Genomic DNA, 57,671 nt, shown 5'->3' with positions numbered 1-57,671 from the left:
GTTAGGTAGTACTTGTCAAGATAGTCAAGCTGAACCCTCGCAAAATATGAGAAAATCGCCCATTCAGATCCGCTTCCGTTGATGGTTGGTAGTTCAATTCCGTTATTGATCTGTTGGGTGGATTCGCTTGGAAAATTTTGAACAGACCCACTGAGAAATTTAAATTCATTTTCCTGGGCACTTGTTCCAACTACAGCTGTTACAGAAGAACCGTTGTCGAATTCCTTGTTATATGTTAGCGTGTTGTCCCAAAGAAGGGTTACACTTCGATTTGAAGATTCAAAAAGATAAGCATTTGGTGCAATATCCGTATCCCAACTGTAGGCAGGGCTCCAGGTTCTACCAAACCAGAAGTTTGCTTCGGCCCCAAAAAGGGATTTATAAGTGAAATTTTTGAATATATCCAGCTCTCCAAACACATTCCCCTGGAGATTATAACCCTTCGTGGTATTATCTACAATGTTTGCTTTACCAATAGGATTCTCAACATCTCCTGAATAGATAGGTTGACCAATTGGTCCGGAAAAATCTCCGTCTTCCCTGTAGATCGGTTGCGTTGGAAGCGAAAGTATGGCTCCGGTAATGTTCATTTCTCCCTGCTCCTTAATATCGTGGTTCACCTTAAGTGAATTTCCGAAGCGTAGACGCTCGTTTACATCGGTATCACTGTTTAGCTGGAAAATATACCTTCTGTAGTTATTATTAATGATGATCCCGGACTGATCAAAAACGTTGAGCGAGGTATAGACATTTGAAGCTTCGTTCCTGTTGCTGTAAGCAAGAGTCACATTGTTTTGATGACCTGTGGTAAATAGCGCATCCAGCCAGTCTGTACCTGCCCCCAGAGCAATAGGATCTGCAAAATCGGGATTTGTTGGAAATCCACCTGCTGCCAGCATCTCGTTGCTAAGTTGCCCGAATTGTTGTGCATTCAATACATCTATCATATTGGTAGGTTCCTGAATTCCTGAGAAAATATCCAGGGTCAATTGTCCTACACCGTCTTTTCCTCTTTTGGTAGTAATAATGACAACTCCATTCGCACCGCGTGATCCATAGATAGCTGTAGCCGAAGCATCCTTAAGGATCTGCATGGAGGCAACATCCTGCATGTTCACCTGGTTGAGACCTCCGTTCAACGGTACCCCGTCTACAACAATTAAAGGGTCATTGTTTCCAATGGTCCCGATACCCCTGATCCTTATGGTAGGGTTATTTCCTGGTTGTCCCGAAGTGATCACCTGCACCCCTGCGGCTCGTCCCTGCAAGGCATCACCAATGTTGGAAGCCGGCTGGGATTCAATGTCGTCTAAATCGATTGCGGAAACAGACCCGGTAAGATCTCTCTGGCGGGATTGCCCATACCCAATGACCACCACTTCGTCAAGGGCTGCAGTATCCAGATTAAGTGTTATGGTATTGATATTTGCCGATGCTTCAATCGTTTTCGTCTCATAACCAATATAACTGATGGTTAACGTAGAAGAAAGAGAAGAAATTTCAATATTGAAATTTCCGTCAAAATCAGTTACCACCCCGTTGGTGGTCCCTGTTTCCAGGATAGTTGCACCCGGTAATGGAATTCCGGTATCATCCACCACAGTTCCCCGGACTGTTACCTTATCCTGGGCAACTGCAATGGAGCTGAAGCTGAAAAAAATGAGTAAAAGAAAAATTCCCTTGAAACCGGGGAAAATCTTTCCTTGAGTTTGATTCTGCATTTATTAAGTATTTAATTGAAAATGAAATAAAGAGCTCATAAAGTTTTGTCCGCAAAAAATTAGGACACTTCAAACTTCGAAAATTATAAGCCTCATATTACACCTGAAAATTTTTGTATAGAAAAAAAGAGCCCTGAATTATGATTAAAATATTGATAATTAATTACTTATCATGTTTGCACAAGGTGAAATAGTATAGAAAAAATGTGGTAAAATTCGACTTCTAAAACCTTAAAGTGGTGTTTTCGATCAATTTTTGGTCGAATTCCTTTTTGTGAAGTATAGACCTTTTTCTGATCTTGGTTTTATAGGCATAAATTGAGTTGACAGAATATCCCAGGATCTGTGCGATGATCTCATTATGGGAAATTCCAAGGCGAATAAGTGCAAAAATTCGAAGTTCCTTGTTTAAAATCTGTCCTTTTTTCAGCTTGATTTGTTCTTCTTCTTTTAACAGAGAATTAAATTCTTCGATAAATTTTGGAAACAATCTAATAAAGGCTTCATCAAAATTCTGCAGTAGTTTTTCTTTTTCTTTTTTAAGATCATAATGTTTTACCCTGAATTTCACCTTTTCCAGATCTTCAGATTTAAGATCCTTTTCGATACGGGACTTAAACTCCCTGAATTTTTCAAAAAGATCGGCATCCCGACTAAAGAAGAAACCAATATACTCCTCCTTGATCTTATTAGCTTCAAGGAGCTGGTCGTTAACTTTCTTAAGCTGTTGGTTTTTACTTTGGATCTCTTTGTTAACGAGTTGCATTTGTTGGTTAACTGTCTGGAGATCATGGTGGGCGGTCATTAAACTCCTTCTGGCCGATTTTAAACGTCTTACCTGCAAATAGATAACGACAGCCAGAACTGTAGCCAGTAAAAGGAGAAAGGATACAATGATGTTTTGTATGTAAAGTCTACGCCTTTGCTGCTCTACACGGCTAATCACTTTTTCTTCTATTAAAGGAAGGATGGCGCCCACCTGGATTTTTCGGTGTTGGGCTCCGTAAAAGCTGGCATCCTCGTTGGCTTTCTGGATAAAAAAAGAGGCCTCTTTTAATCTGTCGGTTTCAAAAAGCAACTCTGATAATCTTATGATCGCGAGAGTTTCCTTCGTGGAGGTTTTGACGTCTAATAAAGATGCCATGGTAAAATGAACAATAGCTTCTTCTTTCTCTCCTCTTTTATCGTAAATATCGCCAAGCATGTAATGTACAAGAGCCTTCTCCCGCGGTAAAAGGGGGGCATCCAGTAATGATTTGAAATCAATCAAGGCTTGCGGGGTATCCCCCCGATTGTATTTTATGAATGCCCTGAGAAAGGAGTGAAAAAAAGTGCCTTCTTCAGTAAGTTCCAGCGCCTTTTGCCTGAATTGAGAAGCGAGTTCATTGTACTGGGAAGAATAGTAATTCAGATTACTGTATTCTGCCATTTCACTATAAACCCTGCCTCTTAAACCGTAATAAAGAGATCTTTGGTTTGCAGGAATCTTATCAGGATCTACGGTTTCGAGGAGGTCAAGCGTTTCCTTATACATTCCTGCAGAAACACTTACATCAGCAAGGTTTATTACCGCGGCGGTAATAAGAGGTAAACTATCCAGTTGAGTAGCAAGATCACGGGTGTTAAGACCATAGGAATAGGCCGAGTCCTGATTAAATACCTTGTATTCCTGAAATAATTCAAAATTTAACCGGTATCGGTCAACCAAGTTGCTTTTGTTCGTTCTTTGCAGCTCTTTTCGCAGATCTTCGATCTTTCTGATCTTGACCTGATCATATTCAGAAGATTTCTCAACAGTTGTTCTGAGCTCTTCAAGTAAGACTTCCTGTCCCGATAAGTGTAAGTTTGACCCCAATAAGATCAGTAAATAAATGGCTGTTATTCTATAATAGAAAGGAAAAACAAAGATTGTAAACCGCATAAATAGGAAACCTGATGAATGAAGGTCATTTGGATTGCACGAAAATACTATTTTCTAATGAACTGGTGTTAAGTAAATTTGGGAATAAAATCAGAAGATAGTCGGTATATCCAGGAAATAGCTGATTCAGTTGTACCTTAATATTTCTGCCTGGTGGTTCTCAAGCATTTTTCAATGGGAGAAAAAAATAAATGAGAGAACTAAATTTCAAAAAAGCACAGAAATTGCTTTAGTACGACCCAAAAATGATCTTCGTTTGAGCCATCTCTGAATAGAACCTGAGATCAGGTTTTGTTTTTTCTGAAAATTCAAGCAAAAGGTCCAGTCCGCTCCAGAAGAGAAACCATCCTGCGGGTTCAAAAACAATAAGTAACAGGTGTATATGGAATCCTTCGGGATTACTGAAGGAGATATAACCTCCCAACACCATAAAAACGATTCCGGCTGCTACCAGTTTAAAACCTTTTTTTTTGGTACGCCTTCGCTCATCTTTTAATTGGGAATATATTCGTTTAAAGAATAACGGAAGTCGTTGTGCGATGATTTCCTCCTGTTTTCTTTCCCTTAATGAAGCAGGTAAAAGCAACTGCAGGATAAAATGTTGCCCGGATTGCTCTCTGGTCACCTTTTTGGCCTGGGAGATAAAATCATCAGAAAGGGTCCTTTTGGAATAAGGCCGGGGATCAAAATCTGAAAAAAGATCATCGTAGGAATCAAGCCATAACTTTACCTCCGGCTGTTCCAACCGGTTCCCTGTGTAGATCACATTATCTTTAGTGACTCCGGTTTTCAACTTTAAGGAATTATTGTTTCGATCCTGAAATTTAATGGGTGAAGCAATTCATTTCCTATAGGGGAATACCTGTATTTTTATCTTCTCACACGGGGTATCCGGGACCAAATTGTTGAGGTCTCACATTAAAAAAGGATATAGCACAATTTGCTTAAGAAAAAACATGATTTCCGGGTACCTGTAATTTAAAATGTCATTATTTTTATTCCTTAAAAATTCTGGAATGGAAAGAGAGGGACCTGCCAAATTTTATCCTCCCAAAGAGGAACGTTGGAATATATTAACACATGCTGCAGGCCTGGCCCTGAGTATTGCAGGTCTTATCCTTTTACTCCTCAAGGCTTATGAATATGACAGTTTAAGGCTTACGTTGAGCTTCCTTGCTTTTGCCCTTGGACTTATTCTCCTTTATGCCGCTTCGACTTTCTATCACAGTGCAAAAGATCCTGTCCTAAGATACAGGCTCAAGATCCTGGATCATATTGCTATTTTTATACTCATAGCCGGCAGTTACACTCCTTTTGCCCTTATCACCCTTGGCGGCACCACCGGCTGGATCATCTTTGGGGTCACCTGGGGCATAGCTTTGACCGGTACCATTCTAAAGATCTTTTTTACAGGGAAGTATAAGATCCTTTCTACCATAATGTATGTTGTCATGGGGTGGATCATAATCTTTGCCATTAAGCCGCTGGTGGAAAATCTTTCTGAAGCCGGGCTGTGGTGGCTTTTCAGTGGGGGGGTCTCCTATACTGTGGGAGCTGTGTTTTACAGTATCAACAGGATCGACTATAATCATGCGCTTTTTCATCTCTTTGTGCTTGGGGGGAGTCTTTGTCATTACATGGCCATTTATCAGCACGTCGTTCCCTAGATCTGGGACATATTCTTTTTACTTTCGTTGAAAAAAGATTTTATTGTAACTTTTACATTCCATATTCCGGGAAAAGTATTAATGATTTTAAGTTTGGGATTCGAAACCATAATTGCCTTGAAGGAAGTTTTAAAGCCCCGAAAAAATTGATAAAGAGTAAGAAAGTTAGAAAAAAAAAGGAAGGTCTCATCACCCGGGACTGGCTGGCCATTGACCGTACCCGAATGGCCAATGAACGAACGTTCCTGGCTTACCTCAGAACTTTTATTGTGATACTGAGTTCGGGGGTGGCAATTCTTCGGGTGGAAGTTTTGCAGGAAATGTATGATCTGGGTATTTTTCTTCTCATAATAGCCCCGTTTATTTTTATAATAGGTTTATCCCGCTTTCTTTATGTGCGAAGACATATCAGGAAATACCATACAATCAAAGTGAAGGAGGAGGACCTTTAGCCTCAGTTCTTCTTCTTCTTCTTCGTAGTTCCGATCAATTTCAGGACGGTAGGTGAGGAGATGAACCACAGGAGGAATCCACTCATTACGGTAATAAGACCCAGTAGTGAAAATGCTCTTAAAACAAAGGTATTGAAATCATCCCTGCCCTCGTAATCCATGGTGTGTGTCATCCATAAGAAGTCAAACCAGCGCCAGTCCCTGTGCCTCAGGGTTCTGAAAGTCCCGTCTGCGATAGAGACATAAGCCCTTATATCATTTGGAGTGGCATATGAAATAACATATGCCGGAAGCGGGCTGCCCCTATATTCATGATGCTTACCTGTGGAAGTGATCTTTTCGATCCCTGAGACTTCCAAACCCGGGATCATATTCTTTTCGGCAATGGCAAGTGCCTCGGCTTCGGTGAGCTCATTTTTCATTTCCCCGGTACGGGCGTCATGTAGCATGGAGTGATTGATCCAATAGTAAGGTTTTCCGGCAATCTCCTTCAGTTCTACAGCATGAATATCCATTTCGGTTGCTTCCGAGGGACTTAACAGCTCATCGAAATTGGTTTGCACCATTTCAGGATTCCTGTACTGGTCTCCATGTATTTCGTCAATGTCTGTCCAGCTGAAGTACATCCCGCTAATGGTCCACAGGAGAAACTGGATGCCTATAAAAATTCCCAGATAGCGGTGGGTTTTCCTTATTTTGGAAGCGGTTTTTCTTTTTACGACAGGCATGAGGGTTGAGGAGCTTAAATATTAAAAGCACAAGTATAATACTTTTCCGAAGAACACAAGATAAGGATGGTTTTCAGGAATAATGTACCCCGGGCAGGTTCTTCTTTGTCATTTCAGAAAATTCGTGAGCATGTTCAAGTACGGCCAGTGCTGTCTCTACCATATTCCTGAGCTCATAGAAAGCAACAGTACCGGTGTTGAATGGAGGATAATGGTCAAGAATATCTTTAAGTTCGTGCAACATTTCAAGCCCTTCTCTCATTTCCCTTTTTCCGGAGGCATGGATAAGATCATAGGTCATGATCTCGTTAAGTCGTTTTCTCAGGCTTGCAATAATTTCATCATCTGCTTCCTGATCATGATGCAAAATTTCAGGTTGGGGTTCAATTTCAGGAACGGGGACCTTATCAAGTTCCAGGAGTACAGCCCCAGATGCCTCATGGGAATACACCAGGGCTTCAAGCAGGGAGTTTGATGCCAGCCTGTTTGCACCATGCAAACCGGTATGGGCACATTCTCCCGAAGCATATAAATTCTTAAGGGACGTTTTGGCTTCAGGATCGACATCTATGCCACCACATTGGTAGTGAGAAGCTGGAACTACGGGGATAAGATCTGTTTTGAGGTCGATACCTATGGACAGACAATATGCAACGATAGTAGGAAACTCGTTTTGAAAATATTCAAAATTCAAATGCCGGCAATCCAAATATACCGCAGGTTCCCCGGATTTCTTCAACTCTTTAACGATAGCCTCAGAAACAATATCACGGGTTGCCAGTTCCCCGCGGGTATCAGATTTGAAAAGGAAACGGTTCCCGTTGTGGTTCACTATATAAGCTCCAAATCCTCTTACTGCTTCGGAAATGAGAAATAAAGGATGCTTATTCTCCTCATATAAAGCAGTGGGGTGGAATTGGATGAAATTCATATTGCTCACTTGTACTCCAGCGCGTAAAGCCATGGCAACTCCGTCACCTGTAGCTACAGAAGGATTAGTGGTGTTCTGAAAGACCATACCGCTTCCTCCCGATGCTAAAAATGTGATCCTGGAAGAGATATTAATAAGTTGCCGGGTTTCTTTATCCAGAACTTTTATTCCGGTGCAGGCTGCGGGTTCACCTTCTGCAATGAGAAGATCTGTCACGAAGAAGTGATCGTAAAACCGGATATTTGGAAAGGAAAAAGCCTTTTTGAGAAGTTTACGGGCGAGTTCCAAACCGGTAAGGTCCCGGTGGTGGACTATCCTGCGCTGGGAATGCCCGCCCTCCAGGCCAAGCTCAAATTCTCCTTCGTCGTTGGCGTCAAATGAAGTGCCCCATTCAATAAGTTCAGACAATCTTTCAGGAGCCTGGGAAATGACCATTTCCACCACTTTTTTATCATTAAGGCCTTTACCTGCCTTGATCGTATCTTCAATGTGCTGCTCAAAACTGTCTCTCACCCTGTCAAGCACCACGGCAATACCGCCCTGTGCATGGGCAGTGTTACAAACATCATTGCTGCTTTTGGTAAGGACCATCACCTCCACATCTGGCCTGGCCTTTGCTACTTTTATAGCAAAAGACAAACCTGCAATTCCTGCCCCTATTACCAGTACATCTGTGTTCATAACTATGATAGTTCCATCATTTTTTTGATTGGTTTATGGGCTTTTTCCATCAGCTCTTTTTCGAGAATGATCTCGGGATCTTCATTCTTAAGACAGTTATACAACTTTTGTAAAGTGTTCATTTTCATGAAAGCGCATTCGCTGCAGGCACAGGTGTTATCTTCTTTGGCAGGAGCAGGAATTAAGGTTTTATGCGGAACATCTTTTTGCATCTGGTAGAGGATCCCGGCTTCTGTGGCCACTATAAAAGTATCATGTTCACTGGATTTGACATAATGGAGCATGCCCGAAGTGGAACCTACGTAATTAGCGACCTTGAGGATATGATCTTCAGACTCAGGGTGTGCTATGATCATTGCTGAGGGGTGCTGCTTATATACTTCCAGAAGTTTGTCCAGTGAAAAGGCCTCATGTACAATACATGCCCCATCCCAAAGAAGCATTTTCCTTCCCGTTTTTTCCATGAGATATCTTCCCAGGTTTTTGTCGGGAGCAAAGATTATTGGCTTTTCTTTGGGGATCGAGTTTATGATCCTTTCAGCATTGGATGAGGTACAGACAATGTCGCTCAGGGTTTTGATCTCAGCCGAACAATTGATGTAGGTAACCACGGCGTGATCAGGGTATTTTTCTTTCAGTTTTCGGAAGGCATCCGGCGGACAACTGTCAGCCAGAGAACAACCTGCTTTGAGGTCAGGCAAAAGTACCTTTTTGGAAGGGTTCAGGATCTTAGCTGTTTCTGCCATAAAATGGACCCCCGCAAAAACAATGATATCTGCAGTGGTCTGAGCTGCCTTTTTAGCCAGTTCCAGGCTGTCGCCAATAAAATCGGCTACCTCCTGAATTTCGGGTTCCTGATAGTAATGCGCCAGGATTACCGCATTTTTTTGTTCTTTTAATTTTCTCACCTGCTCCTGCAGGTTGACTTTATTGTTTACCGTTTTCTCCATCGATTTTGGAAAACTGTTTTTAAATTTTTAAAAATGTATCCCCTGATATTAATCCCGATGTGAGATCCTTTAGACTGGTGTTCTCAACTATGAACTGCAGTTCCTGTCTTACCGGTTTAAAACGGGAATGGAAGGGGCAGGGGTGTTCCTCATTGCAATCATGAAGACCAAGGCTGCATCGCTTGTATACGGTATCCCCGTCAATGGCAAGGACGATCTCGGCAACTTTTATCAGGGCCATTTTTTCAGCAGGGATCTGGAAACCTCCATGGGCGCCTTTAGTGGACGTGATGATCCCGCTACGGGATAATTTTTGAAGGGTCTTTGCAGTAAAGGCTTCAGGGGATCCAATCTCTCTTGAAATGTCCTTAAGGCTGGACCTATTTCCTTTTTCTGATTCTGAGGCAATAAAAATCGTTGCCCTGATCGCGTATTCACAAGCTTTTGAAAACATCTTTGAATTCTACAGGTTCAAAGCAAAATTAAAGACTCTTTTGTCCTTAATTTATGACCAGGATCAGTAACTTAGATAAAATAACTGTGATATGCCTGTAAATGCTCCCTGATCTCATCTAGTAATTCCTCTCCTTCATCTGCGGAATCAACTTGCTGTAATTCCCCAATTTGCCCAATTAAGGGCTGCAGGTAAATATGAAGATTGTCATGGGACGGCCCTTTCATGGTGCATCGTTTTATCACCAGGTTCTTTTCTTTGTTGAGTTCCTCTCCCAATCGGCGATAATCTTCTACGGTTGCAGCAGAGGAATTCTCTATCATTCGGGACATTTTTAAGATCCCTTCTGTTGTTTCCCGGTTGGCATGCCATTGTGTACCGTTGTCAAGCTGAATGTCCTTTTTCCAGATGGCCATATCCGGGGCTTCTGATGTTACTTCTGATGTTTCAATAGTGGTCTCAGCCTGAGGAGTGGTTTCCGGTTCCTGCTTTTCTTTACACCCGGTTATGAAGAAAGCCAGGAACAGAATATAAATTGAAATACGCATGATCTTCATAGTTTAATTAATGTAAATACAAAGTTACACTTCCCCAGCCCGGTGGTTTATGATTATGGTCATGTTAAAACGGACCGGAATATAAACACTTCTTAATAATAAACTGAGCTTTATAAAAAGGTTAAATACTTATACAATATGGAAAGATACTATTTTTTGAACCCGATCTTCCAGATTCCCCGCACCTCATTTTCTGAATATCCTATAGCTTTATCCTGAGGGTACAATTTCATGATCCTTTCATGCACAGCAGGTTCAATATCTTCTTTTTTCCCATGGCACTCCAGGCACAGGGAATTAGTCATAAGCGGATAATAGAACCTAACGCTGTCAGCCTTTGGATGCACAATTGGTCGGGGATCCTTACCTGCTGCCATTTCTCTTTGAAATACCTCGATCAAAGCTTTTTCTTCTGAATTGGCTTCATTTTCCGGATTCCTGTTCCTGTCAGTAACCCTCTGTACGGTAGCATTATATTTTTTGGCAACACTGTCTGTCAACGGGATTGCCTGTACATTACAGAATTCCAGTGCCTCCAGCGTTCCATTATCCTGGACCTCCCTCATCAGGTTCTGTCCAAGAAGTTTCTGCGCCGCCATGGCGATCTCAATGCCTTTTTTCTCATATTGTTCACGTTGGCCTTGCCTGTGTTGTGTGCCCATGCCCGGTCCCATACGTCGTCCCTGTTGCCGGTACATTCCGCTTCCCATGCCGGCCTTCCAGTGTTCGGCGAACCATTCGGGTTCCTCGATCTGGTATTCAAACATATATTCAGCGATCTTTTCTACCGCTCCATCAGGAAATTTCTGCTTAGGCATTAATCCAAACTTTCCAATCGCCCCGGGCATTTGTGATTTTTGTTCCGAAGGATCCTTTACAAAGGAAACTATAGAATTCACAAATTCATCCTTTGAGGGGTCATTCATCAGGTAGTGGGCCTTGACGGCAGCCATGGGGGGTGCTATGAGATCTGCCATTCCTGCGGTTGGACTGTGACAAACGTAACAATTGTTCTCAAGTAGTTTTTTGCCTGGATGCTGCAGGGTTGTGATTTCTCCTGATTGAGCTACGGGGGTGGCCTCATATTCAGAATTGGCGTCTTTGCAGCCGCTTAGAAGGAGCAGGACTGAGGTGAGTAAAATATAATTTTTCATAAGATGGGAAATTTGAATAAATCTAATGAATTCTCCACCCGGTAAAAATGCGATTTGTCATCCTACTTTCGATTTTTTTAATTCCTGGAATTCTTTCCTCTTACCGGTTGTTTATTTAACAGTCTCAACTATAGTATTTTGGCATAATTGATGAACTAAAAGAAATAGGGCAACGTTAAATCCTTGTCTGCCGGAACCTTTAGGTTTCGAGGAACAACTAATTAAAAACCCAACTACATGAATATAAAAAGAATAATGATGCTGATGCTGGTCTTTGGTCTGGTTCTTACCTCCTGTGAGAAAGATGATGAGGCGCTCAACAGCAACCTCACCACAAGTGAGGAGAAAGATAAGACTACCACAGAGATAGGTGATATTGAAGTTGAAAAATTCGTTTACAGGGGAATGAACGATATTTATCTCTATAAATCTGATGTTCCCGAACTGGAGGATAATTATTTTTCTTCAGAAATCCAGAAGGATGAATTTTTAGCCGATTTTGGTTCGCCAGAGGATCTTTTTGATGCACTATTATCTTCTCAGGACCGCTTCAGTTTTATTACAGACGACTATATTGCCCTTGAAGAAAGTTTTAAGGGAATAAGCAGTAGCACCGCCGGTATGGAGTTTGGGCTTGGAAGAATAAGTAATACCAATAACCTTTTTGGATATCTTCAATATATCATTCCAGGAACTTCAGCTGCTGAGGCCGGACTGGAAAGAGGAACCGTTTTCACGGAAGTGAACGGGCAAAAACTTACGATGAATAATTACGCAGACCTTCTTGGTTCAGGTTCTTTTACCATCAATATAGGTAAAGTAGAGAATGGGACTCTGGTCATGACAGATGAAACTGTAACCCTGAGCCATACCTCTTACACAGAAAATCCTGTGCTTATTTCAAAGGTCTTAAATGTTGACGGAATTAATGTTGGATACCTGATGTACAACAGTTTCATTGCTGATTTTGATGATGAACTCAACGCTGCATTTGGGGAGTTAAAAGCCGGTGGTGTACAGGAACTTATCCTTGACCTTCGATATAACGGAGGGGGATCTGTCGAATCTGCAGTAGACCTTGCCAGTATGATCACCGGTCAATTTGAAGGACAGGTGTTCATGAAGGAATTGTGGAACCAGAAATACCAGGAATATTTTGAATCTAATGATCCTGAAAGGTTGCTTAACAGGTTCAATCCAAAGATCAGGACCAATGAAATGATCAATAGTCTGAATCTCTCAAGAGTTTATATTCTTACTACCTCAGCTACCGCATCTGCGAGTGAGCTGGTGATCAATGGTCTTGATCCATATATTGATGTAGTACAGATAGGGGAGGCTACCACAGGGAAATTCCAGGCTTCTGTCACACTTTATGACAGTCCCGATTTTCAGCGTGAGGGGGTTAATGAGAACCATACTTATGCAATTCAGCCTCTTATCTTTAAATCGGCTAATTCTGCTGGAAGATCTGATTATGTGAATGGTCTGGCTCCAGATGTGAGCTATAACGAAGACCTCAACAATTTGGGGATCCTGGGAGAAACATCAGAACCATTGTTGCAGGCTGCTTTAAATCACCTTCAGGGAAAACCTCAGGAAACTAAAAGCAAGGCCGCAAAGAAAGCAGAAGAAAAATTCGAAAAGATAGGACAGGGGGATATGTATAAGCCTACCTATCAAAAAATGTATATTGACGAATTGCCTCCTAAATTATAGGGAGAGCAGATCTTATTAAAAAATATCCCGCAATTGCGGGATATTTTTTTGTTCCAAACTGAACTAAGCCAAAGGATTTGCTGTCAACTATTTGATTTGACACCTTTAACGTTTGGTGATTTTGTTTAAGAGTTAATTAACGACAATTTCACATCCTTTTTTGAAATGTGTATAGTTCAGTCGGGTATATTGGTGATTATTTTATGAATTCAGCATCATTTCACTTCAAAAAGTAAGAATAATGTTGATTTCTGCTGGTTTTATTGAGTTCAATAAAACCTTTTTTCGTTTAACCTTAACCCCTATTAACTCAGTAAAAACTATGAAAAAATTACTACTCCTGAGTCTCGCATTGTTGCATTTCAGTGCGATCTCTTACTCCCAGACCTCCCCCGGAACCATATCAGAAAATTTAGATAATGATCCGCGGGTTTCAGAATATACAATGGACTCCCTTAGGGGCACACCTTCATTAATTAAACTGAACCCTAAAGAGCCCCTTTCGGTGAACGAGATCCCAACTTTTCTAGCGGAAGTATTAGGGGCAGGGCAGGAAACTTCTTTTAATAATGAAAGCTCCCTTTCCAATAACGGACTACAAGTATATAAATTCCAGCAGTATGTGAACGGTATTAAAGTAGAACATGGTGTCTTTAAAGTGATTGCCAAAAATGATGTTGTACAGGCTATTACGGCAGAGTACTATGCCCTTCCTGCTTCCATAACATTTTCGGCCGGACTGAGTGAAACTGCTGCCCTTCAGAAAGCCATGGATTTTATAGGAGCAACTACCTATGCCTGGGAGCTGGTAGAAACTCTTGCGGAATCTCCGGAAAAGACGGCCGCCCTTGAAGAAGTTTATCCTAAAGGGGAGTTGGTCTTTGTTGACAATTATTCCACCCGCGAAATCGACTTAAGGCTGGCCTACAAATTTAATATTTATGCGGCAGAACCTCTCTCGCGGGATGATGTTTATGTTGATGCAAATTCCGGAGAGATCCTTTTGAAAGATGCTATTATAAAGCATGCTAATGGAAATCATTCTGCCAGAGAAGTGATTTCCACTGCAAAAGAAAACAGAAAGGCGTTATCAAAAAAAACAAATTCCCCTCCTGCTATTTTAGGAGGTAATGGAGATACCAGATATGCCGGCACCCGTAGTTTCGATACTTCCCGGGATGCAGATGGTAATTATTTACTTAAAGGAGTGACCCCCAGCGGGGTTGAAAATGAAACTCTGTCTTATGACGGAGTGGGCGGGCTTCCCCTTAGTATTCCCGCTTTAGCCTCACTTGCTACCCCAATAAAAGATGGTGATGGGGACCTGCTAAATCCCGAAACGGCAGATAATGTTTGGAATGCCGGGGAGCACAGAAGAGATGAATTCTCTACTCTTAGTATCTATCCCGTGGCCAACGAAAGAAATAACGACGATATAGCCCTTGATGCTCATTGGGGTGCAGAAGTGGTCCTGGATTACTGGAAGCAAAAGCACAACCGCTTAAGCTATGACAATAAGGGAACAAAGATCTTTAACTATGTACACTATGGTGATGCCTACGATAATGCTTTCTGGAATGGAACTGCGATGACCTATGGTGACGGAAGCTACCAGGGTGGAACCAACCCCAACGGATCTTTCGCTCCGCTCACTTCGATGGATGTGTGTGCGCATGAAATTGGTCACGGGGTATGTGAATTTACCGCAGACCTTGTGTATGCAAGAGAGTCCGGTGCGATGAACGAAGGTTTTTCAGACATTTGGGCAGCTGCAGCAGAATACTATGTACTTACCGAAATCGACGGTTCTTTGGAATATGATCCCTGGGGTATTGGAGAACAAATAGACGAGAGGGATGGCGGTCTGCCTGCCGGAAGTTCAGATTCCCGGGCGCTGCGTTGGATGGATGATCCTAAAGCTGAAGGTGCTCCCGATTCTTACGGAGGGGAAAACTGGAAAGATCCCGAGTGTGATACCCCTTCTCTTGCAAACGATCAGTGTGGTGTTCATACCAATAGCGGAGTACTTAATAAATGGTATTACTTCCTGGTAACCGGAAGTGGACAGGCTTTTTCTCCGGGATATCAAAAACAATCGGCAGATGACAAGGTTACCGATGCCGGAAATACTTATTCCGTAGAAGGAATTGGTTTCGAAAAAGCTTCTCAGATCGCATATCTTGCGGAAACCATGCTTTCTCCAAACGCTAAGTTTGCAGAAATGAGGGCGACTTCTATTCTGGTTGCTCAAACCCTTTATGGAATCTCATCTCCCGAGGAGCAGTCCACTACTAATGCCTGGCACGCAGTTGATGTAGGTGAAGCTTACAAAACAGGAGACCCTAATACCATTAGCTTCAGCACCAAAAATGTACAATTGTTTGAAGAAAACAATGAGCTTACCGGTTGCGAAGATCTAAATACCTATACACTTCTCATTGAGGGTGTGGAGATAGATCCTGCAGCAAATATTTCCATCAGCACCGCGGGCAGTACAGCGACCTATGGGGAGGATTTTGATCTTTCTGCAACCGAGCTGACTTTCACAGGTACCGAATCCAAAACCATTACCGTAAATGTTTATGATGATGCGGTGATTGAGGGTAGTGAAACCATCGTGCTGTCTTTTGTATATAATGGCGAACTTATGAAACAGGAATATGCCATTTCTGATGATGATTTCGTGCCACGTACCGGTACAGAACCTTTTGAACTTCTTGCTGAAGACTTTTCGGGAGCCGGATTTGCACCGGGATGGACCACCGTTTCACTGGCAGACGGGGTGAACGTTTGGCGTGCAAACGGGAACCTTTCTGCTGCCGGTAGGGCTTACATCACAGATGGGATTTTAGAGACTCCTTTCTATGACCAGAATTCTCCTTCTCATACCATCCTTAGATCTCCGCTGCTTAATGCCGCAGGTGCGACGCAGGTAACGGTAAGCTTTGAATGGGAAGCCGGGGGAGAAACAGATGCTGTTGATCCTTCGGTGATCTTTGACCATGGGGAATTCATTTATTCCTTAGATGGTACGAATTACACTCCTGTACAAAAATTTGTAGGAGGAGGTGTTGTTGGAACAGAGACAGCAAGTGGCAGCTTTAATGCTATTTTTGAAGAGTTAGACGGTAAGTCCTTTTACCTGGGCTGGAGATGGTTCAACGATACAAATGCCGGGAGCCAGTTCAGTTTTGCCATAGATAACGTGAAGGTAACTGCCTTACCTGCCGGAATTGAAACACAGGCTAATGAGCAGGCAACAGCTGCAGTAAATGTTGGCAATACGGTTTACTTCCTCAGCAATACAGATAAAGCTCTCATAGGTAAGATCGAAAATGCTTCAGCCGATCTTGGTTGCGTGACGCTTTCGGTTACTGAAGCCGGAACAGGTTCTGTGAATTTCACAGGAATTGCTTCCCAAAGACCTTCAAAGTCTTTCAACATCACGACTTCCAATGCAGATGCGACTTACGATCTTACCTTATATTTTACAGATGAGGAACTCTCTGCCTTCGCTGTTCCTGCGGATTTGATCCCGCTGAAGGTGAATAGCAGTAATATCGATGATGCCGATGAGAAGCAGGGGAATTTCCAGCTTAACGGAGTGCTTACCGATGTAAATGCAGAAGATAAATATCATGCCTATACCGGTACCTTCAGCGGCTCCGGAAGTTTAAGTGTTGCGACCGACTTTGAATATTGCGAAGCCATTCCCGAACCATGGAAGACTGTAGATGTTGGAACCGTGAACATTCCGGGAGAGCTGTGCTATTCCGAAGGCGCTTTTGAACTTACCGCCCAGGGGAATGACCTTTCCGGAAGAAGCGATAATTTTTATTTCACCTACCAGGAAATTTCCGGAGATACAGAAGTTATTGCACGTATTACCGGCCTGGAGAACACCAATGTTAATGCACAGGCGGCTGTTGTGCTAAGGGAAAGCCTTAATCCTGATGCTAAATTCGCGCTAACAAGTATTAATGCAGGAAGTCTGCTTTCCGGATATAACGCAGCTTTCAGGTACAGAAAAACTGTTGGCGCCAAAGCTTCCGTGGCCAACGGAAACTCAGCTGCCATTCCTGAATACATCAGGATCGTGAGAAACGGCAAGGATGTTTCTTCTTATGTGTCTGATGTGAACGGAAACTGGAATCTAATAGGTAGTTTGAAAATGAACCTTTCCGATACTCTGTATGTGGGAATTGCATCAACCTCTGCAACTACCGGTTCTTCTACGGTAGCGAAATTTGAAGAGGTTAGTGTAAGTGGTACTGTGCAAACGGCGGAACAGCAGTTAACGCTTGAACAGGAAACTACCACCACCGAGCAGGATACTGCTTCAGAGTTCGAAATGTATCCAAACCCTGCGGTAAGTGTGCTTAACGTACGTATAGACGATAAGCTTATAAGGAAACTTGCAATCTATAATTACAACGGAAAGCTGTTAAGGATGAGTACCTATCCTACAGGCGGAAGTGAAGAACAGATCTCTGTGGAAGGATTGATCAACGGAGTATATGTTCTGAAACTTCATACTGCAGATGGTACTGTTTATGACGGCCGGTTCGTGAAAGAATAATCAGGGAGAATTAATTTCTGGACTGGTGCTGCCATGTCTCCTTAATGTTAAAACCCGCTCGTTATTGAGCGGGTTTTTTTATTTATCTAAAGACGGTTTTCATTTTAATTCAAATAAATATCTCCTGTTACTGTAGATAAGGTAAGTTTACTTTTGGAGTTATGTAGCTCTTTGATCATTTCCTGTCCAACAAAGCCTTTCTTTTTTTCGGCTTCAGGATCATTTCCGTGGATATCACCCATGACCGTCTTTGCGGAGTAGGAGCTGTTTTTTACCGGCAGTTTTAATTTTCCGGTGACAGAATTCAGTTCGAGGTAACCTTCGAATTTTTTTATATCAATATTCCCCACTACCAGGTCGATTTTAAAATCCCCCTTGAGAAATTCTGAAGCCACACTTCCGGTGACACTGGACAATTCAAGGTCCACACCTTCGGGTACAAAAAGGGTATAATTGATCGTCTGCTTTATATCATTTCGCTGTCCAAATTCGTCATGATAAGCCTTTATGAGCTTCTTCATATTTGAACTGATCTCAATTTTTGAGTCGCTGCTGTTAACTTCCAGCTCGTATTGATCAGTGTATTTTTGGTCTTCTGTATCTACTGAAGCTTCGATCCTTATGGAAGATTTGTTCCAGGTCTTCATTTCAATATCTGAAGCAAAAGCCAATTCCACAGTTACAGGCTGACCCTTATAAGGGACTTCTTTTTCAATATTTCTTTGTGCCTGTGCGGTGAAACCGATGAATACCAATAAAATAAATGCAAGTTTTCTCATTGTTCTGTTTTTTGATTGATTGATGATTTCTTAACTTAAAGACGAGAGAGAAATTGAAGCGTTGCAAAATAGATCGTTTCCTGGTTCCTGTTGACGGTTTCTGCTTGGGAAGAATTATTTTAATGGACCCTACAGGAAGTACTGGATTGCCGACTTTCAGAAATTCGCGGACTGTGCTGTCCCGGTGAAAACGGGATTAAGAGGCTGCCGCGAGACCATTTTCAGAAATGTTCAAAAATCCGGAAATGGCAGTGAAGCCGGTTAAATTAAGGTAATGAGAAATTTTTATACCTTGATCATATCCTTACCGGGATGATCGAGGAGCGATGAGGGGATAACTCCCTTTTCATAGTCAAAATATACGAATGAAATATTCCTTAAACCTCCATGGATCTTGCAGTTCTTACTACCTCGCTCAAAACCCGGATGGTTTTGAAGGAACAATTCGGGATCCTCAAGTAATTCGTCAGTGATTAAAACGTAGACATTGCTTTTAATTGAATTTTTCAGTAATCTGTGGGCGGCGATCACAGTTTTTCCGTAAAGCTTATGGAATCCTGACAATTTATAATCAGCTGTAGGACCGTAATGGGCTATAAGCTTCAGGGAGAGGTCAATTTTTTCTCCAATCTCCTCACTTAACCGGCTTACTTCCCAATTAAAGTTCTTTTGCATAAGATCGTACTGTTTAAGAATTTCTTCAGGAGTAAATTTTTTTCCTTTTTTAAAGAACAAAATAGCATCTCCTTCGATCTCGGCCACTTTTAAATTCAGAATATTACTTTTCATGATTGCTGAGAGCAGCCTGTAAATGATCATATTGCCGGTTACCTCGTCTGTAGTATGTACAAATCGTGTAAAGCCGCTAATATCAGGAATGAGCAGATTTGCCTTCTCAACTACAAGTCCGTAGGAGTCGTTATGGACAGAGATTTTACTTCTTATCCTGCCTGGGGAATGGGGTAGTTTTATATTCATAGTCGATTTTTATAAGTTTTTAATACCCGGATTCTAAAAAGTACCAATGATACCGGCCCTGCCAAGTCCCACCTGGAAATTCCAGCTGATCTTGTCTTTCCTGGGGTCTCCGTAATTTCTTTCTTCATCCAGGTATTTGTCAATAACATCAACCACCACAACGCTAATGGCTACAGATAAGGCTACATCTGAGAACCAATGGGCTCCTGCCCACAACCGCGATACCGGGGCCACCATTCCCAGGGCATAGATCCCCCCTTTTACAAAGGGATTGTCAAATTGTTTCCCTATGGCATAAGCCGTGGTAAAGGACAAAATGGTATGACCCGAGGGAAAGCTGTGATATTTCCCTTCACTGCTGAAGGGTTTAAAACTGCCTTTGCCCTCTCCCGTACCCGGTCTGGCCCTGCCGGTAATTGTTTTACTGAAGGACTGAAGGATCCCTGCTGCCGAAGCGGCGGAGATCAACAGCACTCCGGTCTTCCTTATCTCCTCGTTCCTGGTAAACAATCCGTAGAGATATACCGCACCATTGACGGCATAATTGTTTTGCGGACTTCCGTAATACCAGCCGAAGTCTTTCACCACTCCCGGAATATCTTCCCTTTGATTGTAGAACCATTCTGTAGATTCTTCATCAAAAAGATAAAGGGCTCCTGTTCCCAAAATGATCGTACCTGCTACCAGGTAATCATCCTTTTCCCAATGGAAGGGCTGGGTGTAGGTTTTCTTTACTCCGCCCAAGGCGCTTAAACCATCATACTTTAATAATTCCAACCGGGTTGGTAATTCTTCTGTTCCTTTTTCCTGTGCTATCATATTCACAGGGAGCAGTAATAGTATCAGGACCATTTTGAATACCCTCACTGGGTTCCATTCGGCATTAGTTCTTCGTTCACAATTCATTCTTCACGGGGGGCAATTGAGGGTATTGTTTTGGTTAAAATACCTGTAGAAAGCAAATTAGCTTTTCACCGGTTTCTTTTCGTTTCGTATACCGAATTTCTTTAGGATATCTTCCATCAAACACCACTGTGTTAGGGAGGATTGTAGTAAATTAACTCCTACGAAGGCAGTAAACCACAGCCAGTTAATGTTCACATAAACTGCCAGCAGCAGACTTATAAGGATAAATGTTCCTGCAACTCCACGTATTACTCTGTTAAGCATAATTATTTGATTTAGGTTATTAAATAGATTCTTCTATAGGGAGCACAACCGCCCTTACCGGGTTATTGGTCTCCAGATTATTGTTGAATTCCCTTATGAAGCTGAAAAATTCAGTGATCTTTTCTTCCTCGGTAAAGGAGAAGAACATAAGGGATTCATTACCACCCTTCTCCCCGGGAAACCAGCTTTGGGTAGCAATAAGCGAATTGGTGTTCTTGTAGCCATCGATCTCCGAACTGCTAAAGGCCTCGATATTCGCTTTTTTAAAGAGTTTCAGGATTTCTTTCTGGAATTCTGAAACTGTCGTAACGATTAATAATTTCATGATCTTAAGTTTAATGTTCAAGGTTTAATGTTCAAGGTTCTCAGTTCTCAGTTCTCGGTTGTCGGATTGCGATAAAAATTTGGTGTTTTTCCAAACCCGCAACCCGCAACTGAAAAGTCATAACTCATAACTTATAACTCTGAACCAGACCGCTCAGTTTCTCGTTTCTCCACAACATCATTCTTTTCCTCCCGGTCCTCATACTTCTTCCGTTCGATCATATAGTACACCAATGGCACTACCAGCAGGGTAAGGAAGGTCGATACAATGGTTCCACCCATGAGGGAGATAGCAAGTCCCTGGAAAATAGGGTCAAACAGGATCACAAAAGCTCCAATCACTACCGTACCGGCAGTTAACAAAATTGGTGTGGTCCTTACGGCACCGGCCTCTATAACAGCCTGCTTTAACGGAATTCCGTCTTCCAGCCTCAGGTTCACAAAGTCAATGAGCAACACCGAGTTTCGCACCATGATACCCGCGAGGGCGATCATTCCAATGAAGGAAGTGGCAGTAAAAAACGCACCCATGACCCAGTGGCCCAAAACGATCCCTACAAGGGAAAGTGGTATTGCCACCATCATTACGATTGGTGCTTTAAAGTTCTGGAACCAACCCACAATCAGGATATAGATAATCACGATAACTCCAAGGAAAGCAATACCCAGATCCCTGAACACTTCCAGGGTGATCTGCCATTCCCCATCCCACTTAACGGTATAGTCATCTTCATATTCAGGCTGTCCCATATACAGTTCTCCAATCTCGTAACCCGCAGGCATGTCGATCTCCTTCAGTTTTTCCTCCATTCCAAGAATGGCGTATACAGGGCTTTCCAGTTCCCCGGCCATATCTGCAAGGACATAGACCACACGTTTCTGGTTCTTTCTATAGATGCTCTTGGAGCTGGTCACTTCTTTCGCAGTTACCAGGTCACCTACAGGGATCATCTGCCCGTTTTGGGAAGCGATCTGGATCTGTGAAATATCATTTATAGATGACTTTTCCTTTTCATCAAGTGCCAGCACGATCCCAACCCTATGGGTAGCATCTTCATCGTACAGGTTAGTGATAGCTCTCTCTCCAAGTGCGGCATTCAGGGTGTAGACGATTTGCTGCGGAGCAATACCATACAACATGGCTTTTTCCTTGTCTATCTCCAACTCAAATTTGGTTTGATCTGCTTCCACCATCCAGTCAATATCCACCACATCAGCCGTATTGTGAAGAATGGTCTGGATACTATCTGCGATCGCTATCTGGGTATCGTAATCGGGTCCGTATACCTCTGCCACAATAGTGGATAGTACTGGAGGTCCCGGTGGCACTTCCACCAACTTTACGTTTGCATCATACTTTGCAGCGATCTTCTGAATATCAGGACGCAACAGCTTGGCGATATCATGGCTCTGCAGGCTTCGGTCTCCTTTTGGCCTTAGGTTTACCTGGATATCGGCGGTGTTGCTGGCACCACGAAGGTCGTAGTGTCTCACCAATCCGTTAAAGGTAATAGGGGCAGAGGTACCAATATAGTTCTGGTAGTTCACTACCTCATTGCTTTGGGAAAGGTACTGTCCTATTTCCCTGGTCACTACGGCTGTTCTTTCCAGGGTGGTTCCCTCAGGCATATCGATCACGACCTGGAATTCGTTCTTATTGTCAAACGGCAGCATTTTTACCGCTACGGTCTTTGTAAAGAACAGGGCTACAGATCCCAAAAGCAGGAAGGCAGTAATTCCCAGGAAGGTCCATCGTATTTTCTTGTTATCAATAAGAGGTTCCTCAAAGCGCTTGTAGATACGATAGATCATACCGTCTTCGATCTTCTCCTCAGATTCCTTGACAGGTTCTCCTTTTTTCGTTTTCTCCCTTAAGAAAATATAACCCAGGTATGGCGTAATGGTAAGGGCAACGAACAGTGAAAGGATCATCGCTATAGAAGCTCCAATTGGCATAGGGCTCATATAAGGTCCCATAAGACCGCTTACAAAAGCCATTGGCAATACCGAGGCAATTACCGTAAAGGTCGCCAGGATCGTTGGGTTCCCCACCTCATTTATGGCATAGAGCGCAGCCTGTTTGAATGGCAGGCGTTTCATCTTGAAATGCCGGTGCATGTTCTCTGCGATGATGATAGAATCATCTACCACGATACCCGTGACAAATACAAGGGCGAAAAGGGTGATCCTGTTCAGGGTATAATCCAGCATGTAATAACTTAGCAGGGTAAGGGCAAAGGTGATAGGCACAGAAAGGAATACTACCAGTCCGCCACGCCATCCCATAGCCAGCATAACCACCAGGGTTACTGCTATGATCGCACCAATAAGGTGCAATAGAAGTTCCCCAACTTTGTGTGAAGCGGTCTCCCCGTAGTTACGGGTCACCTCTACATGAACATCTTCGGGAATTAAATTGTTTTGCAGGTGGTCTACTTTTGCCAGGATCACATCTGCGATCTTCATGGCATCGGCACCTTTTCGTTTTGCAACCGATAAGGTCACTGCCGGATATTCAGAAGGAAACTGTGCGGCTACCTCGCTGCCGGCCTGTCCATAACCAAAAGAAACATATTCCTTAGGAAGTTCGGCCCCGTCCTGTACCGTTGCAACCTGTCTAAGGTAAACGGGCTGCTGGTCCTGCACCCCTACGATGAGGTTTTCCACATCTGCCGCCGACTCCAGGAAGCTTCCGGTCTTTACAAGTATCTCTGAATCTCCCCGGTCAAAACTACCCGATGAAAGCTGCTGGTTACTGGCCTGGATCTTTTCGGTTATGCCAAGAATATCCACGCCGCTTGCCGCCATCCTGTCTTTGTCAAGAACCACGCGCAGCTGCCTGTTACGGCCCCCAATGGTATTTACAATGGAGACATCCTCCACTTTTTCGATCTCATTCCTAAGCTCGTTGGCCATTTGACGCAGCTGGTAATCGTCATAATTCTCGCTCCATAAGGTGAGCCCCAATACCGGCACGTCGTCAATAGCCCGTGTTTTCACGAGGGGTTGCGTCACGTTTTGAGGCATTTCGTCCATATGTTTCATTAACTCGTTGTAGAGTTTTACATACGAACGTTCAATATCTTCCCCCACGTAGAACTGAACGATCAACATCCCCTGTCCCTCCATAGAAGTGGAGTAGACAAATTCCACCCCCTTGATATTGGAGACCATTTTTTCCAGTGGCTTGATGATGCGTGACTCAACCTCACTGGGGCTGGCACCCGGGTAACCCACAAAAATGTCTGCCATGGGTACGTCGATCTGTGGCTCCTCCTCACGGGGGATCAGAAAAGAACTGTAAACCCCAATGACCATGAACACGATCATGAGCAGCACCGTAAGTTTCGAACTTATAAAGCCTTTGGCGATCTTGCCTGCTAATCCTTCTTTCATATATTTAGTTGTTGTTTTGGCGTGCCCTCATCCTGCTAAGGCAGGCTTCGGTCGGGCTTTCGGCGCTATCTCCCTGCCTGTGGCCGGGAGGATAACTGCCTCTATCCCTCACGCGGTATTTTTTTTACTCCTGAATGCTCACTTTTGCTCCGTTGAACAATTTTCCGTCTGCCGAAACTATATAAGGTTCGTCTGAATTCAGACCGCTAAGTACTTCCACCCGGTCACCGTAGGTACGGCCTAAGCGCAACCACCTTAACATAGCGGTGTTTTGCTGGCTCACGGTATAAATTCCTTTAAGGTCTCCCCGTGATATGATCGCCTCCTGAGGGATCATGACAGAACTGTTCATGGTTTCTTCAGATTTTTCTACAGGAAAGCGTACAGTGGCATACATGCCCGAAAAGATTTCAACATCTTCAGTATCATCCAGGACCACTTTCACCATGTATTGTCCCCCGGTATTTCTGGCAGATGAGCTAACTTCGGTCACCGTACCGGGTAAAGATTTGTCAATTGATTTTACCATAACGTCTACCTTCGTTCCATTCTCTACCTGTGAAATGTCAGATTCGGGAACCCTTGCAGTCACTTCGAACTTGCCTGGTGCCTCAAGAGATAAAAGCGGCTGCCCGGGGTTCGCCATTGTGCCTTCTTCAGCAAATTTATTGGTGATCACTCCGCTAAAAGGGGCACGTATATTTACATATGCGAACTGGGAATTCACTTCATTCTTCATTTGTTTTGCGGCTTCCAGTCTTGCCTGTGCCATTTTAAAACGAGCTGTCTGATCATCCATCTCCTTCTGCGAAGCCGATTCCTGCTCGTAAAGAGCCTTAAAACGCTCATAATCTTTCTTCGCGTTGTTGAATGCTGCTTCAGCCTCTGTGATCCCTGCGTTCACCTGGGCGCGTTTCGCCTGCAGGTCTGTGTTGTTGATGGAGACCAGTAACTGGCCTTTGTTCACCTTGTCTCCCACATTTACATGGATGTCATTGATGAACCCCATCATGCGGGTGCTCAGGTTGGCGCTGTTCACGGCCTCGATCTTTCCGCTTGCGGTAAGGAAACGATCTCCCGCTCCCGAGGGAGTTTCAACCCTCACCGAAATTGCCGGCGCGTCATTCACTGCCTGTTTTTTATCATCGCTGCCACAGCTTGTAGCAAATAATCCCAGGGCAGTTATGGCTAGAGTGTAAATTGTTCTTTTCATTTTTCTATGGTTCAATGTTGTTGTTTCTTGTTTGTTGACCTCTCGACTCCGCTCGAGGTGACATTAGTTATTAGAATTTGATGCTTCCAGGTCTCAATACTCAGTACTCAATACTCATTGCTAACTACTCACTACTACTCATAAGGAATTCCAGATAGGCCACTGCATAATTATATTCATATACGGTCTGGTAATACTCCAGTTGTTTTTCAGAATACTGGGTTTCAGCCATTAGCAGATCTGTTGTTTTTTCCAGTCCCTGCTCGTAGCGATTGTTCCTTATACGCAGGGCTTCTTCAGATTGTTCCAGGGCCAGTTGGGTAAGGTGAAGCTTGTTCTCAGCATCCTTTAAGGCCCTCCTGGCCCTGTTTAGTTCCAGTTCGTTCTGCGAAATGTATTGATCCAGTTCCAGTCTTGCTTTTTCATATTCGGCTTTGCTTTCCTGGGCTTTTCCGAAGCGTTTGCTTCCATCAAAGATGTCCCAGGTAAGGGCTATTCCGGCCATATAACCATTGGCATCTCCCTGGAAGATCTCATCGTCATAAAGTTCGTAGCTTCCAAAGGCATTCAGGCGTGGCAGAAAGGACATCTTATCTGCCTGGTACATTTTCTTGCGGGCATCTGTAGCAAGATCCATGGCTTTTATATCTGCACGTTCACGGGATAACCCCATCATTTCTCCAGAGGCAAGTTGAACACTCAGGGAATCTGTTGGCAACAGGATCACATCCTCCTCAGTTCCCATAAGGAACATAAGGTAATCTGAAGCATTGCGAACATTTGACCGGGCATATTGCAGCTGATTTTCGACTTCGGTCACGCGAACATCTACAGAAAGAACATCAGATCGTTGCAGGTATCCCTGTTTGAAATTATTATCGGCGAGTCTTTTATTGGCAAGAGCAGTTTCGCGGGCTTGTTCAAGTACCGCAACGGCTTTATGGGCAAGCTGCAGCTGCATATAGGATTTCTCCACCTCGAGCATCATATGATCTGTGGTACGTTCGCCTTGCAACTCTGTGGCCTGCATTTTGCTCCTGGCTGCCCCACGTTGATAGATCCCGTCTACATTGATCAAAGGTTGTTGCACCTCCAGTTTGGTAGCGAAATTATCAAACCGGTCGGGGTCGTTCAGCCTTGCAGGATCGAAATCACTTTGTGCTACGACCTCCTGGTTAAGTTTGGACCCGAATACCATTAAAGGGTTATTGGTGGTCATGCCCGTATGGGAGGCAGTGATCTTAGGTAGAAAGATCGCGTTGGTTTGGCGATATTGTGCCCTTGCCGCCAGGAACTCCTGTTGAGAGATCTTAAGGCTGCGGTTGTTCTTTACAACCTCCTCCAGTACATCATCCTTGGCAACGGTCCTGGTTTCCTGGGCCTGCAGTGTCAAGCCGAACAGTATGACCAAAAAGAACAGGTAATAAGTATTTCTCTTCATTTCTTAAATTTTACTGGCACAAAAGTACTCTCTCAGGGAGCCGTGGTCAGTAACCTTTGTTACCAAGTGTTAAATGTGCTGTTTGTGAAGATTTAGGGTAGGGGGACCTTTAAAGGTGTCTTTTTTTAGTGAAAAAACAAATGATATGCGTCACCTCTTAAAACGATATTTTTGAAGGATCTTTTGGAGTGAAGAAGAGAGGTGTGAGCCTGAGAAACAGGCTGTAGGCGAAGTTGAAAGATCTTGACTGGGAAAAGCTTTAGAGTTGTGCTTTATCGAATAATTGTGGTTTCCTAATAAAGGCCGCAAAAAGGGTCCCCAGCACAATAAGGGCTGCCACTTCAAACGGCTTCTCTTTAGAGAGATGAATGAAAACAATAAAGGTTATATATAATGACAACAGGCCGTTCCCCAGATCACTGTTTTTTCACCAGGAACAAAGCCGTAGCGACCAATAAAAATACTCCTGTGCTTATCATGATCGCTTCGTTCGTAATGATCTTTTCTACTTGATTGGGCTGAAGTATTTTTCCTAAGCCGTTCTAAATGAAGATCATGGAGACCAATACAGAGGGTAACCAGATTAAAGCGGGTCTTATTATTTTTTGAGATTGCATTAAGGAGGTTGTGACGGTTACGGTTATCGCAAGTTGCGGGAGTAGGAACGCGAATTTGTCGGTTAAGTATTGGTTTGTTGATCAAGTTAATTATTTTCTTTCTAAAGCTGCCGTCTCTTGGCCATGGAAGCCGTTTGATAGAACAAAATTATTTTTTTATTAAAGGGAAGTCATTAATAGTACAATGATAAATTGGACCTTTATTTATAGTTTCTAGAATCTTATTACTTTTTTTGTTTAGTTTCTTCCAATTTTCTTCTTGAAGAATTTTATTAATCAATTCATCATTAAACTGATTTTTTCTTAGAAAATTTTCGAATTCTAACTTTTCTAATTTTTCTACTTGTGATTTTTTTTGCTGTATTTCCACATCTAATTTCTCAGCTTCTTTGTCTGCCTTCCTTGCCTCAGCTTCCTCTCTCTTTTTTTTCGCCTCAATTAATTCTATTTCAGATTCCTCTCTCTTTTTTTGGACCTTAAGCAATTCTCTTTCTGCTTCTAAATTCTGAATTTCAGCTTTTATTTTTTCCGTATCAGCTTTAGTTTTATTTGTATCAGCTTGCGTATTTTGAATAGTGGCAGGGAAATAAATTAATGCTCCAGTTAAATAAAGAGCTCTTAGTGCTTTTTTTGAAGGAGCAGCTTTTTCTAGTAATTCGGTTACCCATTCAATCGAATTTCCAGTATGGGCTGTATCTAAAACTAACTTCAAACTATCTGGAACTCTTTCTTCATTTAGGGCTTTGTAAACTAGCTCATAAAGATCATCAACACCCCTTATTAATAAAGCAATATCCTTCAATGGTAAATAATCATAAGCAAGGTAAAACTTAATATTATTATCAAAATTTTCGAAGGAGAAAGTTTCTGTTCTTCCTAGAACTGGTGGATCACTGACATTTGTATTCATCTTTTTAATATTTATATGGATAAATTTATAATCAAATTGCTGCCAACGTCTCCGGTTAACGCAAGTAGCGGACTGGAAAACGATTATTTGTAGGTTAAGTTATCCTTTAAAAGTAGTCAAAAATATCATTTTTAGAGGCTCTGCCGCAATTTGCTTGTTAACCGTTGATAGACATTTATTTCCCAAGAAATTTCCTATAATCCGCATAGTTATCCAGTCCTAGAATATTTTTTGTGTTACCATACTTGTCCACATGAAATTCATATCTGTTATTAGCAATTCGCAATGATATTCTTAGGACTCCTATTGAGTTAAATTGGGTAGTTTTATCTGATTGATATTGTTTAAAAGCATTAGCGGCAAATTCTAAATCTTTAATTATTTCACTTATCTTAGTGTATCCAGCTAAATTTAATTCTTTGACAATATTAATATCAGGTTCATCGTATTGACTAGCGTCAAAGGCGGGATGGTTTAATAACAATTCTTTTAATGATTCAACATTAATCAAATTCTCATTTTCTGAAGTTGATGTTATCTGAACCAAGGAATCAATATCAATTTTCAGTCTTTCACCGAGGGACCTATCAGCGTCTAAAACATATAGTATTTTACCAGTATTAGCGAACATGTTTTGAACGTAATGTAGGAGAGGTTTTTTTGTTTTTGTCATCCAGTCTCCTTTTGTATTATCAAATGTTAGAAATACAGTGTTAGTTTCTTTTTCTTTAGAATATTTCATGATTTCATGAAAGATTATATAGTCGCCATATGGATCTTCGGGTTTCAGCTTTATATCTCCCATCCCTGGAAAAACAAAATTTGGTTTGTTATAAGCAGAGTCTAAACCTTCCTTAGAGAAATTATTGGATAATGTGTCAAAATCTTTTTTTATCTTTTCTATTTCCTCCTCTGTTAAGTCGTCGTAAATAATACAAGATTCTAAAAGCTTTAGGAACTTGTCTTTGATTATTAAGTCATTATAATTTATCCTTTTTTCTTCAGAAGTTTCATTCAACTTTTCTAGTAAAATTTCTAGCTTCTGTTTATGTTTATTTATTTCTGTCTCTACAAATGGATAGTCTTTAAGCACTATTTTATGATTATCAAGAAATGCTTTCATTTTATTAACGATCTCTGAATTAAAGTCTTTAGGAATTCTGTTTGTGACTTGCTCAAAAAAACTTTGAATAACATTTTCTCTATTTTTTAAGAACTCATATTGAACCTGACTAGTCAAAACAATTCTTTGTTTGTTTTCCTCTATAAATTCATATAATTTTTCTCTGGCAGTAAAAGATATACTGTAATATCTTAGTAAAATATTGGTGTCTAAGAATATGGGTGTATTGGTATTAAAGGAAATTTCATCTTTAATATTGGCGGAATATAAGTCCAAACATTCCAAATAATTCGTAATGGAATTTATTTCCATTTTTTCTAGATAACTCATCGTATGAATTTAGGTTATTTTTAAAAATTCTTCCCAAAATTTAATATTTAATAAATCTTATCTTTTAATTCTTAAGATTTCGGGATATAAACCAAGGTCTCCGTAAATCTATTAAAATTTTGTTAAAGAGAATTACGGGATTCCGTAAAAGGCCGGTGTAGGTAGCAGTGTGCAAAAAATGCCTTTTCCAGCGGTGAAATGAACAGACACTTTAATTCCGAAATCCTTCCGAAGAAAAAAAGGAGAAGCCGGGGATTTTAATGGGGGCTTTTCGTCTAAGAGACTTACATACCACCCACACCCACCAGCAGAAAGAAGAATAACATGGCAATGGCCAGGGCGATCAGAGTGGGTTTCATCCAGCTTTTCTTTTCAAAGACGAAGTCACTGCCTATGTATTTGTTCCAGAAGAATTCATTGAGGATGGCGGCACCTATCACATTGGCGACCAGGGTAAGTCCCGGCTGCAGATCAAATGCCTGCATTACCAGGGCGGTAGCGATCAAATAGAGCACTGCAAATGCAAGTACCCCGAGTGCAGCCTTCTGTTTTCCCAGGGAACGCAGGTTTGACATGAGCAGCACCGCGGCAAAGATGACCGAGAAAAGAATGGCAAAAGCAAGGATCAGGATTTTGGAATAAAGACGGGGAATGGGCTTTTCCTGTTCGAATTCCATAGTTTCCTTTTCCTGAAGATCATTGTTTTCTGACATTACCCGGTATTTTTTCCTGCGGCAAATTTATCGAAATTTTCAGCATTTTCGTTCCTCTTACGGCACAGTTACACTAAACATTCTTTCTTATTCCGAAATTTTCTATTTTAGAGCTATGTCCTCAACTCCATGAAAAAATTTCTCACCTACGGTCTGCTCCTCATTTTAATAGCGGGTACCATTACGTTCATTATCTACTATCCCCGCCTCAACCTCATCACCGGCTTCGCGGCAAAGAATGTGTGTTCCTGCCTTTTTGAAGCCGACAGGACGCTCGAATCTGTAGAAGCCGGGGACAATGATTTTGAGCCGGTGTCTTACGCTAAAACCGAAGTGGATCATTCCGAAAGGTCAGCCTCTGCGAAAGTTTTTGGACTCAAGAAACGAAAAGCGGTTTACCGGGAAGGCCTGGGCTGCACCTTGTTGCCCGAAAATGCGTCTTCAGATGACCTTTCCCCAGTGGCCCCTCAACGCAATTTCACTCCTAACCCGGCACCATACCCGGGAGGGGAGGGCGAGCCTACAGACACTGTCTTTGCAGAGGTTGATGAACATAAGCTGCAGGAGGCTGTAAACTTTGCATTTGAGCCGGCACACCGCACCCGGGCCGTCCTCGTGCTTTACCGGGATCATTTGATCTTCGAAAAATATGCTGAAGGCTTTTCAGCAGAAACCAAGATGCAGGGCTGGTCCATGACCAAAAGCATCACCAGTGCCGTGCTGGGGGCCTTGGAAAGACAGGGAAAACTCTCTTTGGACGAAACCCATCTTTTTCCTGAATGGGAAAATGACCGCAGATCCGAAATCACCCTGAACCAACTAATTCAAATGAATAGCGGCCTGGAATGGGAGGAAGATTACACTAAAATTTCTGATGTCACCAAAATGCTATTCCTGGCCCGGGATATGGGAAAGGTGCAGCTTGAAAAAGAACTTACCGGCACTCCCGGAAACAGCTTTAACTATTCTTCGGGTATTTCCAACTTATTGTCCCGGTATATTCGGAACAATTTCGATTCCCATCAAGAGTACCTGGACTTTTGGTATTCTAACGTGATCGACGCCATAGGCATGCATTCCATGACCCTTGAAACCGACTTTTCAGGAAATTACGTGGGCTCTTCCTATTCATGGGCGACTGCCCGGGATTGGGCTAAATTCGGACTCCTGTACCTCAACAGGGGCAAATGGAACGGGGAACAGATCCTTAACGAATCCTGGGTAGATTATACCGTCACGCCCGCCAAAGGATCTGAAGGGGTTTATGGTGCGCACTTCTGGCTCAATGCCGGCGGGTTCTATCCCGATGTCCCAAAAGACCTTTTTTCAGCCAATGGTTTCCAGGGGCAGCATGTATTCATCATTCCCTCCAAAGATTTGGTGGTGGTAAGGTTAGGGCTCATAGAACATCCCGAATTTGATATGAATGCGTTCCTTAGTGGAATACATTCTGCTATTGAAGATCCTTCTGTAGCCGGGATACCATAACGAGGTCCTTCCAATTCCGGTTTTCCTCTGCGGGTGGGTCTATAAGATCGCTCTTAGTAAGGCGGAATCCATTCTTCCGCATGGTGTGTAGTAATAATTCTGATTCATGGAAGTGGGTCAATAGCTTCATGCTTCCCCCTTGACTGGATTCAACCCACTGCTGCCTGTAATTCTCAGCTACCATTGTGCTCAAATAACACAGCCCTGAATTTTTCAGGATTCCGGCAATCTTAAGGATCAGATCTTCAACTTCTTCCGGGGAAAGATAAGGAAGGCAAAAACCGCAGACCACAGCGTCAAAACTTTGATCAAGCCGGTCAATTTTCCTGCAATCCATTACCTGGAAACTAGCCGTGGGATTATTCACTTTGGCCAGTTCTATCATTTTAGGGGAGAGATCGATCCCCAAAATCCGGAGGCCGGGTTTCTTCTGCAAAAGATAACGGGAGACGTTTCCCGGTCCGCAACCAATATCGAAGATCCGGTCATTTTCTTCCAAAAAACTGCAGAGGAAATCAAGCGGTTCCCTGTAGTATTGCAGGTCCATGAATTTTTCCTGATACTGCCGGGCACAGCTATCAAATATCTGCCTTACGTTTTCCGGTTGGTCCATCTAAAATGTAGGTAAACAGTTTTTGCCGGCAGGAAGTGCGATTCCCAAAGTTTCTACTCCTCTTCCTTTTCCAGCAATTGATCAAGATTGGTTAGAGCTGAGGTAAACCCTTCCTGAAAACCCATTTCGAGGATCTTTTCCAGGTCCTCCCTGCTCTCATGTTCGATCTCCATGGTCACCCGGGTAGTATCCACAGAATCTTCCTCGAATTCTACCTTCCAGCTGGATTCCGGAAGGCCGGTATTTCTGTTTCCTTTTTCATCGATAAAAGCATCATATCCTGTAAAACTTATGAGGGTCTTTACCGATTGATAATCGGCCTGAGACCAGTGTTTCTCTCCATTGGGACCCACCATGGCATAGATCCACTTTCCACCTTCCCTGAAATCCATGCTTTTTGTTTCACATTTCCACGGCTCAGGAGCCCACCATTGGTCCAGGAGTTCCTGTTGGGTCCAGGCTTTCCACACACGTGAAACCGGGGCCGAGAATTCCTTTTTTACCCTGATGATATTGTTGTCCCTGTCAACAGAGAAATCTATAGCAAGATCTTTTTTCATCGAAATAGGATTTTTAATTAAAGTGTTGGTCTTTAATTAAATATAGCGAAAAAAGAGTGGAGGGGAACCATGATGAAAGTGTTTTTTGAATTACCCGGAGATCCTGAAATGAATTCAGGATGACGCGTACTCTTACCTTTTGTCAATGAAACTCCCGAAGCGGGGGGACAGCCTGACGGAATACAAACCTTTTTAGATAGCCCCCCGGCATTAAAAAGAGGTTATTTGATCAATATTTCAGGAGATCATTGAATTGCTGGTTAAGCTGTACGATATTCAGGCTCTGGTTGAAATTATCTTCCACCTTTACAAGGTTAATTTTTAGAACATCGATCGTATTTTCGATCTTCTGGTCATCTCCTATCTTTTTACTCTTGTTAAGGGTTTTCTCCAGGGCCTTTTGATAGGAAGCATAGATAGAAATGTATTCCTTGCCAAGGGATTCGATCTCATCCCTTATGAATTTCGCCTGATTTATTGCATAATTAGGATATAATAACCGGTCGTCATTAAGATGGCGGTTGTAATTCTCAGCATCGCGGGTAATGATGTTTTCTACTTTTTTCTCTACCGTGTTCTTGCTGTAGTACTTATTGATAAGATCATTATTTGAAATTGCCTCCACATCTGGATCTGTGCTTATGGTATTAGGACTAAGGGTGTTGATCCTTTCAGTAATATACTGGTTCAATAAAAGATTAAGCGCATTCTTACGGATATCGAGGTTAGCAAGGTTTTGATCGAATTCTGTTTGTGCTTTGGCCAGGCCTTCGTAATGTTCAATGTAGACTTTAAGTGAAGTTTTTAACTCTTGCACGTCTGTAAGTGAAATATCTTTTCCGGTGATGGCGGTGCCCACTACCAGATCTATCACAGACCTTATGGATTCTACTACAGGGATAGCACTGGTCACCACTTCTGTAAGAGGGGAGGAGATAATTTCATTTACAAAACCTATGAATTTATCAGATTTTACACCGTTCACTTTTCTCTGACCTTTTATGATCTTCTCGTTGAGCACGGTTTCAACTTCCCCTGAGAGCGAAAAACCAAGGTCCTTATTGTCCGGGTTGTTCAAGGAGGTGATCTGGCTGTGGAAATCTGAGGTGGCATCCAACTGCTTGATCGCGTTCAAACTCACGTTAGCGGCCAGGACAAATTCGGTTGTTCTTACTATTTTGTTCCGTCTCTGGGTCAACTGTTGTTTTTGAGAGAACAGTTCTTTGTCAGTTAACTTTTTGATCACCTCATTATTGGACTTCACGGCATCATTAAAACTGGAATATTCCTTTTCCAGATTAGAGATCTTTCCGGAGAGTTCCGAAAGGGAATCCTGCGTCTTCAGCAATTCTGTATACCTGTTGTAAAGTTGATTGATGGAATCCTGAAGTGACTGCTGTGCAAAGCCCTTGAATGGGAGGCCAATTATTAGAAGTATAAGAAGTTTCTTGTTCATAGTTTTTAATTTAATGGGCGGCAATGTAGTAAAACTTTTAATATCCTATGAACGGTAAAAAACCTGATTTGTTATAACGGAAAGAACTGATGTTTAGGATCCTAGGTTCTGCAATGAGCAATGATCAATGAGCAATCATCAATAAACAAGTACCAAATTCCAAGCACCAAATTCCAAAAATAATTTTGAGAATGAGATGATTTAAAAATTTGAGAGGAATCAACCAATTAACCAATCCACCAATTAACAAATCACCGAATCCACGATTCCCGATTCCCGAACCAACGATTCCCGAACCAACGACTACTCAATACTCACCTTCTGGCTCGTTAGGGTGTTCATTTTAACTTTCACCGAAAGGTTTTGAGGCATTTGAAGATCGAGTTCCATGGGTATTTCAGAATTAAAGGAGGTGATAAACTCCTCTTTTATGTCATATTCAAGTGATCCTGTTCCCGTACCTTCGGCCTTCAGTTCAAACTCTTCCTGTTCAGAATTAAGATTTATGGTTTGTTGCAGGTCAAAAAAGGCCGTGCCGGCATCTATCTTCTTCAACTTATACAGGGTCGTGATCTCTGTTCTTATGGGTTTCATTCCTTCTACCGGGACCTGAATAGGAATTTTATTTGTAAAAGTGTCCCCAACTTTAAGAGAGTGCCGGGGGAACTCTATTTGCTGCTGAAGGTTCTCAATAGTAGAAACCAACATGTTCTTAATATCAGCAGGTGCCTCGTTGCCAATCACACTGTCGATCACGAACTTATTTCCATTGCTGTATTTCCCCATAACCCTAACTCCCGAAAGCGGAGATCTCTTTGTGTAGGTTTCCCCATTCATTACTGTTTTAGAATCGATATCCCCATAGACCATAATGGCAGGAAATTGCCCGTCCTCTTCCCGCGCTCCTGTTGTAAGCGTCGTGGGAATAAATGTCTCATCCTTACTAATCACAGGATTAGTGACCCCTGCCGATTCCATATATTCCATCATTTGAGGATCTCCTGAAAAACTGGTTTCAGTTGATGCCACCGTCCTTAATTCAATAATGTATTTTTTCCCCGGTTTATATTCCGCTTTAAAAACTACTTCCTGTGCCAGGGCAGGAATTGACAGTAACAGGAGGCAAATGGGCAGGATGTATTTTCTCATCTGGATTTTTGTAAACTATAAATTTATTAAAATTTAGTTAATCCAATATCGAAGAACAATGCTGTATGAGGCTGCGCATCAAAACTCATGAAAAAAACCTAAAAACCAACCTTTTACTAAAATTCTCCCAATTATAAGATATGTGACAATTTGATATTTTTTGTAGCGTTTGAAGGTGCAGTAAACAATTGTAAAATGAAATATATTATGAAAAACCTAAAAATTTATGGTTTAGCGCTAGTTGCGGTTTTTTCTTTTTATTCCTGTTCTGATGATGATGATAATATTGACACTACACCTGATGTTGATCTGAATGTCACGGCTCCCAGGGCAGATACTTATGTGAATACCACAGCCCTTCCACAGCCTATCCTGGATTACATTGTGGCCCACTATCCCGGGCAGACCATCGTAGAAGCAGAAATTGAAGACAATAACAACTATGAAGTGAAATTAAGCAATGATGTTGAACTGGTCTTTGATTCTGAAGGTACCTTCCGGGGGGTAGATGATGACGGTGATGATGATTTTGGGGATGAAGATATTGCTGTTGCTAACCTTCCGCAGAAGATCAGGGATTTTATCGCCCTGCATTATCCCACAGCTACCATAGAGGAAGCAGAACGGGAGAATAATGGGAACTACGAGATCGAACTGAGTAATGATGTGGAAATAATTTTTGATTCCAACGGAGACTTCCTCGGTCAGGCCGTAGACAGCAGTCCTAATGATGACAAGGACGATGATGATATCGCTATTGAAGATCTGCCTGAAGTAATTACAAATTACATTAATGAACATTATCATAATGTCTCCATCATTGAAGCCGAAATGGAAGATAATGGTTACGAGATAGGATTAAGTAACGGAATGGAATTAAAATTCGATTCTGACGGGAAATTCCTGAGTGCCGAAGATCATAACGGAGACGATGATGAGGATGATGATGACGACGACAGCGAGGATGACAGTGACTAATAATTAAACCCGGATCTAATAGAAAAACCTTCCCCACCGGGAAGGTTTTCTGTTTTTAAGAGCTTTGTTATTTATGGATCAACGCATCATGTTGCTGCCCGGTCTTGTTTGCTGCATCATTTCATGCATTTCCCTGGCCATAGCAGTATCCCTTTCCATTAAAATCCGCATTCGCTGGATCATTAGTTGCCGCATTTGAGGATTTCTCTGCATCCTGGTGGTATCCCATTCTACCATCATCATTTCCTGCATGACGGTGTCCATCATTCCCGGATTAGTTTTCATCATGGACTGCATTTGCTGGCGTCCATACATATTGCGCATCATAGGACGGTTGGCGCGCATCCATTCCATGGACTTTGGGCTTTCCCTCATTTCTGTCATAAATTCAGTAAACATCTCCTCATCATTAAGGATCTGCTGATACACGTCTTCCCTGGCTTCAGGATTTTCAGTCAGGTTCACCCCGTCATCATTGTCACAGGCTACAAAACCTGTCATGAGGAGGAGAAGGCTCATCAAAACTGATAATTTCATTTTTAAATTTTTCATAATTATTTGTTGTTTGGTTAAAGGTCAAAATAACTTCATTGCCTGAAGTTTCTCTTTTAATGAAAATCTCCTATTAAATTAAGATAATTTTTCTACGGAATGAAGGGTCTTAAGTTATCCTTAACTTTAAATGAAAAACGAAAATCACCCTAAATAAGAGGATGACGGTAATCTTCTGTCTTTTCAGGGATCGTATCTTTTCCTGATTTTCTCAATACAGCAGAATTGCAGAGGTTGTCCAGACAGGAGATACTTTGCCGTACCACATTGGTCAAGGTGGAGATCGGCACTTCATTATGTCTTATATTCCGGTAAATGTAAGTGATCAATTCATTGTAGAGCTGTTCGTTTTCCTTTAGCCAGTTTTGCGGAGTGGTGATCTCACTTCCGGTCTCTTCCTGCTCCAGAAAAAGATCGATTTCTCCGAGGCGTTGCTGTAACAGCGTACTTAACCTGGACAGGATCTCATGACCCACCTTGTCATCACTTTCTGAAATAAAACTGATGTTGTGTATAATGTCCTTGATATCTTTAGCCCCGTAGACCATGGAACGCAAAGCCATCATGCTCGAGGTAAGATGAGCCGACTCTGCTTCAGTCAGGTTCTTTTCCTGTAACTGTGAGTAATAGGAGATCAATTCATCCTCAAGTCGCTTGATCTGCTCGTATTTCTTGTTGAGGTTCGTGGCACTACTAAAGATCAATTTCCACTGGGAATCCCGGCTCTTACCCTTCTCTCTTATTCTGAAACATTCAAGTATGAACTGCCGGGTATAAAGAAAAACCTGGCGTAACTCCTTATCAATGGCCTGCAGGGCAATATCGGGGACTTCGGGCGGGATATTTTTAACATATAAGGTTTCTCCTTTGGGTATTGCCTTTCCGAAGAGACCTTTCAGGAACCTTTCAAAAATTCCGAGGAAAGGGTAAAAAAGTAGTATGCCAATAAGGGTGATAAGGGAATTCAACAATACAAGTTCCAGAAGAGGATCTGTGAGATTTAGGACAACCCGGGTGAACAAGACCATTTCCCTGATGAAAAAGAAAAGAACCACCCCCACAATTGCGTTGAACATGAAATTTGCCAGGGAGAGTCTCTTTTTATCTGCCGTTCCCCCCAGGGCACCAATGATCAAAGTCGCAGTGGTACCAATATGTGCCCCAATTGCCAGGGCTAATGATTGATAGATGTCGATCAAACCTGCATTGAGCGCGCTTAGAATGATCACTATCATAGCCGAACTTGACTGTATAATGGCGGTAATTATCAGGCCGGTGAGTAAGAATGCCCAGAGCCCGTAATTTTTGAAAGATGCAAGGTCGAAATGGGAGGTAAGGTTGGCAATGGAATCTTTCATGAAATCAAGACCCAGGAAAAGCAACCCGAATCCCACCAGGAACCCGCCGAGACTTTTGAGGAATGGCCGGGATTCCAGAAAAAGATAACTGAGGATCCCCACCGCAAGAAATGGAAAGGAGAAATCTGCGATATCCATTTTGAAACCCAGGGCGGCCACTATCCATGCGGTAAAGGTAGTGCCCAGGTTAGCACCCAGCACCACTCCCAGGGAATTACGCAGACCTATCATCCCCGCTCCCAAAAAAGCCAGTACCAGCAAATTCACCATGGAACTGCTTTGCAGGATCCCCGTTACAATAGTTCCTGTAAGGATCCCTTTCCAGCTTTTGCCGGTAAAGCGTTGCAGCAATTTTTTAAAAGCCTTACCCGCCATGCCTTTAATACCCCCTTCCAAATGATGCATCCCGAAGAGAAATATCCCCAGGCCGGCGATAAACATCCAGAAATCAAATGGGTCTGTCTGCATAATACGGGTTATGAACTCTTACAAATATATCATAGGTAAACCGTACAAAAGCTGATTTTTGTCTTATTAAGGTGAAAATAAAGCAAGAAAATCAACAGAACTACTCTATTGGGTAGGTAAATAGGGTCCGGCTCCTGCCGGGAGGAGGATAAGGGATCACAAGCAGGCTTCAAAGGGTCTTTCATTTTCCTTTTTTTACTATGGGTATTCCTGACACTGCATTTTACTTTCGGTCTTCCCGGGAAGAAAGAATGTCTGAATAATTCCCGGTTTTAAGCAGCCCGGTAAGGACTGGCGCCTTCTGCATTTAAAAAACCAGTATATTTTTTAAAGTATTCGATCGTAAATTCGGGTGCAGTTGTGGAAAATTTTTTAATCACCTGTCATTTTTGACAATCTCATAATCTTCTTTTCTTTCTGAAGAAAATTGATTCCTGAAAGGATCAAAAACCTTAGTTTTGAGATAATTTCTAAAGAAATAAGCATGAAAAATAACAGGCATTTTGTGATAGATTTTGACAGTACTTTTACCCAGGTAGAGGCACTCGATGTGTTGGGAGAGATTTCCCTGGCAGATCATGATGAAAAGGACGAACGCCTGAAGAAGCTATCTGATCTAACCAACAGCGGAATGGCCGGAGATCTTTCTTTCCGGGAGTCCCTGGAACAGCGGCTGGCCTTATTGAACGCCCGGGAAAAACATCTTCCGCAGCTCATTAATAGGTTGAGAAGCAAGGTGTCGATCTCCTTTGTTCGTAACCGTGAGTTCTTTAATGAAAACCATGAAAACATCTATATCATATCAAATGGTTTCAAGGAATTTATTGTGCCTATAGTAGCTGAATTTGGAGTGCGGGAGGAGAATGTCTTTGCCAATACTTTTAAATATGATGAGGAAGGACGGGTAATAGGATTCGATACCAATAATGTTCTTTCTTCCAATAACGGAAAAGTTGAAATGCTTAAAAGCATGGATCTGGAGGGAGACGTTTATGTGATAGGAGACGGGTATACAGATTATGAGATCAAAGCCGCCGGTCTTGCCAACAAATTCTATGCTTTTACAGAAAATGTGGAAAGGAACAACGTTTTGGAAAAGGCAGATCATATCACCCCAAGCCTTGATGAATTCCTTTACCTGCATAAAATGAACAAGGCGATCTCATATCCAAAGAACAGGATCAAGGTACTGCTGCTGGAGAATATTCACGAGGATGCTGCAAAGATCCTGAAGAACGAAGGTTATAATGTTTCTACTATTTCCGGAGCGCTGGATGAGGAAGAACTGGCAGAAAGGATCAGGGATGTCTCTGTGCTGGGAATAAGGTCCAAAACCCATCTTACTAAAAAGGTGTTGGAAAGAGCAGACCGGCTTATTGCGGTGGGAGCATTTTGCATAGGCACCAACCAGATCGATCTTGATGAATGCCTGCGGAAGGGGATCGCTGTCTTCAATGCGCCTTTCAGCAACACCCGCTCTGTGGTAGAACTCGCTATTGGGGAGATCATTTTCCTTATGCGTGGCCTGCCGGACAGGATATCAGAGATGCACAACGGGGTATGGCAAAAATCGGCAGCAGACAGCCGGGAAGTGAGAGGAAAGAAACTGGGGATAGTGGGGTACGGAAATATTGGCGCACAGCTTTCTGTGGTGGCAGAGGCGATTGGATTTGATGTCTATTATTACGATATCATGGAAAAACTGGCCCTGGGAAATGCCACGAAATGTAACTCTCTTCAGGAATTACTGGGTAAGGCAGATGTGGTTAGCCTCCATGTAGACGGAAGACAGGAGAACAGGGACCTCATTGGGGAAAAGGAATTTGACCAGATGAAAGAAGGAGCTGTGTTTCTCAACCTTAGCCGTGGTCATGTGGTGGAGATTGAGGCCTTGAAAAAGAACCTTCTCTCCGGAAAGATAAGAGGTGCCGGAGTGGATGTTTTTCCGAAGGAACCAAAAACCAACAATGAAACCTTCGAATCTGAATTGCGCGGTCTCCCGAATGTGATCCTTACTCCGCACATTGGTGGTAGTACCGAAGAAGCCCAGGTGAATATAGGGAATTTCGTGCCCGGGAAGATCATTGAATATATCAATACCGGAAGCACCACCAACAGCGTAAACTTCCCTAACCTGCAGCTGCCTATCCTGGAAAATGCCCACAGACTTATACATATTCACCACAACCGGCCTGGGATCATCGCCCACATCAATAATGTGCTTTCTGAACATGACTGTAACATCGTGGGGCAATACCTTAAGACCAACGAAGAGATTGGCTACGTGATCACAGATATCGATAAGGCATACAATGAGGAAGTGATCGCTGAAATGAAAGAGATAGAAGACACCATAAGGTTCAGGGTACTATATTGATCCCGGTATCCCGATGGTCTTTTCCCATAATAACAGAACCTTAGAGAAATTTTCTGAGAAATGCGATCATTTTGGGGGCCGAGTGTGCGACCTTCCTGATCTTTCCTTCCCCGTCCACAATTAGATGGGTGGGATACATGGTCAATCCTAGGCTGTCTTTGGTGAAAGGCTGGCTGTTGGGGATGACCTCATAACGAAATTCGGTTTTCGAAAGAAATTCTTCCAGCTCTTCTTCAGGGTCGTCAGAAAGGCTTAAAAATACCACATCTTCCCGGTCACTGTATTCTTTAACCAGTTCGTTGAGCTGTGGCATCTCATCAATACAGGGTTTACATTTAATGAACCAGGTCTTGACCACAAGGGTCTTTCCCCGCAATTCATCGCTGGAAAATGATCTTCCATTAAGATCTTTAAAATGGAATTCAGGAAAGGTTTTTCCTTCCATTTGAAGGTAGCGATATTCAGTATAAGTGTCGGCTGCAATATTGTAGCTTATCCCATCATCTGCATCTTCCCTTAACCTTATCAATTGATATTTCTCGCGGTCTCCTTCCGGCTTTCTGGCAAAAACCATGAATTCCCCGGTTATAATCGCTTCCAAAAAGGCCTTTTTCCCAATGGTATCACCGGTTTCTCCCAGCGGTAAGAAATCTGAAGAAAGATCAATATTGGTTTTATGATACCGGTACCATTTGTCATGGTCATTTTGCAGACTATTGATCTGCATCTCGGCGACAGATAGCGGCTTTTCCTCTTCCTTACAAGAAGTGAAAACGAAAAAGAACAGGAAGCACCCCGTTAAAAACTTAAATAAAGAAGAAATTTTAAACATAATTACAGCCTCTGAATTTGCGCAGCAAAGATAAAACTTTAATTGGAGGAGATGCAATGTGGTGTATGCTCCAAACTGGACGGGACAAATTTATCTGATTTATCCGGTTTATGACCTGTATCATATTTCAGGCTTGACAGGTTCTTCATCTTTGAGGCTTGCCTTGAAAACAAATTTATTATGAATACATTTTCTCCACATAATTTCCATATACCCGTCATGGGGATCGCTTTTACCATTGATAGTCCGGTAAAGGTGGCCTGCTATGGGATCAACTCTGCCTTGTCCATTATCGAGGACAATCTGGTGGAAATGATGCGGAAATATTATTACCAGCAGAACAATGAGACCTATGTCCCCATTGAGAAGCATGAAGAGAATTATCGCACCCGCAGGATCACAGATTATCTAAACCTGGTGAACCGCATTGTGCATAACAAACTCGAGCACCTGAAAGACTCTGCCTTTGATAAGGGGTCTGAGATCGTGAAGTATTTTGAAATGCTCCCCGAGGAAAGCGGTCTTAAGGGAAAATATCATCAATTCCTGCAGGCTCATGGGGAGGCCAGGGAAGAACTGGAACAATTCCTTCGGAAACACGTAAAACCGGGTGCCATAGAGGTCAATATCATGACCAAGGTAGATAAGAACAATAAGGACAAGCAGGGAGAACTTATTCCCGATGGGTCTGATGCGCTGGGGGCTTTAAAAGCTTATGCTGAAAGTGACCTGGAAAATTCAGCGGTTATCTTTTCTGCCGGAATGAACCCCAGGCTGTTCAATTACCTGGAGAATTTCCGTGAATTTGATGCTACGGAATGGGGAGTTTTCAAAAAGCGGGTCGTGATCAAAGTAAGTGATTATCGTTCTGCCCTGATCCAGGGGAAATATCTTGCTAAAAAAGGAATATGGGTAAGTGAATTCAGGATCGAATCTGGCCTCAATTGCGGCGGACATGCTTTTGCTACACAAGGGCTTTTGCTGGGACCCATCCTGGAGGAATTCCGTGATAAAAAAGAAGAACTGGCTGCTGATCTTTTCAGTCTCTATAACCCGGCCATCATGGCAAGGGGAGAAGCCGGATTTGAAAAACCGCACCCGGTGCGTATCACCGTGCAGGGAGGAATAGGAACCGCTGAAGAAAACAAATTACTGCTGGAACATTATAAAGTTGCAGGAACAGGATGGGGCACCCCGTTTCTCTTATGTCCTGAAGCCACCACCGTAGACGAAAAAACCCTGGAGCTTTTAAGCAAAAGTAAAAAGGAAGATGTGGTGCTAAGCAAAGCCTCACCACTTGGGGTACGTTTCAATTACCTGAAAGGAACCAGTTCTGACAGGGAGAGACAGGAAAGGATCAAAAAAGGTAAACCGGGAAGTCCATGTACAGAAAAGTACCTCGTTTCCAATACCGAGTTTACAAAAGAACCAATTTGTACTGCTTCCAGGAAATACCAGAAACTGAAACTGGAGCAGCTGGCAGCCGCAGATCTTCCTCAAGCCGAGTATAAGCAACAGGTAGATGATCTTCTTGCCAAAGAATGCCTTTGTATTGGCCTAAGTAATTCCGCAGGGATCAATTATGAGGTTCCCATCGTGAAAAAGCTGGATGCCGTAACTATTTGCCCGGGACCAAACATTGTGAACTTCTCAAAGGTCGCCAGTCTGCAGGAAATGACAGACCATATTTATGACAGGAATGCGTTACCGCAAGATCCAACGAGGGCCCATATGTTCCTTAAGGAGCTGCAATTATATGTGGACTATATTCAGGAAGAGGTGAAGACTTGCTTCAATCCCGGGCCTCGTGACATTAAAGGGTGGAAAGGATTTTGTGAGAATTTACTGGAAGGAGTGGAGCATTACCGCGCACTACTTCACAAGGAACTCGTACGGAATAAAGAAGCTTTTAATGACGGATTGGTCCTGGCAGAAAAGGAAATCATGAATGTGAAGTTTCGTCTGGAAAAAATTTAAAAAACAATCCCTCTGCTTAGGGAGAGGGATTGCTTATTGAAAATGCGGTCCTGGCTCAAAATTCATTTGCATGAACCTTCTCCCGGGCGGCTTCATAATCAGACTTCAGGATGGAAAATATATCAACATCAATGAATTTTCCGTTTTTGAACTCACATTGACGCATGGTACCCTCGTGTTCAAAATGAAATTTTTCCAGTCCTTTTTTACATTTCGAATTTCCACTCTCTACAAAGCCTTCTATGCGGTTTAAATCCAGTTGTTCAAATCCTTCCTGAAAGAGGCGGGGCATGACTTCTTTCATAATACCCTGTCCCCAGAACTCCGGTAGCAACCAGAGGCCAATTTCAGCTTTTTTATGCTCCCTGTCCAGCCCGTTGAATCCGCCGGCACCACAAAACTCTCCACTGTCTGCCAGATAGATTCCCCACCAGATACCCGTTCCTTTATTTTTGAGATCGTCATACCAGTCCATTTGCTCCTGCGTGTCCTCAAGGGTGGAAAAGTGCACGGCGTAATAAGCGGTTACCCGGGGATCTGATAATCCTTTGTGGATATTTACGATGTCTTTTCTTTGGATTTCATTTAACTCAAATCTTTTCGTTTTCATTTTCTATTAATTACTTCAGGAGATTTTTAATCCCTGCCAGAGTGTGAAGGACCCTGGTATCAGGTGTTCAATTTAAGAATTTCTCTTTATTATTGTTTGGTGGACTAAAGTGCGGTCAAATCTCCTTTCCATCCTAAATACTTTAGTAAAGTACTGATCATTCAGAACGGAATAATTAAAATTATAAATCTTATTTTTACTTGCGTAAAACCATTTGCATGTTAGAAGAAGAATTAAAAGAAGCCTATCATTTCATTTTTGAAGAAGAGCTTATGGAGGAGATAGCCAAATTTGGCACTCTGAAAGAAGTAAAAGCCGGTGAGAAGATCATTGAAATAGGGGATTATGTTAAAAGTATGCCGCTGTTGCTTGAAGGGGCAATTAAGATCTTACGGGAAGATAAGGATGGGGATGAACTTTTACTGTATTTCCTTGAACGCGGTGATACCTGCGCAATGACCCTTTCCTGCTGTCTCGGCCAGACTCGTAGTGAGATCAGGGCGGTGGCGGAAAAGGACACCCGAATCGTCATGATCCCCATTGAAAAGATGGAGGAGTGGACCTCCAAGTACAAGAGCTGGAGAAATTTCGTATTTGAAAGCTACCATACACGGCTTTCTGAAATGCTTGATACCATTGATACCATTGCTTTTCTGAATATGGACCAGCGCCTCATGCGTTACCTCCAGGACAAAGCAAAGATCAACCGAACTGACCTTATCCAGGTTACACATCAGGAAATAGCCTATGATCTTCACACGTCACGGGTGGTGATCTCAAGGCTTTTGAAAAAACTGGAAATTGATGGTAAGATCGAGCTGCAACGAAACAATATAAAAGTGATCGCATTGTAAACAGGTTGCATTGTAATAAAAGTTACTGTGCAGCTTAGCAGGTGTAACTACTTTTGCACGCTACAAATTATAAACTATGGAATTATTTGACTTCCTGGGTTATATCGGGGCTTTGATCATTGGGATCGTACTGGGTCTTATTGGTGGGGGCGGTTCAATACTCACGGTTCCTGTCCTGGTTTATCTTCTCGCAATAAATCCTGTAACTGCAACGGCTTATTCCCTTTTTGTTGTGGGGGCCTCCTCGCTTGTAGGAGCCGTCAAGAACATGCAGAAGAAAAGAGTGGCCTATAGAACGGCCATTGTTTTTTCAATTCCGGCGTTTATAGCAGTATATATTACCCGTAAATATATCGTCCCGGCGATTCCTGAACACCTTATCTATATTGGCGGGTTCGAGATCACCAAAAACATTGGGATCATGCTTTTCTTCGCCTTCATTATGGTTCTGGCCTCGGTTTCCATGATCATGGAACGAAAAGAAAAACCGGTAAGTACTGAGAAAGTTAAATATAACTATCCGCTTATCATTATTGAAGGGGTGGTAGTGGGAGTGCTTACAGGCATCGTGGGTGCCGGCGGCGGATTTTTGATCATTCCAGCATTGGTCCTGCTGGCCAAACTTCCCATGAAAAAAGCGGTAGCCACCTCTCTGCTTATCATAGCCATTAAGTCTCTTATAGGTTTTATAGGAGATGTCGAGAATCTGGAAATTGACTGGCCATTCCTGCTTCTCTTTACGGCCATCTCAATAATCGGTATTTTTATAGGTATCTATCTTAACAGGTTCATTAACGGGAAGAAACTTAAAAGAGGGTTTGGTTGGTTCGTACTGTTGATGGGTCTCTATATAATCTGGAAAGAATTATTCTAACATTCCCTTACTATGGCGGTTCCCTTTAAAGACAAGATGTATGTGATGCTGCAGTTCCTGGTCTTCATTGCCTGGATCTTTGAGGTGGAATCCCTGAAATTTATATTTCCCGAAAACCTGGGTTGGATCGCTCTTTTTGCTGCCGGGCTTGGACTGTTACTGATCCTTGTTGCTTTTTTACAGCTTAATACCAGCCTTTCTCCTTTTCCCAGCCCTAAAAGAGGTGCAAAACTGGTCACGTCGGGGGTATTTGCTTTTGCAAGACATCCTATCTATTCCGGGATATTATTTATGGCTTTCGGAATTTCCTTTTGGCTGGGATCAGGATATAAATTAATAATAAGCCTTCTTTTGCTTGTCCTCTTTTATTTTAAAAGCAGTTATGAAGAAGAACGACTGCAAAAGAGCTATCCAGAGTATGAGTTTTATAAAAAGGAAACCGGAAGATTTTTTCCTAAATTTAACTGGAGAATCTAAAATATGGACAGAAGATCGTTAGGAAAGAATCCATCGGGGGAGCGCCTGAAACAAATACAAAAATCCCCTAATTACCATGAAGGACACTTTCGCAACGTGGAGCCAACTTCGGTGAATCCAGATAATGTTTCCATATTTAAGATCCTTTTCAAGATGCTCAACAGGCCTGCTGAGGTAAGGCCTTCCGCAGAAATACCGCATATTGAGACAGATCTCCAGGCCCTGCACCTTCATGAGCCGGTGGTGGTATGGTTTGGGCATTCCTCTTATCTTATCAAGATAGGGAATTTCACGATGCTGGTAGATCCCGTGTTTAGTGGGAATGCTTCTCCTTCCAGGTTCTTCGGAAAGGCTTTTGATGGTGCAGATTCTTACAACGCCGAAGATATTCCTGCCCTCGACCTGCTGCTAATAACCCATGATCATTATGATCATCTCGACAGGTCAAGTATAGTAAAACTCCTTCCGAAGACCCAAAGGATCATTACTTCGTTGGGGGTGGGAGCTCATCTTGAATACTGGGGGGTACCGAAAGAAAAAATTACCGAACTTGACTGGTGGCAAAGTACTTTGATCAATAAAGGGATTGAAATAACCGCGACGCCTGCCAGACATTTTTCCGGCCGGGGTTTTAATAGAGGCAAAACCCTGTGGTCTTCCTTTGTTCTAAATATAAATGACCTGCGCGTATTTGTGGGGGCAGATTCGGGTTATGATATGCGGTTCAGGGAGATTGGAAGAAAGTATGGCCCGTTTGATTTTGCTTTTCTGGAATGTGGGCAGTATAATGAATACTGGCCCCAGATACATATGTTTCCCGAGGAGACTGTTAAAGCAGCCAAAGATCTGGATACAAAAGTTCTGATTCCGGTGCATTGGGGTAAATTTGTACTTTCCATGCATCCATGGAATGAGCCGGTGAAAAGACTGGTTAAAGCAGCAGATGAGCAGGAACAGAAATATTTAATACCGCAAATAGGGGAGCCTTTTTATCCGCAAAAGGATTATGAGCAGGTAGCCTGGTGGGAATTTTAAAAGGATCTATTATGGAGGACAGGAAAAAACATTGGAACGAAGTTTATGAGAAGAAGAAGGCTACAGAGGTTAGTTGGTATGAACCAATGCCCGAAACTTCCCTTGAGTTCATCAATGAATGTGAACTGGAAAAGGACTCGGCTATAATTGATATTGGGGGAGGAGACAGTTTTCTTGCCGAATTTTTATTAGGGAAAGGCTTCACTAATATAACCGTGGTGGATATTTCGGAAAAAGCCCTTGAACGCGCAAAGGAGAGGTTGGGGGAGAAAGCAGATGAGATCACCTGGATCCCTGCAGATGTTTCGGAATTTACTCCGCAGAAAAAATATGACCTGTGGCACGACAGGGCTGCTTTTCATTTCCTTACAGAAGATAAGCAAGTGGGAAATTACCTTAAAACAGTAAAAGAAGCCATCAAACCCGGCGGAAGACTTATTCTTGGCACTTTTTCAGAAAACGGACCAGGGAAGTGCAGCGGACTCGAGATCAGACAATATTCTATTAAACAAATGCAGGAGTTGTTTTCAGACGGCTTTACTTCAATGAACTGTAAGAATGTGGATCATACTACCCCAACAGGGGGAACACAGAATTTTACCTTCTGTAGCTATAAACGGGATGAAAATTAAAAAATACCGCTCCCATTTTGGAGCTAAAGATATGATGATATTATGAAAGAATTTTGGGACGATCGCTTCAGCAGTGATGAGTATGTTTATGGTGAAGAGCCAAATCAATATTTTAAATCAAGATTGATGCAATTCGATCCCGGGGAGATCCTTTTTGCAGCTGAAGGAGAAGGAAGAAACGCAGTTTTTGCCGCAAAAGAATACTGGAAGGCAGATGCCTTTGATGTTAGTAAGGAAGGTAAGAAAAAAGCAAAAAAGCTTGCCGAAAAAAATCATGTGGAGATTGAATACAAGGTTGGAGACCTACCTCAACTTGGGTATGAAAAAGAGCAGTTTGATGCGGTAGCTCTTATTTTTGCTCATTTTCCGGTAGATGTTCGCTCTGAATACCATCGCCTCCTTGCCTCTTACCTTCGCAGGGATGGGCTGATCTTCTTCGAAGGTTTCAGTAAGAAGAATGTAGCATATCAAAAGGAAAATCCTAATGTGGGAGGTCCAGAAGATGAGGCACTTCTTTTCTCTTTAGAGGAGATTGAGAAGGATTTTTCAAAAGATTTTGATTTCCTGGAACTTTATGAAGCTGAGGTTGACCTCAATGAAGGCAGATTCCATCAGGGGCTGGGAGCGGTCATAAGGTTTGTAGCCAAAAAGAAAAGATAAGAAACGCAGCCAAAAAAACCTGCAGGGCCAAAAGGCACTGCAGGTTCCAACTAACCAAACCAATAATTAAATTATAATACGTCTCCCAGGACAGTACCTTCCTGTATCCCTGAATTTTCTTCAAAACGTTTCTTTCCTTCATCAAGGAACTCCACAAATTTCTTTACGTCCAGGTCATAGGCATGAGGTGCGGCCAAAAGTTCTTCATTTTCACCTACTAAAGTGTAGTATGGCTGGGCATTAGCGTTCAGTTTCTGGATCATAAAATCCATATTCTGCTTTCCAATGGTCTTTTTCACCTTGTTATCATAGACAGATATGTACCAATCGTTCTCTGGTAACTGGGTTTTTTCGTCTACATAAAGAGCTACGACAATATAGTCTTCCCTGAGTCTTTTCAACACTTCAGGGTCACTCCACACGGTTGCTTCCATCTCCCTACAGTTCACGCAGCCGTGCCCTGTAAAGTCTATGAACAGTGGCTTATTTTCCTTTCTTGCACAGGCAAGGGCCTGGTCATAATCAAAATAGCCTTTCAAACCATGAGGGAGTTCCAGCATGTCTTTATATTTTGGTTGTTCACAGCCTTCTGAGAGTGTGGTTACTTCAGCCGGATTTGTACTGTCTAAAAGTCTGAAGTCATGCGTGCTCATGGGGGGCAGGTATCCTGCCAGTGCTTTTAACGGTGCTCCAAATAGTCCCGGGATAAGATATACCACAAAACTAAACACCAGGGTTGCGGTCAATAATCTCCAGACAGAAGTGTTCTCTTTCTTCTGTTCATGCGGAAAAATGATCTTTCCTAATAAATAGAACCCTAACAATGTAAAGATCACGATCCAGAGGGCAAGATAGATTTCCCGGTCGAGGATGTTCCAGTGATAGACCTGGTCTACCATACTAAGGAATTTTAATGCGAGTGCCAGTTCCAGGAATCCCAGGACCACCTTTACGGTGTTCAGCCATCCGCCGCTTTTGGGCAACGAGCTCAACCAGCCCGGGAAGATAGCGAACAGGGTAAACGGAACTGCGAATGCCGTTGAGAATCCCAGCATTCCTACCAGAGGCTTTATCGCCTGTCCGCTGGCTGCCTCAAGCAATATTGTTCCTGCAATAGGACCGGTACAGCTAAAACCAACCAATACCAGAGTAAAGGCCATAAAGAATATCCCGGCAAGTCCTCCTTTGTTGGCCTGATTATCAATGTTATTTACCAATTTGTTGGGTAGCCTTATCTCGAACAACCCAAAGAAGGATAATGCAAACAAAACAAATACTGCGAAGAACAGCAGGTTAGGGAGCCAGTGAGTACTAAGGAAATTCGCGAAGCCTGCTCCAAATACCAGCGCAAAGATGGTCCCTACCAGGGTATAGATCGCAATGATGGAAAGGCCGTAGATCACCGCCTGCATGATCGCCTTAGACCGGGTTCCACTGGCTTTGGTAAAGTAGGTAACGGTCATTGGGATCATTGGGAACACGCAGGGGGTAAGCAGTGCCGCAAGGCCTGCACCAAAAGAGATCAGGAAGAAGGTAAGCAAACCTGCCCAGCCTTTTTCCTCTTCTTCCACTTTAAAAGAGTTTTGAAACGGCTCCAGTTCCTTTACCTGCGGCCCCGTGGCTTCAGTAGAATTCCCGGTTCCCCCGGATGTTAAAGGTATGGCTGTTTCCTGGCTCTTTCCGTTGGGAAATACCGAAAAATCATTTTCATAAGGAATACACTGGCCCGTAACATCTGTACATATCTGATAGGTGATAATTCCCGAAATGGCTTCAGAAGGATCGTTTACTTTTATTTTTTGGGTGAAGGTGGCTTCCCCGGTAAAGTAAGTGATATCACCTTCCCAAACCTCATCATATTTCTTTTTTGGATTCACAGGTTGCGGGTGACCTAGGAGTTCATAGCCCTCATTCTCTTCAAAGATGATCTCGGTGAGCATAGGCCCCAGGTCCGGGTCAAAGTCGTTGGAATACATGTACCAATCAACGGGCACTTCTGCCGTAAAGGTCAGGGTGATCTCCTCTCCCGGCTGCACCTCTTCTTTATCTGAAGTCACCTTCCATTCCGGGGATTCCTGAATCTGCGCGAACAGTGGAAGGATCGAAAAGAAGGAGATAAGCAGGATCAGATACTTTCTTTTTTTCATAGTTTGTAGTTTGATCTGGTTAAATGAGGCTGTCCCGGGAAGGATCCTTCCCGGGACAGCCCTCATGATTTTTACTGTAGTTTCTGAAGGAAGTCCCTGAATTTTTTGGTATCATAATCTCCCATTCCCCTGTGGGTCATAGCCAGTTTTCCGTTGGCGTCTATCACATAGGTGGTGGGTATACTTCTCGAAGTATACATCTGGGGCATAGGGCTGGCAGCTCTGTAAACCTCAAACTCGTATCCTTTTCTCTCGTTAAAGTCTATGGCTTTGTCAAAATCCTGGTCTACAGAAAGCATGATAAATTCCACGTTCTGGTCTTTTACATCCTTATAGAGCTCATTGATCCCCGGCATTTCGGCCACACAGGGAGGACACCAGGTAGCCCAAACGTTGAAAAAGATCACTTTTCCACGAAAATCTGCCATATTCACTCTTTCTCCTTCAGAATTTATAAGCTGCAGGTTAAAATCTGCATTGGGATTTATGTTAGCTTCGGCGATCTCTGCTTTCTCTTCCACATCAGGGTTCATAAGGCCTGTTTTAAGTATACCGCGTTGCAGAAAACCAAACACCTCTGTGTGTAGTCCTGTAACAAAGAGACCTATAAAAACTGCTCCTATTATTCCGTATTCAATTAAATTCTTTTTAAGTTTCTTATTCATGATGATTCGGTTTTGCTCAATTGATATTAAAGTTCAATGCTTAGGTATCCTTTCTTCTGAAGCTCAAAATTGTAAAGGATCCCGTTATCTGCGACCTTTATATTGGGGTGTAATTTGGTTTTATCCACACCAAATTTCTTCAGTGAGAAACCACAGGCGTTAATGGTCACCCCTGCTTCTTCAGCCTGTTCCAGGAAAACTTTCATTGCTTCCTCATTAGTGAGCTCCTGCACGGTTTTTCCGCAAACCACTACCTGGAAATCCCCGAAATTCTTACCGTCCTGTTTTGCCAGTTCTTCGGCGGCTAATAATATGGGTTTAAGCTGCGGCACCTGCCTGGTGAGCACTACGTAATTGATTTTTTCTGAATGTTCCTTTTCTGAATGTTCTTTTTCTGAATGTTCTTTTTCTGAATGTGTTTGTGCATTTGTACTGAAGATTGTTAGCAATAATGCGATACTTAATAAAAGTGTCTTTTTCATGATATGTTGTTTTGTGAATTGTTGAAATCGTTCATAATAAAAAATGTGAGTCCGCCAATGATCGCGATGTTCTTGAAAAGGGGACCCAGGGTGGTGATCTGTCCTACCTGTATGGTAAGGGTGATAGGTACAATAACGGCTACTAAAACCGCTGCAGACCATCGTGTTTTAAAACCAGCAAGGAGGGATAATCCGGCGATCAACATGACGATGCCCGAGGCTATCACCATAAAGCGCGGTTCGCCAAACATATAGGCGATCCCCTTGAATTTTGCCTGTTCAATTCTTTGAAGGGTCTTTTCCAGGTTGATCAAATGACTGAAACTTGCCACCAGAAAGATCCCGCTGAGCATCACCCGGAAGATCTGTACCGAGAGACGACTCACAATAAGATTTGTGTTCATAAATATGTATAATAAATAAGTTAACCTGCCGGGGGAAAGAACTCAAAAGAATGAGTCAGGACTATTGGCGCAAAATGCGCCAGTCTCACCCGGATTTATAAAGAATGGGAAACAGGTTAGGCTTTGGGAGGGGGATAGAATTTTTCATGGTGGGAGGAAATGATTCCCGGATCCTGGTATGTGTATTGCCTGAAGTTCATATAGGCAATACCGGAAGGCCACTCCATGATTCGTAGATCAAATAGGGTATGGCATAAAAAATCCATCTCAAGGGAGGGGATCATAACCGCTTCGGCAATATCTGTCGCATCTGACTGATCTGAAAAAAGTGGTTTTTCACACCGGTCGTTGACCAGGCTTACTCCCACAGAATCCATCAGGATCATAAAGATCCTGGCATCAACAGTCACTACTTTTCCTGCGAAAAGAATGACAAACATGAGCGCTATGTAGTTTTTTAATTCCATGAAGAAGGCAAATATATAATGCCTCATTGGATTGAAATGTTACAATTGTTACAAAACTTTCAGATAAACGATCATCAGGGATGTCATAATTCTGTGGAGACACAAAATAAAGAGGAGGTGATTTGGGAAAGAATGGCTTTTTAGGTAAATTAGAAGTTCCTGTGGCTGCAGGTAACTTTAAAACAACCACCTAAAAAACCAGATTATGAAAATTAAAGTTTTCACCACTGTTCTTTTTGCAACTATTCTCCTGTTCGTTTCCTGTGGAGAAAAAACCGATGTAGTTGAATCGGGGACCTACCAAGGTACGATCAAGGAGGTAGAGGCTTCCAAGACTGAGATCTATGTCGAGACAAATGACGACCAAACCCTTGAACTTTATTTTACAGATCAAACCGAACTTACCAGAAATGGCAACCAGATCGAGTTTGCAGAATTAGAAGAAGGGATGCGGGTTGAAGTAGAGGTAAGAAAGGAAGGAAAAAGACTGGATCCAATTTCAATTAAAGTTCTGGAATAAAAATGGAGCAGACTCCGGAATTCTGGCGGACAGAGGTATTTCACCCTCTGTCCGTTCATTTTCCCATAGCTTTACTCCTGGTGGCCTTTTTATTCAAGGTCATAGCCCTTAGGTACAGGAGAGAGGTATGGGAACGTGGTGGTACGGTATTATTGGGATTGGGTGTGTTAGGTGTCTGGGTAGCGATCTATACCGGTGACCTTGCCGATGGTGCCGTTTCCCGAACCCTATGTGATCCTACCGTTCTCAAGGAACATGAGAACATGGCCTGGAATACAGCCTGGGTCTTCAGCGCAGGCCTTGCCATAGATCTTTTACGTTATATAAAATTTCCCCTTTTCAGAAATATGTTCTTTCTGGTCACGGTTACCTTAATACTTGCCGCCGGAAGCGGATTGCTCATGTATGTGGGTCACCTGGGTGCCACTCTGGTCTATCAACAGGCCGCAGGGGTATATACCCCCTCTGCTGATTGTGCCGAATTCAATTGAAATTCTGATAACTTGTCTGTTGTCTATATTTCTTAAAATTTTGCCAATGTAACTCTTGTTACTGCTTTAACAGTGCTAAAAATGTATTTTTGCTGTCCTGAATTTAATCGTAACCGAATGTATTGAATTCCAGTTCATTACGGATATAAGCGAATCTTTCCCGCCTTTTAGCGGGAATGAAAATGAAGAAAATAGAATAGAAAAACTGAAATCATGAAAATCAAACAATTTAAAGATAGCCCTCTTGCCCATTATTCCTATGCGGTAATTAGTGATGGAAAGATGGCCCTTATAGATCCAAGTAGAAATCCTTTGCAGTACTATCGTTATGCAGAAGAACATCATGCGAAGATCGTGGCAGTGTTTGAAACACACCCCCATGCAGATTTTGTGAGCGGTCATTGCCAGATCCATGACCAAACCGGGGCTACTATCTATGTAAGCAAACTGCTGGGGGCAGATTATGAACACAAGTCCTTTGATGAGGGAGACAAAGTGGAAATGGGGGAAGTGACCTTCAGAGCCTTAAATACTCCCGGGCATTCACCAGATAGTATCACTATTGTTGCAGAATCGAAGTCTAAAACCGCCCTTTTTACAGGGGACACCCTCTTTATTGGTGACGTTGGTCGCCCTGATCTCAGGGAGAAAGTAGGGAATATGAAAGCGAAAAGAGTTGAACTCGCTAAAGATATGTACCATACCATGCAGCACAAATTCAATGGGCTGCCAGATGATGCTATAGTATATCCCGCTCATGGTGCAGGTTCTCTTTGCGGAAAAAATATGAGTACAGATTCCTCCAGTACCCTGGGACAGGAGCGTAAATTCAATTGGGCTTTCCAAGATCAGACAGAGGAGAAGTTCGTGGAAACCATCCTGAAGGACCAGCCATTTATCCCACATTATTTTGGTTTCAATGTTGACGTCAATAAAGCGGGAGCAGATAATGTGCAGAAAACGAAAGCAGCAGTAAAGCTACACCTGTCAGTAGAAAGCTTGAAAAATGGTGTCACTGTAATTGATTCCAGGGATGGCGACAGGTATAAAGAGGGGCACCTGCCCAATAGCATTAATATAATGGCCCGTAATGAAGATGACAAATACGAAACATGGCTTGGAGCGATCTTAAAACCTGAAGAACCTTTCTACCTTGTTGTGCAGAGTATAGGGAACGTAAGGGATCTCCTCGAAAGAACTGCGAAAATTGGCTATGAAAAACAACTAAAAGGCATTGTGACCCTTTCGGAAAATGTTTCCCAAAAATCTGATGAATTCGACCTCAGGGATTTTAAAAAGCATCCTGAGAAATACACTATTGTTGATATTCGAAACGACTCGGAGGTTGCAGAAGGAAAGATCTTTGAAGACGCCATAACAATTCCCTTAAATGAGTTAAGGGAAAAATCCTGGGAAGTTCCTTCAGAAAAACCCATTGTCGTGCACTGTGCAGGTGGATACCGGTCTTCTGCCGGAAGTAGTATCCTGAAAAACAAATTCAAGGATACCAGGGTGTACGATCTAAGTGAAGATATTCAGAAATTTACATAATATCCGAAAGTATTGAGAGATGAAGTTTAATACCCAAATTCCAAAACGGCTTAAGTATTATTACTTAAGAGAACTGGTGCTATACAGGAAAGCTTTTAAAGATGGCGATTTCATTCATGCCTGGCACCACCTGGAAAGAGCCCATGTGATAGGTCAGTCGTATCCCGGTACACACTCCCATGCTCACTGGCTCATGCTCAAGTTTGGTTTTGCCATTAAAGATCTCAAGGAGATTTTGGGGCAGATCCCACGGCTGCTGGTAGGAGGGGTTAAATCTTTTGTAGGAAAAATCCCATTAGGGAATACCGGAGGAGCCAATGTGCCTCCTCTGCGGCCAATGCCGGTCCCTCCCGATATTCAGAATATCCTGAACAGTAAATAATAGAACAAAATTTTTTTAAAAAGAGGTTACACGGTCTTTCGTGTAACCTCTTTTCTTTTAGGATAACCTTAATGTAAAGGGATTATTATTTTTTATATTTACGGAAAGTGCAGAAAACTTTATTATATGGATCAACATTTTAAGGTTGTTGTAAACAACGAATTTGAATTCCGGTTTTCCGAAGAAGAGATAACCTCTCTGGATATTCAAAAAAGATCAGGATCAGAATTTCATATTCTAAAGGAGAACAGGTCCTTTAAAGCAATCCTCCAAAGCTCAGAATTTTTAGAAAAGAACTACCAGATAAAGATCAATTCCAACACCTATGATATCAGGATATCCAATGATCTGGATCTTTTAATAGAAGATATGGGACTAACCCTTGCTTCTGCCCAGGTAGTGAATAATATCAAGGCGCCCATGCCCGGCCTAATTCTCGATGTACAAGTGGAAGAGGGGGCAGAAGTAAAAGAAGGTGACTATCTGCTGGTTCTCGAGGCTATGAAAATGGAGAACACTCTAACCGCTCCGCGTGACGGAGTGGTGAAATCTGTCGCTGTTACCAGGGGGCAGACGGTAGATAAGGACCAGCTGTTGATCGAAATGGAATAAGCCATCCTAAAGTTAAAACCCACCTCAAATTTCTGTTTTAAAAAGGAAAAGAAAGAATGAAAAAAATACTGGTTGCCAACAGGGGCGAGATAGCCTTGAGAGTTATGAGAACCGCCCGTAAAATGGGAATAAAGACTGTAGCGGTCTATTCTTCGGCCGACAGGAACTCTCCTCATGTGAGATTTGCAGATGAGGCCGTTCATATTGGAGAACCACCCTCAAACCAATCCTATCTTAGAGGTGACAAGATCATCCTGGTTGCCAAAGAGCTGAATGTAGACGGGATACATCCCGGTTACGGCTTCTTAAGCGAAAATGCCGATTTTGCCGAAAAGGTGGAACAAAACGGGATCACATGGATAGGCCCGGGTTCAAAGGCGATAAGGATCATGGGAAGCAAGCTTGCGGCTAAAGATGCAGTAAAAGATTACGACATTCCTATGGTTCCCGGAGTTGATGAGGCCATAACAGATCCCGAAAAAGCTAAACAGA

The 57,671-nt window shown here is 42.6% G+C and carries 53 protein-coding genes (2 of these 53 running past the window's edge); 20 read left to right on the top strand and 33 right to left on the bottom strand.

The features are described 5' to 3' along the window. From ACFSTG_RS15090 to ACFSTG_RS15080, 3 genes are all read right to left on the bottom strand, one after another. Window positions 1-1,721 carry the 5' portion of a SusC/RagA family TonB-linked outer membrane protein gene (locus tag ACFSTG_RS15090; RefSeq protein WP_380755126.1) on the bottom strand. The gene continues 1,312 nt to the left of window position 1, outside the view, so only the first 1,721 of its 3,033 coding nucleotides appear in the window; it begins with the start codon at window positions 1,719-1,721; its stop codon lies off the left edge, out of view. Between the two features lie 223 nt (window positions 1,722-1,944). Continuing rightward, complete coding sequence (locus ACFSTG_RS15085; RefSeq protein ID WP_380755123.1) at window positions 1,945-3,576, bottom strand: DUF6377 domain-containing protein; 1,632 nt, start codon at window positions 3,574-3,576, stop codon at window positions 1,945-1,947. A 295-nt stretch (window positions 3,577-3,871) separates the two neighbouring features. Then, window positions 3,872-4,435 (bottom strand): hypothetical protein, encoded by a 564-nt coding sequence (locus ACFSTG_RS15080; RefSeq protein ID WP_380755120.1) that lies wholly within the window; start codon window positions 4,433-4,435, stop codon window positions 3,872-3,874. Between the two features lie 223 nt (window positions 4,436-4,658). Between ACFSTG_RS15080 and trhA the strand changes: the two genes are divergently transcribed. Further along, entirely contained in the window at window positions 4,659-5,309 is a 651-nt protein-coding gene (gene trhA, locus ACFSTG_RS15075) for a PAQR family membrane homeostasis protein TrhA (protein WP_380755117.1), read from the top strand. A gap of 146 nt (window positions 5,310-5,455) precedes the next feature. After that, window positions 5,456-5,761, top strand: a complete 306-nt coding sequence (locus tag ACFSTG_RS15070) for a DUF202 domain-containing protein (RefSeq protein ID WP_380755114.1) — start codon at window positions 5,456-5,458, stop codon at window positions 5,759-5,761. 2 nt (window positions 5,762-5,763) lie between these two features. On the opposite strand, the gene ACFSTG_RS15065 is transcribed toward ACFSTG_RS15070, so the two are convergent. The 6 genes from ACFSTG_RS15065 to ACFSTG_RS15040 form a co-directional block, all read right to left on the bottom strand. Further along, a complete protein-coding gene (locus ACFSTG_RS15065) occupies window positions 5,764-6,489 on the bottom strand; it encodes a PepSY domain-containing protein (protein ID WP_380755111.1) in 726 nt (241 codons plus the stop codon). A 73-nt stretch (window positions 6,490-6,562) separates the two neighbouring features. After that, window positions 6,563-8,101, bottom strand: coding sequence for an L-aspartate oxidase (nadB, locus tag ACFSTG_RS15060; protein WP_380755108.1), 1,539 nt, complete (start codon window positions 8,099-8,101; stop codon window positions 6,563-6,565). Window positions 8,102-8,103: 2 nt separating this feature from the next. Further along, window positions 8,104-9,051, bottom strand: coding sequence for a quinolinate synthase NadA (gene nadA, locus ACFSTG_RS15055; protein WP_380755106.1), 948 nt, complete (start codon window positions 9,049-9,051; stop codon window positions 8,104-8,106). Between the two features lie 19 nt (window positions 9,052-9,070). Further along, window positions 9,071-9,505 (bottom strand): RrF2 family transcriptional regulator, encoded by a 435-nt coding sequence (locus ACFSTG_RS15050; protein WP_380755103.1) that lies wholly within the window; start codon window positions 9,503-9,505, stop codon window positions 9,071-9,073. Between the two features lie 71 nt (window positions 9,506-9,576). Further along, window positions 9,577-10,062, bottom strand: a complete 486-nt coding sequence (locus ACFSTG_RS15045; protein WP_380755100.1) for a hypothetical protein — start codon at window positions 10,060-10,062, stop codon at window positions 9,577-9,579. A gap of 149 nt (window positions 10,063-10,211) precedes the next feature. Next, window positions 10,212-11,216, bottom strand: coding sequence for a c-type heme family protein (locus tag ACFSTG_RS15040; RefSeq protein ID WP_380755097.1), 1,005 nt, complete (start codon window positions 11,214-11,216; stop codon window positions 10,212-10,214). Window positions 11,217-11,453: 237 nt separating this feature from the next. Here ACFSTG_RS15040 and ACFSTG_RS15035 point away from each other — a divergent pair, with 237 nt between their 5' ends. Further along, window positions 11,454-12,935, top strand: a complete 1,482-nt coding sequence (locus tag ACFSTG_RS15035; RefSeq protein WP_380755094.1) for a S41 family peptidase — start codon at window positions 11,454-11,456, stop codon at window positions 12,933-12,935. A 322-nt stretch (window positions 12,936-13,257) separates the two neighbouring features. Then, window positions 13,258-17,514, top strand: coding sequence for a M4 family metallopeptidase (locus ACFSTG_RS15030; RefSeq protein WP_380755092.1), 4,257 nt, complete (start codon window positions 13,258-13,260; stop codon window positions 17,512-17,514). A 104-nt stretch (window positions 17,515-17,618) separates the two neighbouring features. Here the strand turns inward: ACFSTG_RS15030 and ACFSTG_RS15025 are convergent, their stop codons facing one another. From ACFSTG_RS15025 to ACFSTG_RS14975, 11 genes are all read right to left on the bottom strand, one after another. Further along, window positions 17,619-18,293 (bottom strand): hypothetical protein, encoded by a 675-nt coding sequence (locus ACFSTG_RS15025; RefSeq protein WP_380755089.1) that lies wholly within the window; start codon window positions 18,291-18,293, stop codon window positions 17,619-17,621. A gap of 285 nt (window positions 18,294-18,578) precedes the next feature. Then, the gene (locus tag ACFSTG_RS15020) at window positions 18,579-19,271 is read right to left on the bottom strand and encodes a DUF2652 domain-containing protein (protein ID WP_380755086.1); all 693 of its coding nucleotides are present in this window, start codon (window positions 19,269-19,271) and stop codon (window positions 18,579-18,581) included. A 33-nt stretch (window positions 19,272-19,304) separates the two neighbouring features. Next, on the bottom strand, window positions 19,305-20,177 hold the full coding sequence (locus ACFSTG_RS15015) for a phosphatase PAP2 family protein (RefSeq protein WP_380755084.1): 873 nt from the start codon (window positions 20,175-20,177) through the stop codon (window positions 19,305-19,307). Window positions 20,178-20,234: 57 nt separating this feature from the next. Beyond that, on the bottom strand, window positions 20,235-20,441 hold the full coding sequence (locus ACFSTG_RS15010; RefSeq protein WP_380755081.1) for a YgaP family membrane protein: 207 nt from the start codon (window positions 20,439-20,441) through the stop codon (window positions 20,235-20,237). A gap of 19 nt (window positions 20,442-20,460) precedes the next feature. Next, window positions 20,461-20,766 carry a hypothetical protein gene (locus ACFSTG_RS15005; protein ID WP_380755078.1) on the bottom strand — a complete coding sequence of 102 codons (306 nt, stop codon included), beginning with the start codon at window positions 20,764-20,766 and terminating at the stop codon, window positions 20,461-20,463. A 131-nt stretch (window positions 20,767-20,897) separates the two neighbouring features. Beyond that, entirely contained in the window at window positions 20,898-24,161 is a 3,264-nt protein-coding gene (locus tag ACFSTG_RS15000; protein WP_380755075.1) for an efflux RND transporter permease subunit, read from the bottom strand. 124 nt (window positions 24,162-24,285) lie between these two features. Further along, window positions 24,286-25,374, bottom strand: coding sequence for an efflux RND transporter periplasmic adaptor subunit (locus ACFSTG_RS14995; RefSeq protein WP_380755072.1), 1,089 nt, complete (start codon window positions 25,372-25,374; stop codon window positions 24,286-24,288). A gap of 124 nt (window positions 25,375-25,498) precedes the next feature. After that, complete coding sequence (locus ACFSTG_RS14990) at window positions 25,499-26,815, bottom strand: TolC family protein (protein WP_380755069.1); 1,317 nt, start codon at window positions 26,813-26,815, stop codon at window positions 25,499-25,501. 765 nt (window positions 26,816-27,580) lie between these two features. Further along, the gene (locus ACFSTG_RS14985; protein ID WP_380755066.1) at window positions 27,581-28,342 is read right to left on the bottom strand and encodes a hypothetical protein; all 762 of its coding nucleotides are present in this window, start codon (window positions 28,340-28,342) and stop codon (window positions 27,581-27,583) included. A 175-nt stretch (window positions 28,343-28,517) separates the two neighbouring features. Next, window positions 28,518-29,795: a PIN-like domain-containing protein gene (locus tag ACFSTG_RS14980; protein WP_380755063.1), complete on the bottom strand. Its 1,278-nt coding sequence runs from the start codon at window positions 29,793-29,795 to the stop codon at window positions 28,518-28,520. A 284-nt stretch (window positions 29,796-30,079) separates the two neighbouring features. Further along, a complete protein-coding gene (locus ACFSTG_RS14975) occupies window positions 30,080-30,508 on the bottom strand; it encodes a hypothetical protein (protein WP_380755060.1) in 429 nt (142 codons plus the stop codon). A 129-nt stretch (window positions 30,509-30,637) separates the two neighbouring features. On the opposite strand from ACFSTG_RS14975, the gene ACFSTG_RS14970 reads away from it, so the two are divergent. Further along, window positions 30,638-31,996, top strand: coding sequence for a serine hydrolase domain-containing protein (locus ACFSTG_RS14970; protein WP_380755057.1), 1,359 nt, complete (start codon window positions 30,638-30,640; stop codon window positions 31,994-31,996). Here the strand turns inward: ACFSTG_RS14970 and ACFSTG_RS14965 are convergent. The 4 genes from ACFSTG_RS14965 to ACFSTG_RS14950 all read right to left on the bottom strand — a co-directional run bounded on the left by ACFSTG_RS14965 (window position 31,962) and on the right by ACFSTG_RS14950 (window position 35,774). Then, window positions 31,962-32,609, bottom strand: a complete 648-nt coding sequence (locus ACFSTG_RS14965) for a class I SAM-dependent DNA methyltransferase (RefSeq protein ID WP_380755055.1) — start codon at window positions 32,607-32,609, stop codon at window positions 31,962-31,964. The two genes, ACFSTG_RS14970 and ACFSTG_RS14965, sit on opposite strands and share 35 nt — an antisense overlap. Window positions 32,610-32,662: 53 nt before the next feature. Then, window positions 32,663-33,169, bottom strand: coding sequence for an SRPBCC family protein (locus tag ACFSTG_RS14960; RefSeq protein WP_380755052.1), 507 nt, complete (start codon window positions 33,167-33,169; stop codon window positions 32,663-32,665). A gap of 229 nt (window positions 33,170-33,398) precedes the next feature. After that, the gene (locus ACFSTG_RS14955) at window positions 33,399-34,625 is read right to left on the bottom strand and encodes a hypothetical protein (RefSeq protein WP_380755049.1); all 1,227 of its coding nucleotides are present in this window, start codon (window positions 34,623-34,625) and stop codon (window positions 33,399-33,401) included. A gap of 303 nt (window positions 34,626-34,928) precedes the next feature. Further along, window positions 34,929-35,774, bottom strand: coding sequence for a hypothetical protein (locus ACFSTG_RS14950; RefSeq protein WP_380755047.1), 846 nt, complete (start codon window positions 35,772-35,774; stop codon window positions 34,929-34,931). 207 nt (window positions 35,775-35,981) lie between these two features. Between ACFSTG_RS14950 and ACFSTG_RS14945 the strand changes: the two genes are divergently transcribed. Beyond that, window positions 35,982-36,752 (top strand): PepSY-like domain-containing protein, encoded by a 771-nt coding sequence (locus tag ACFSTG_RS14945; RefSeq protein WP_380755044.1) that lies wholly within the window; start codon window positions 35,982-35,984, stop codon window positions 36,750-36,752. 78 nt (window positions 36,753-36,830) lie between these two features. Here the strand turns inward: ACFSTG_RS14945 and ACFSTG_RS14940 are convergent, their stop codons facing one another. Further along, window positions 36,831-37,289, bottom strand: a complete 459-nt coding sequence (locus ACFSTG_RS14940) for a hypothetical protein (RefSeq protein WP_380755041.1) — start codon at window positions 37,287-37,289, stop codon at window positions 36,831-36,833. 164 nt (window positions 37,290-37,453) lie between these two features. Further along, window positions 37,454-39,130 carry a Na/Pi cotransporter family protein gene (locus tag ACFSTG_RS14935; RefSeq protein WP_380755038.1) on the bottom strand — a complete coding sequence of 559 codons (1,677 nt, stop codon included), beginning with the start codon at window positions 39,128-39,130 and terminating at the stop codon, window positions 37,454-37,456. Between the two features lie 484 nt (window positions 39,131-39,614). On the opposite strand from ACFSTG_RS14935, the gene serA reads away from it, so the two are divergent. Continuing rightward, window positions 39,615-41,507 carry a phosphoglycerate dehydrogenase gene (serA, locus tag ACFSTG_RS14930; protein WP_380755034.1) on the top strand — a complete coding sequence of 631 codons (1,893 nt, stop codon included), beginning with the start codon at window positions 39,615-39,617 and terminating at the stop codon, window positions 41,505-41,507. A gap of 40 nt (window positions 41,508-41,547) precedes the next feature. Here serA and ACFSTG_RS14925 read toward each other — a convergent pair whose 3' ends face one another. Continuing rightward, window positions 41,548-42,339 carry a TlpA family protein disulfide reductase gene (locus tag ACFSTG_RS14925; RefSeq protein ID WP_380755032.1) on the bottom strand — a complete coding sequence of 264 codons (792 nt, stop codon included), beginning with the start codon at window positions 42,337-42,339 and terminating at the stop codon, window positions 41,548-41,550. Between the two features lie 180 nt (window positions 42,340-42,519). On the opposite strand from ACFSTG_RS14925, the gene ACFSTG_RS14920 reads away from it, so the two are divergent. Beyond that, window positions 42,520-44,316: a hypothetical protein gene (locus ACFSTG_RS14920; protein ID WP_380755029.1), complete on the top strand. Its 1,797-nt coding sequence runs from the start codon at window positions 42,520-42,522 to the stop codon at window positions 44,314-44,316. 55 nt (window positions 44,317-44,371) lie between these two features. Here the strand turns inward: ACFSTG_RS14920 and ACFSTG_RS14915 are convergent, their stop codons facing one another. Further along, window positions 44,372-44,926 carry a GNAT family N-acetyltransferase gene (locus ACFSTG_RS14915; RefSeq protein WP_380755026.1) on the bottom strand — a complete coding sequence of 185 codons (555 nt, stop codon included), beginning with the start codon at window positions 44,924-44,926 and terminating at the stop codon, window positions 44,372-44,374. A gap of 218 nt (window positions 44,927-45,144) precedes the next feature. Between ACFSTG_RS14915 and ACFSTG_RS14910 the strand changes: the two genes are divergently transcribed. The 6 genes from ACFSTG_RS14910 (at window position 45,145) to ACFSTG_RS14885 (ending at window position 49,458) form a co-directional block, all read left to right on the top strand. Then, entirely contained in the window at window positions 45,145-45,780 is a 636-nt protein-coding gene (locus ACFSTG_RS14910) for a Crp/Fnr family transcriptional regulator (protein WP_380755023.1), read from the top strand. Window positions 45,781-45,856: 76 nt separating this feature from the next. Further along, window positions 45,857-46,654, top strand: coding sequence for a sulfite exporter TauE/SafE family protein (locus ACFSTG_RS14905; RefSeq protein ID WP_380755020.1), 798 nt, complete (start codon window positions 45,857-45,859; stop codon window positions 46,652-46,654). A 12-nt stretch (window positions 46,655-46,666) separates the two neighbouring features. Next, window positions 46,667-47,131 (top strand): methyltransferase family protein, encoded by a 465-nt coding sequence (locus ACFSTG_RS14900; protein ID WP_380755017.1) that lies wholly within the window; start codon window positions 46,667-46,669, stop codon window positions 47,129-47,131. Between the two features lie 3 nt (window positions 47,132-47,134). After that, window positions 47,135-48,166, top strand: coding sequence for an MBL fold metallo-hydrolase (locus ACFSTG_RS14895; protein ID WP_380755014.1), 1,032 nt, complete (start codon window positions 47,135-47,137; stop codon window positions 48,164-48,166). An 11-nt stretch (window positions 48,167-48,177) separates the two neighbouring features. Further along, window positions 48,178-48,798, top strand: coding sequence for a class I SAM-dependent methyltransferase (locus ACFSTG_RS14890; protein WP_380755011.1), 621 nt, complete (start codon window positions 48,178-48,180; stop codon window positions 48,796-48,798). A gap of 42 nt (window positions 48,799-48,840) precedes the next feature. Continuing rightward, complete coding sequence (locus ACFSTG_RS14885; protein WP_380755008.1) at window positions 48,841-49,458, top strand: class I SAM-dependent methyltransferase; 618 nt, start codon at window positions 48,841-48,843, stop codon at window positions 49,456-49,458. A 71-nt stretch (window positions 49,459-49,529) separates the two neighbouring features. On the opposite strand, the gene ACFSTG_RS14880 is transcribed toward ACFSTG_RS14885, so the two are convergent. From ACFSTG_RS14880 to ACFSTG_RS14860, 5 genes are all read right to left on the bottom strand, one after another. Next, window positions 49,530-51,605: a protein-disulfide reductase DsbD family protein gene (locus tag ACFSTG_RS14880; RefSeq protein ID WP_380755005.1), complete on the bottom strand. Its 2,076-nt coding sequence runs from the start codon at window positions 51,603-51,605 to the stop codon at window positions 49,530-49,532. 71 nt (window positions 51,606-51,676) lie between these two features. Next, a complete protein-coding gene (locus ACFSTG_RS14875; protein WP_380755002.1) occupies window positions 51,677-52,270 on the bottom strand; it encodes a TlpA family protein disulfide reductase in 594 nt (197 codons plus the stop codon). Window positions 52,271-52,296: 26 nt separating this feature from the next. Further along, a complete protein-coding gene (locus ACFSTG_RS14870) occupies window positions 52,297-52,752 on the bottom strand; it encodes a sulfur reduction protein DsrE (RefSeq protein WP_380754999.1) in 456 nt (151 codons plus the stop codon). After that, window positions 52,749-53,156 (bottom strand): DoxX family protein, encoded by a 408-nt coding sequence (locus ACFSTG_RS14865; protein WP_380754996.1) that lies wholly within the window; start codon window positions 53,154-53,156, stop codon window positions 52,749-52,751. The genes ACFSTG_RS14870 and ACFSTG_RS14865 overlap by 4 nt, the downstream gene beginning before the upstream one ends. A gap of 116 nt (window positions 53,157-53,272) precedes the next feature. Then, window positions 53,273-53,623, bottom strand: a complete 351-nt coding sequence (locus ACFSTG_RS14860) for a hypothetical protein (RefSeq protein WP_380754993.1) — start codon at window positions 53,621-53,623, stop codon at window positions 53,273-53,275. A 205-nt stretch (window positions 53,624-53,828) separates the two neighbouring features. Here ACFSTG_RS14860 and ACFSTG_RS14855 point away from each other — a divergent pair, with 205 nt between their 5' ends. The 6 genes from ACFSTG_RS14855 to accC all read left to right on the top strand — a co-directional run. Then, complete coding sequence (locus tag ACFSTG_RS14855) at window positions 53,829-54,143, top strand: hypothetical protein (protein WP_380754990.1); 315 nt, start codon at window positions 53,829-53,831, stop codon at window positions 54,141-54,143. 2 nt (window positions 54,144-54,145) lie between these two features. Next, window positions 54,146-54,634: a DUF2231 domain-containing protein gene (locus ACFSTG_RS14850; RefSeq protein ID WP_380754987.1), complete on the top strand. Its 489-nt coding sequence runs from the start codon at window positions 54,146-54,148 to the stop codon at window positions 54,632-54,634. 213 nt (window positions 54,635-54,847) lie between these two features. Further along, window positions 54,848-56,185 carry an MBL fold metallo-hydrolase gene (locus ACFSTG_RS14845; protein WP_380754984.1) on the top strand — a complete coding sequence of 446 codons (1,338 nt, stop codon included), beginning with the start codon at window positions 54,848-54,850 and terminating at the stop codon, window positions 56,183-56,185. Window positions 56,186-56,204: 19 nt separating this feature from the next. After that, window positions 56,205-56,567, top strand: a complete 363-nt coding sequence (locus ACFSTG_RS14840) for a DUF3703 domain-containing protein (RefSeq protein WP_380754981.1) — start codon at window positions 56,205-56,207, stop codon at window positions 56,565-56,567. Window positions 56,568-56,693: 126 nt separating this feature from the next. After that, on the top strand, window positions 56,694-57,179 hold the full coding sequence (locus ACFSTG_RS14835) for an acetyl-CoA carboxylase biotin carboxyl carrier protein subunit (protein ID WP_380754978.1): 486 nt from the start codon (window positions 56,694-56,696) through the stop codon (window positions 57,177-57,179). A 56-nt stretch (window positions 57,180-57,235) separates the two neighbouring features. After that, window positions 57,236-57,671, top strand: the beginning of a protein-coding gene (gene accC, locus ACFSTG_RS14830) for an acetyl-CoA carboxylase biotin carboxylase subunit (RefSeq protein WP_380754975.1). 1,007 nt of this gene lie beyond the right edge of the window; only the first 436 of its 1,443 coding nucleotides appear in the window; it begins with the start codon at window positions 57,236-57,238; its stop codon lies off the right edge, out of view.

It is taken from the genome of Salinimicrobium flavum, from assembly GCF_042684505.1.
Taxonomy (GTDB): Bacteria; Bacteroidota; Bacteroidia; order Flavobacteriales; family Flavobacteriaceae; genus Salinimicrobium; species Salinimicrobium flavum.
The sequence above is the reverse complement of the archived record's forward strand: the minus strand, read 5'-3'. Positions and strand labels throughout refer to the sequence as shown.

What these genes read in the sequence shown, in the direction of transcription:
- ACFSTG_RS14845 (WP_380754984.1), top strand. Translation starts at nt 54,848, where the DNA reads ATGAAAATCAAACAATTTAAAGATAGCCCTCTTGCCCATTATTCCTAT.
- ACFSTG_RS14850 (WP_380754987.1), top strand. Translation starts at nt 54,146, where the DNA reads ATGGAGCAGACTCCGGAATTCTGGCGGACAGAGGTATTTCACCCTCTG.
- ACFSTG_RS14885 (WP_380755008.1), top strand. Translation starts at nt 48,841, where the DNA reads ATGAAAGAATTTTGGGACGATCGCTTCAGCAGTGATGAGTATGTTTAT.
- ACFSTG_RS14980 (WP_380755063.1), bottom strand. Translation starts at nt 29,795, where the DNA reads ATGAGTTATCTAGAAAAAATGGAAATAAATTCCATTACGAATTATTTG.
- ACFSTG_RS15025 (WP_380755089.1), bottom strand. Translation starts at nt 18,293, where the DNA reads ATGAGAAAACTTGCATTTATTTTATTGGTATTCATCGGTTTCACCGCA.
- ACFSTG_RS14915 (WP_380755026.1), bottom strand. Translation starts at nt 44,926, where the DNA reads ATGAAAACGAAAAGATTTGAGTTAAATGAAATCCAAAGAAAAGACATC.
- ACFSTG_RS14890 (WP_380755011.1), top strand. Translation starts at nt 48,178, where the DNA reads ATGGAGGACAGGAAAAAACATTGGAACGAAGTTTATGAGAAGAAGAAG.
- ACFSTG_RS15050 (WP_380755103.1), bottom strand. Translation starts at nt 9,505, where the DNA reads ATGTTTTCAAAAGCTTGTGAATACGCGATCAGGGCAACGATTTTTATT.
- serA (WP_380755034.1), top strand. Translation starts at nt 39,615, where the DNA reads ATGAAAAATAACAGGCATTTTGTGATAGATTTTGACAGTACTTTTACC.
- ACFSTG_RS14955 (WP_380755049.1), bottom strand. Translation starts at nt 34,625, where the DNA reads ATGAACAAGAAACTTCTTATACTTCTAATAATTGGCCTCCCATTCAAG.
- ACFSTG_RS15020 (WP_380755086.1), bottom strand. Translation starts at nt 19,271, where the DNA reads ATGAATATAAAACTACCCCATTCCCCAGGCAGGATAAGAAGTAAAATC.
- ACFSTG_RS14925 (WP_380755032.1), bottom strand. Translation starts at nt 42,339, where the DNA reads ATGTTTAAAATTTCTTCTTTATTTAAGTTTTTAACGGGGTGCTTCCTG.
- nadB (WP_380755108.1), bottom strand. Translation starts at nt 8,101, where the DNA reads ATGAACACAGATGTACTGGTAATAGGGGCAGGAATTGCAGGTTTGTCT.
- ACFSTG_RS14840 (WP_380754981.1), top strand. Translation starts at nt 56,205, where the DNA reads ATGAAGTTTAATACCCAAATTCCAAAACGGCTTAAGTATTATTACTTA.
- ACFSTG_RS14855 (WP_380754990.1), top strand. Translation starts at nt 53,829, where the DNA reads ATGAAAATTAAAGTTTTCACCACTGTTCTTTTTGCAACTATTCTCCTG.
- ACFSTG_RS14965 (WP_380755055.1), bottom strand. Translation starts at nt 32,609, where the DNA reads ATGGACCAACCGGAAAACGTAAGGCAGATATTTGATAGCTGTGCCCGG.
- trhA (WP_380755117.1), top strand. Translation starts at nt 4,659, where the DNA reads ATGGAAAGAGAGGGACCTGCCAAATTTTATCCTCCCAAAGAGGAACGT.
- ACFSTG_RS15035 (WP_380755094.1), top strand. Translation starts at nt 11,454, where the DNA reads ATGAATATAAAAAGAATAATGATGCTGATGCTGGTCTTTGGTCTGGTT.
- ACFSTG_RS14910 (WP_380755023.1), top strand. Translation starts at nt 45,145, where the DNA reads ATGTTAGAAGAAGAATTAAAAGAAGCCTATCATTTCATTTTTGAAGAA.
- ACFSTG_RS14875 (WP_380755002.1), bottom strand. Translation starts at nt 52,270, where the DNA reads ATGAATAAGAAACTTAAAAAGAATTTAATTGAATACGGAATAATAGGA.
- ACFSTG_RS14865 (WP_380754996.1), bottom strand. Translation starts at nt 53,156, where the DNA reads ATGAACACAAATCTTATTGTGAGTCGTCTCTCGGTACAGATCTTCCGG.
- ACFSTG_RS14905 (WP_380755020.1), top strand. Translation starts at nt 45,857, where the DNA reads ATGGAATTATTTGACTTCCTGGGTTATATCGGGGCTTTGATCATTGGG.
- ACFSTG_RS14970 (WP_380755057.1), top strand. Translation starts at nt 30,638, where the DNA reads ATGAAAAAATTTCTCACCTACGGTCTGCTCCTCATTTTAATAGCGGGT.
- ACFSTG_RS14975 (WP_380755060.1), bottom strand. Translation starts at nt 30,508, where the DNA reads ATGTCAGAAAACAATGATCTTCAGGAAAAGGAAACTATGGAATTCGAA.
- ACFSTG_RS14950 (WP_380755047.1), bottom strand. Translation starts at nt 35,774, where the DNA reads ATGAGAAAATACATCCTGCCCATTTGCCTCCTGTTACTGTCAATTCCT.
- nadA (WP_380755106.1), bottom strand. Translation starts at nt 9,051, where the DNA reads ATGGAGAAAACGGTAAACAATAAAGTCAACCTGCAGGAGCAGGTGAGA.
- ACFSTG_RS14870 (WP_380754999.1), bottom strand. Translation starts at nt 52,752, where the DNA reads ATGAAAAAGACACTTTTATTAAGTATCGCATTATTGCTAACAATCTTC.
- ACFSTG_RS15040 (WP_380755097.1), bottom strand. Translation starts at nt 11,216, where the DNA reads ATGAAAAATTATATTTTACTCACCTCAGTCCTGCTCCTTCTAAGCGGC.
- ACFSTG_RS14860 (WP_380754993.1), bottom strand. Translation starts at nt 53,623, where the DNA reads ATGGAATTAAAAAACTACATAGCGCTCATGTTTGTCATTCTTTTCGCA.
- ACFSTG_RS15010 (WP_380755081.1), bottom strand. Translation starts at nt 20,441, where the DNA reads ATGCTTAACAGAGTAATACGTGGAGTTGCAGGAACATTTATCCTTATA.
- ACFSTG_RS14985 (WP_380755066.1), bottom strand. Translation starts at nt 28,342, where the DNA reads ATGAATACAAATGTCAGTGATCCACCAGTTCTAGGAAGAACAGAAACT.
- ACFSTG_RS14960 (WP_380755052.1), bottom strand. Translation starts at nt 33,169, where the DNA reads ATGAAAAAAGATCTTGCTATAGATTTCTCTGTTGACAGGGACAACAAT.
- ACFSTG_RS15000 (WP_380755075.1), bottom strand. Translation starts at nt 24,161, where the DNA reads ATGAAAGAAGGATTAGCAGGCAAGATCGCCAAAGGCTTTATAAGTTCG.
- ACFSTG_RS14995 (WP_380755072.1), bottom strand. Translation starts at nt 25,374, where the DNA reads ATGAAAAGAACAATTTACACTCTAGCCATAACTGCCCTGGGATTATTT.
- ACFSTG_RS15005 (WP_380755078.1), bottom strand. Translation starts at nt 20,766, where the DNA reads ATGAAATTATTAATCGTTACGACAGTTTCAGAATTCCAGAAAGAAATC.
- ACFSTG_RS14940 (WP_380755041.1), bottom strand. Translation starts at nt 37,289, where the DNA reads ATGAAATTATCAGTTTTGATGAGCCTTCTCCTCCTCATGACAGGTTTT.
- ACFSTG_RS14920 (WP_380755029.1), top strand. Translation starts at nt 42,520, where the DNA reads ATGAATACATTTTCTCCACATAATTTCCATATACCCGTCATGGGGATC.
- ACFSTG_RS14900 (WP_380755017.1), top strand. Translation starts at nt 46,667, where the DNA reads ATGGCGGTTCCCTTTAAAGACAAGATGTATGTGATGCTGCAGTTCCTG.
- ACFSTG_RS14880 (WP_380755005.1), bottom strand. Translation starts at nt 51,605, where the DNA reads ATGAAAAAAAGAAAGTATCTGATCCTGCTTATCTCCTTCTTTTCGATC.
- ACFSTG_RS14835 (WP_380754978.1), top strand. Translation starts at nt 56,694, where the DNA reads ATGGATCAACATTTTAAGGTTGTTGTAAACAACGAATTTGAATTCCGG.
- ACFSTG_RS14945 (WP_380755044.1), top strand. Translation starts at nt 35,982, where the DNA reads ATGAAAAACCTAAAAATTTATGGTTTAGCGCTAGTTGCGGTTTTTTCT.
- ACFSTG_RS14990 (WP_380755069.1), bottom strand. Translation starts at nt 26,815, where the DNA reads ATGAAGAGAAATACTTATTACCTGTTCTTTTTGGTCATACTGTTCGGC.
- ACFSTG_RS15015 (WP_380755084.1), bottom strand. Translation starts at nt 20,177, where the DNA reads ATGAATTGTGAACGAAGAACTAATGCCGAATGGAACCCAGTGAGGGTA.
- ACFSTG_RS15045 (WP_380755100.1), bottom strand. Translation starts at nt 10,062, where the DNA reads ATGAAGATCATGCGTATTTCAATTTATATTCTGTTCCTGGCTTTCTTC.
- ACFSTG_RS14935 (WP_380755038.1), bottom strand. Translation starts at nt 39,130, where the DNA reads ATGCAGACAGACCCATTTGATTTCTGGATGTTTATCGCCGGCCTGGGG.
- ACFSTG_RS15030 (WP_380755092.1), top strand. Translation starts at nt 13,258, where the DNA reads ATGAAAAAATTACTACTCCTGAGTCTCGCATTGTTGCATTTCAGTGCG.
- ACFSTG_RS14895 (WP_380755014.1), top strand. Translation starts at nt 47,135, where the DNA reads ATGGACAGAAGATCGTTAGGAAAGAATCCATCGGGGGAGCGCCTGAAA.
- ACFSTG_RS15065 (WP_380755111.1), bottom strand. Translation starts at nt 6,489, where the DNA reads ATGCCTGTCGTAAAAAGAAAAACCGCTTCCAAAATAAGGAAAACCCAC.